Source organism: Mycobacterium gordonae, assembly GCF_002101675.1.
GTDB lineage: Bacteria > Actinomycetota > Actinomycetes > Mycobacteriales > Mycobacteriaceae > Mycobacterium > Mycobacterium gordonae.
In genome coordinates, this window is the sequence record NZ_LQOY01000033.1 from 1 (window position 1) to 57,671 (window position 57,671).

Consider the following 57,671-nt stretch of genomic DNA (forward strand, 5'->3'; position numbering starts at 1 on the left):
GCCCCACCCGCGACACCGGCAGCCCCCGACCCGCCATTACCCCCGCGGCCCCACAACAGCCCGCCCGGACCTCCCGCAGCCCCGGTGCCTGCCGCGCCGTCTGTCCCCGGACCGATCAACGGCCTGCCCAACAGCAGGTTCGTCGGCGCATTGATCGCAGCCAGCACCTGCTCCTCCAGCGATCCCAGGACGTCGACACTGGCCGCCTCCATGGCGGCATAAGAGCCGCCCGCCGCCGCCAGCGCCCGCACAAACTGAGCCTGAAACTCCGCTGCCTGCGCACTGGCTGCCTGGTATTCCTTGCCGACGCTGCCGAACAGGACCGCGATGGCCGCCGACACCTCATCCGCGGCCGCCGGCATGATCGCTGCCGTGGGCGCCGCCGCCGCGGTCGCCTGCCGGACCGCCTCCCCAATGGCCCCGACGTCGGCCGCCGCGGTGGTCAGAGCCTGCGGCGCGGCGATCAGAAAAGTTGACATAACGGAGCTCCAATCGCCCTCGAGGGCACAAAACACGCCGAAGCAGAAGTCGAGAATTCCGGGAATACGCCATCCCCGCGCAGTCCGATATCCCCCAACGCTTCCCGACAAGCACTGGTCATGAATACGGCCATTTCGCGCGACGACGCTGGTTGCCGCCACTTATAGGTAGCTGATTGTCACGCGAAGATGGGCGGTTTCGAGCCGGATCCGACTACTGCAAAATCGCGCCGGATCCTATGGCGACTACTGCAATTCACTCCGGCTTGGTGCTGCGGCCCAGCAGTAGAGCAATGGCCTCGTTGACCGACAGTCCCTTATGGCAGACCCGGTGGACGGCGTCGGTGAGTGGCATTTCGACGTCGTAGCTCGAGGCCAGGGCCAGCACCGACTCGCACGAGGTGACGCCCTCGACCACATGGCCGTCCTTGCCGTGCAAAGCGGTGTGCATGGTGTCGCCGCGGCCCAGTCGCTCGCCCAGCGAGCGGTTGCGTGAATAAGGAGAGGTACAGGTAGCCACCAGATCGCCCACCCCGGCCAGCCCCGCCAGCGTCGCGCCCTTGGCGCCCAGCGCCAGCCCGAGCCGCATGATCTCGGCCAACCCGCGGGTGATGATGGCCGCCGCGGTGTTCTCGCCCAGGCCGACTCCGACCGCCATTCCACATGCCAGCGCGATGACGTTCTTGCACGCGCCGCCGACCTCGGTCCCCACCACATCGGAGTTGGTGTAGGGACGGAAGTATCCACTGTTCAAAAACCGTTGCAACGCGACGGCTCGGCCGGAGTCGCTGCACGCGACGACGGTGGCCGCCGGCTGATTCTGGGCGATCTCGCTGGCCAGGTTCGGGCCGGAGATCACCGCAACCTGCGAACTGTCGACACCGGTGACCGAGACGATCACTTGACTCATCCGCATCAGCGTGCCGAGCTCGATGCCCTTGGCCAGGCTGACCAACGTGGCGCCGTCGGCCCACATGCCGTTCCACTGCTCGAGATTCGCGCGCATCGTCTGCGCCGGCACCCCAAGGAGCACCGTCGTCACACCAGAGAGCGCCTCCTCGGCGTCGGTCGTGGCACGGATGCCCGCCGGCAGCGGCGTGCCGGGAAGGTAATCGGGGTTGTACCGGGTGGCATTGATCTTGTCGGCGACATCCTTGCGCCGCGCCCACAGCGTGACGTCGCCGCCGGCATCGGCGAGCACCTTGGCCAGCACGGTGCCCCATGCGCCCGCGCCCATCACCGCGACAGTTCCCGTGCCGGCCATCCACCACCCCTAATACCTCGCCCGGTGCCGTCTTACGGCGACGGCAGCCGCTAAACACTAATCTGAGCGACCGGGCGCCGTCACCTCCCGCGGCGTTGCGCTGGCAGGATGATGACATGGGCGGCACACACGGGGATGTCGGACTGATCATCGCCGTCAAGCGATTGGCCGCAGCCAAGACCAGACTCGCGCCGGTGTTCTCGGCGCCGACGCGCGAGAGCGTGGTCCTGGCCATGCTGGTCGACACCATGACCGCGGCGGCCCGGGTGAGTTCGTTGCGCTCGATCACCGTCATCACCCCCGATGACGTGGCGGCGGCCGCGGCCACCGAGTTCGGCGCCCAGGTGCTGGCCGACCCGACGCCGCCGGATGACCCGGACCCGCTCAACAGCGCAATCGCCGCCGCCGCGGCTGCGGTCGATATACCCAATATTGTTGTGCTGCAAGGTGATTTGCCTGCACTGCAGACTCCGGAACTCACCGAAGCCATCGCGGCGGCACGCCACCACCAGCGCAGCTTCGTCGCCGACCGGCTCGGCACCGGCACCGCGGTGCTGTGCGCGTTCGGAGCCGCGCTCGACCCCAGGTTCGGGCCGGATTCCGCAGCGCGGCACCGCCGTTCGGGCGCGGTCGAACTCACCGGTGCGTGGCCCGGGCTGCGTTGCGACGTCGACACACCGGCTGATCTGGCTGCCGCCCGCCAACTCGGGGTGGGCCCGGCGACCGCACGTGCCGTCGGGCACCGCTCGCTACGGTGAGCCGGGTCGGGGGGTGAATGGCACCCGAACGGCACATGGATCTCTGCTGACTGCTGGCCGCATCGCCGGGTGATAGGCAATGATCTCAGGGTGACCGAAATCGAAGCCACACCAGAGGCAGAGACACGTCCCGACGAGCACGCTTGGCACCCTGGCGACTCGGCTCCCACGGCACCTCCGGCGGCGACCCCGGCGGCGATCACCGACACGCTGCCCGAGGAGCGCTACCTCAACCGGGAACTGAGCTGGCTGGATTTCAACGCCCGCGTGCTCGCGCTGGCCGACGACAGTTCGATGCCGCTGCTCGAGCGCGCGAAGTTCCTGGCGATCTTCGCTTCCAACCTCGACGAGTTCTATATGGTCCGGGTCGCCGGCCTCAAACGCCGCGACGAGATGGGCCTGTCGGTCCGCTCCGCGGACGGACTGACCCCGCGAGAGCAACTGCGCCGTATCGGCGAGCAGACCCAGCAGATCTCCATCCGGCACTCGCGCGTGTTCCTCGATTCGGTGCTACCCGCACTCGAGGAGGAAGGCATCTCCATCGTCACCTGGGCCGACCTGGACGAGGCTGAACGAGAACACTTGTCGACTTATTTCCACGAACAGGTTTTCCCCGTTCTGACCCCGCTCGCGGTGGACCCCGCCCACCCCTTCCCGTTCGTGAGCGGATTGAGTCTGAACCTGGCCATCACCGTGAAGCAACCCGAGGACGGCACCCAGCATTTCGCGCGGGTGAAGGTACCCGACAACGTGGACCGGTTCGTCGAACTCGAAGCCAAAGACGGCGACGACGATCAGGTGATCGTCCGGTTCCTGCCGATGGAGGAGTTGATCGCAGCCTTCCTTCCGGTGCTCTTTCCGGGCATGGAAATCGTGGAGCACCACGCGTTTCGGATTACCCGCAACGCCGACTTCGAGGTCGAAGAGGACCGCGACGAGGACCTGTTGCAGGCGCTGGAGCGGGAATTGGCGCGGCGCCGGTTCGGTTCCCCGGTGCGGCTGGAAGTGTCCAACGACATGACCGAGAGCATGCTGGAGTTGCTGCTGCGGGAACTCGACGTGCATCCGGGCGATGTGATCGATGTGCCTGGCCTGCTGGATTTGTCGTCGCTGTGGCAGATCTACGGCGTCGACCGGCCGGCTCTCAAGGACCGGGCCTTCGTGCCGGCCACCCACCCGGCTTTCGCCGATCGGGAAACAGCCAAGAGTATCTTCGCCACCCTGCGGGAAGGCGACGTGCTGGTACACCACCCGTATGACTCGTTCTCGACGAGCGTGCAGCGGTTCGTCGAACAGGCCGCGGCCGACCCGAATGTGCTCGCGATCAAGCAGACGTTGTACCGCACCTCCGGGGACTCCCCGATCGTGCGGGCCCTCATCGACGCCGCCGAAGCCGGAAAACAAGTCGTGGCAATGGTTGAGATCAAGGCGCGCTTCGACGAGCAGGCCAATATCCGTTGGGCGCGAACCCTCGAGCAGGCGGGAGTGCACGTCGTGTACGGGTTCGTCGGACTCAAGACGCACTGCAAGACCTGCCTGGTGGTCCGTCGGGAAGGCCCCCACATCCGACGGTACTGCCACGTCGGAACCGGCAACTACAACGGCAAGACGGCACGGCTGTACGAAGACGTGGGGCTGCTGACCGCCGACCCCGACATCGGCGCCGACCTGACCGACTTGTTCAACACGCTGACCGGCTACTCGCGAAAGCTGACCTACCGCAACCTGTTAGTGGCGCCCCACGGCATCCGCACCGGCATCATCGAGCGCGTCGATCGAGAGGTCGAAGCACACCGTCGCGGCAACGACGCGCGGATTCGGCTCAAGATGAACGCGCTGGTGGACGAGCAGGTCATCGACGCGCTGTATCGCGCGTCGCAGGCCGGCGTTCGGGTGGAGGTGGTGGTGCGCGGCATCTGCGCACTGCGCCCGGGTACCGAAGGGATCTCCGAAAACATCACCGTCCGCTCCATTCTCGGCCGGTTCCTGGAACATTCGCGGATCCTGCATTTCAATGCCATCGACGAATTCTGGATCGGCAGCGCCGACATGATGCATCGCAATCTGGACCGGCGCGTCGAAGTGATGGCTCAGGTCAAGGACCCGCGCCTGACCGCACAACTGGGCGAACTTTTCGAGTCCGCGCTGGACCCCGCCACCCGGTGCTGGGAGCTGGGGTCCGACGGCCAGTGGACGGCCTCACCGCGGGAAGGCGAGAGCGTGCGTGACCACCAGGCCTCGCTGATGGAGCGACACCGCAGTCCGTAATCCCGCGGCGTCCCGGAGGGACAGATCCACCAGTGCGAGCGAACTGGCCGAATTGACCTGCAGGAGTGAAGGTGTCGATCCAGAACTCGTCGGACCGTCGACGCCCCGGGGACCGGGTCGTGTACGCGGCCGGCGCGGTGTTGTGGCGGCCGGGTAAGGGCAATCCAACGAAAACGCTCGAAGTCGCGGTGATCCACCGACCGCGGTACGACGACTGGTCGCTGCCAAAAGGAAAGGTCGACCCCGGCGAAACCGCACCGGTCGCCGCCGTTCGCGAGGTACTCGAAGAAACCGGCCGTCGCAGCCATCTCGGCCGGTTCCTCACCACCATCACCTACCCGATCGACCAGGGAGTCAAGCGGGTGCACTACTGGGTGGCACGCGACACTGGCGGCCACTTCGCCCCAGGACATGAGGTCGACGAGATGATGTGGCTGCCGGTGGCCGACGCCATGAAGAAACTCGACTACGCACCCGACCGAAAGGTTCTGCGGCGGTTCGTCAAACAGCCTCCGGACACCAAGACGGTGTTGGTGGTGCGGCACGGCACCGCGGGCAGCAAGTCACGTTATCGCGGCGATGACACCAAACGGCCGCTGGACAAGAAGGGCCGCGCCCAGGCCGAGGCGCTGGTCGGCCAATTGCTGGCGTTCGGCGCCAACCGGGTGTACGCGGCCGATCGGGTGCGATGCCATCAGACGGTCGAACCGCTCGCGGCGGAACTGGGAGTCGACATCCACAACGAGCCCACCCTCACCGAAGAGGCGTACGCCAAGAACGCCAAACGCGGTCGGCAGCGAGTCCTGCAAATCGCCGCGCGGGCGGGGACACCCGTGATCTGCACCCAGGGCAAGGTGATTCCCGATCTGATCGCATGGTGGTGCGAACGCGACGGTGTGCGGCCCGACAAGTCACGCAACCTCAAAGGCAGCACCTGGGTGCTGTCGCTGGCGGCGGGCCGGCTGATCGCCGCCGACCACATCGGCGGCGCGCTGGCCGCGAACGTACGCGCCTGACAAGCGAATACCCTCCGAAGGCATCGCTGCCACCGGAGGGTATTTGCGTGAGTGGACTACTTGCGGCCGCGCCGTGTGCTTGCGGCCTTCTTGGCCGGAGCCTTCTTGGCGGGAGCCTTGGTCGCGGCTTTCTTGGCGGGAGCCTTGGTCACCGCTTTCTTGGCGGGAGCCTTGGTCACCGCTTTCTTGGCGGGAGCCTTGGTCGCGGCCTTCTTGGCGGGAGCCTTGGTCGCGGCCTTCTTGGCCGGAGCCTTGGTCGCGGCCTTCTTGGCCGGAGCCTTGGTCGCGGCCTTCTTGGCCGGAGCCTTGGCGGCGGACTTCTTGGCCGGCGCCTTCTTGGCCGCCGTCTTCTTGGCCGCACTGGCAACCACGCCGCGCTTCACTGCGGGGCCTTCGGCCGGGAGCTTTTGTGCGCCAGCCACAACCGCTTTGAATTGAGCTCCGGGACGGAACGCCGGAACAGACGTCGGCTTGACCTTCACCGTCTCGCCGGTGCGCGGGTTGCGAGCGACGCGAGCCGCACGGCGACGCTGTTCGAAGACACCGAAGCCGGTGATGGTGACGCTGTCGCCCTTGTGGACCGCGCGCACAATCGTGTCGACGACATTCTCGACAGCGGCGGTCGCCTGCCGACGGTCTGAGCCCAATTTCTGTGTGAGCACATCTATGAGCTCTGCTTTATTCATCCAACCCTCCGAGGCCAGTGGTCCTCTTTTGGAACCGACTAGTGCACTACGGTAAACCCTCGACTGGCAAATTGCCAAGAGCCACGCGCAATTTCAGCCCGCAATTGCTGTGGTTAAGCCGCCCTTTCGGCAATCCGATTGCCGCCCTTGGCCGCTGGCGCCGCCGCGAAATACCCCCTGATTAGCCCGCGAATTCGGCGCCGCCGAGTGCTTCAGGAGGTCGGCAAAGTACGCGGTTTCCAAGCCGGGCGGGCCGCCTCGAAGGCTTCGATTTCGTCGAGTTTCTGCAGCGTAAGGGCTATATCGTCGAGTCCGTGCAGCAACCGGAAGGCGGTGTGATCGTCAATCCTGAACGGCAGCACCGCTGTTCCCGCGGTGACATTTCGATCTTGAAGATTGACAGTGATTTCCAGCCCGGGGCTCTGCTCGATGAGCTTCCACAGAAGCTCGACGCCATCTTGGTCGATTTCGGCCGCCAACAGCCCCGCCTTGCCGGCGTTGCCACGAAAGATGTCAGCGAACCGGGACGAGATAACCACCCGGAATCCGTAGTCCATCAGCGCCCAGACCGCGTGCTCGCGCGAGGACCCGGTGCCGAAATCCGGTCCGGCAACCAAGACCGAGCCTCGGTCAAAGGGGCTGAGGTTGAGCACGAATGACGGATCTGACCGCCAGCTCGCGAACAATCCGTCCTCGAAACCGGTTCGGGTGACGCGCTTCAGATAGACCGCGGGAATGATCTGATCGGTATCGACATTGGACCGCCGCAGCGGGACGCCGATACCGGTGTGGGTGTCAAACGCTTCCATGCTCTTCCCTCGCTTTTCAACGTGAATTCAAGTCGGCTAGTTCAAATCCGCCGGCGCGGAAAGCTTGCCGCGCACCGCGGTAGCTGCCGCAACCGCCGGCGAAACCAGGTGCGTGCGACCGCCCTTGCCCTGCCGTCCTTCGAAATTGCGGTTGGACGTCGCGGCGCAACGCTCTCCGGGCGCAAGCTGATCGGGGTTCATGCCCAGACACATCGAGCAGCCCGCCTGCCGCCACTCCGCGCCGGCGGCCGTGAATATCTCACCGAGCCCTTCGGCTTCCGCCTGAGCCCGAACCCGCATCGAGCCCGGAACCACGAGCATCCGCACGCCGTCAGCGACCTTGTGACCACGCAAGATATCGGCTACCACCCGTAAATCCTCGATCCGCCCGTTGGTGCAGGAACCGACGAAGACGGTGTCGACGGCGATATCGCGCATCGCCGTGCCCGGTTGAAGGTCCATGTACGCCAAGGCTTTCTCGGCCGCCTGGCGCTGCGCGTCGTCGGTCATCAGTTCCGGATCCGGCACTGCGGCACTCAGCGGCACCCCCTGGCCCGGATTGGTGCCCCAGGTCACGAACGGGCTCAGCGAGGCGGCGTCGAGGTACACCTCGGTGTCGAAAACCGCTCCGGGATCAGTAGGCAGCTGCTTCCAGTAGGCCAGCGCCGCATCCCAGTCCGCACCGGTGGGTGCATGCGGACGGCCGCGCAAGAATTCAAATGTGGTCTCGTCCGGCGCCACCATGCCGGCCCGCGCGCCGGCTTCAATGCTCATGTTGCAGATCGTCATCCGGCCTTCCATGGACAGCGATTCGATGGCAGTGCCCCGGTATTCGATGACGTGCCCCTGTCCGCCGCCGGTCCCGATTTTGGCGATCAAGGCCAGAATGATGTCCTTCGCGGTGACGCCGGGCGGCAATTGCCCCTCGACGTTGACCGCCATCGTCTTGAACGGGCGCAGTGCCAGCGTCTGGGTGGCGAGCACGTGCTCGACCTCAGAAGTGCCGATACCCATGGCGATTGCGCCGAATGCGCCGTGCGTGGAGGTGTGACTATCACCACATACGATCGTCATCCCGGGCTGGGTGAGGCCCAGTTGCGGCCCTACGACGTGCACGATGCCCTGCTCGATATCGCCCATCGGGTGCAGCCGGACACCGAATTCGGCGCAGTTGTGTCGCAACGTCTCGACCTGTGTGCGCGATACCGGGTCGGCGATCGGCTTGTCGATGTCGATGGTGGGCACGTTGTGGTCCTCGGTGGCGATCGTCAGATCGGTTCGCCGTACCGGACGTCCGGCCAGCCGCAGACCGTCGAATGCCTGTGGACTGGTGACCTCGTGCACCAGATGCAGATCGATGTAGATCAGGTCCGGCGCCTCGGCGCCACCGGACACCACAACGTGGTCGTCCCAGACCTTCTCGGCCAACGTGCGCGGCCGGCCTGCAGCGGGGTTGTGCGTCTGCGATGCCATCTTCAACTCGATTCGTCCGGTGGCGGCTCGCCTGATCCATCCGGGCTGGGATCTCACTATGCGAGACGCTAGTATCTTCTTGTGAGACAGCATAGCGGCATCGGCGTCCTCGACAAAGCCGTCGGCATCCTGCACGCGGTCGCGGAATCTCCCTGTGGGCTGGCCGAACTGTGCGAACGCACGGGCCTGCCCAGGGCCACCGCCTACCGCCTCGCCGCGGCCCTGGAGGTGCACCGACTGGTGGGCCGCGACGAGGAGGGACGGTGGCGCCTCGGGCCCGCGGTCACCGAGCTATCGACGTATGTCAGCGACCCGCTGCTGGCCGCGAGCGCGGCGGTACTGCCCCAATTGCGGGAAACCACCGGCGAAAGCGTGCAGTTGTACCGCCGCGAGGGGACCAGCCGCGTCTGCATCGCCGCCCTGGAACCACCTGCGGGCCTTCGCGATACCGTCCCGGTCGGCGCCCGGCTGCCGATGACCGCGGGCTCCGGTGCCAAGGTGCTGTTGGCCTTTTCCGACGCGGCCACCCAGAAAGCGGTGCTGCCCAAGGCGATGTTCACCGACCGGGTGCTCGCCGAAGTCCGCAGGCGCGGCTGGGCGCAGAGCGTCGCCGAGCGCGAACCGGGCGTGGCAAGCGTTTCGGCACCGGTGCGCGACGGGCGCGGGGCGGTGGTTGCCGCGATCTCCGTCTCGGGTCCGGTCGACCGGATGGGCCGGCGGCCCGGCGCACGCTGGGCCGCTGACCTCCTGGCCGCCGCTGAGACGCTCACGCGGCGGCTGTAGGGACGGCCGGCATAGAGCCTGCGGCCACAAATGTCGCCAGGCCGCTGGTGGCCGCCCTCAGCGCAGGCTGGACGCCACCAGATCAGAGCCCGCGCACCGCTACCTGACAAACTGACGCCATGGGAACGAATCAGCGCGCCAGCATCGTCATGTCCGAGGCCGAGATCACCGACTTCGTCAACAACAGCCGGACCGGAACGCTGGCCACCATCGGACCCGACGGACAGCCGCACCTGACGGCGATGTGGTACGCGGTGGTAGACGGCGAGATCTGGCTGGAGACCAAGGCCAAGTCGCAGAAGGCGGTCAACCTCAAACGCGACCCACGCGTCAGCTTCCTGCTCGAGGACGGCGACACCTACGACACCCTGCGCGGCGTGTCCTTCGAAGGCGTTGCTGAGATCGTCGACGACCCCGACGCGCTGCACCGTGTCGGCGTCAGCGTGTGGGAGCGCTACACGGGCCCCTACAGCGACGACATGAAGCCGTTCGTGGACCAGATGATGAATAAGCGGGTCGGCGTGCGTATCGTCAGCCGGCGCAGCCGGTCCTGGGATCACCGCAAGCTGGGCCTGCCGAGCATGCCGGTGGGTGGTACCACGGCGCCGGCCGCCAAGGGCGGCGCCCAGTGATTTTGTAGCCCCGATGGGATTCGAACCCACGCTACCGCCGTGAGAGGGCGGCGTCCTAGGCCGCTAGACGACGGGGCCGGACACGATCCGAGCAGTCAGCATAGCCCAACCCGGATACCCCACCTAATCGCTGCGACAGGTGAGGCTTTGCTGGGGTACCAGGACTCGAACCTAGAATGGCTGAACCAGAATCAGCTGTGTTGCCAATTACACCATACCCCATTTGCGACTTAAAACTGCTGGTCGGAGCACATTTCCCGGGTTGGATACCCGCGTCCTGGCACCGCTTGATCCAGCTGTCCTATGCCTTTGAAGCCGCAGTGCACACTACCAAAGACTTCCGGCGCGCTACGCACGCCTACTGGGTGCCGACCGTCTCCCGCGCGGAGCGCAACCGGTCCAGGCTGCGGTCGCGGCCCAGCAGTTCCAGCGACTCGAACAACGGCGGGCTGATCGTGGTGCCCGTGGCCGCCACCCGGATCGGCCCGAAGGCCTTCCGTGGTTTGAGTCCCAGCCCCTCGATCAGAGCGCTTTTCAGCGCGCTTTCGATGTGCTCCGTCGTCCAGTCCGGGATCGCGTCGAGCGCCGTGATGGCGGCGTCCAGCACCGGACCGGCGTCCGGGCCCAGTTCCTTGCCCGCGGCCTTGGGGTCGAGGGCGTACTCGTCGTCGTCGAAGAACTTCAGCAGGTCCCAGGCGTCACCGAGCACGACGATGCGGGTCTGCACCAACTCGGCGACCGTCTTGAATGCCGCGTCGTCCAGGGCAAGCCGATGGCCGTGGGCCTCCAGATAGTCGCGCAACCGGGCAGCGAAATCGTCGACCGCCAGCCGCCGGATGTGCTCGGCGTTGATGGCGTCAGCCTTCTTCTGGTCGAAGCGCGCCGGGTTGGAGGTGACGTTGGCGACATCGAAGGCCGCGACCATCTCGTCGAGGCTGAACAGGTCGTGGTCGTCGGCGATGGACCAGCCAAGCAACGCAAGGTAATTCAGCAGCCCTTCGGGGATGAAGCCACGGTCGCGGTGCAGGAAGAGGTTCGACTGGGGATCGCGCTTGGACAGTTTCTTGGTTCCCTCCCCCAAAACCGGTGGGAAGTGCCCGAATTCCGGGGTGCGCTCGGCGACGCCGATCCGGATCAGCGCCTGGTACAGCGCGATCTGGCGCGGCGTCGAGGGCAGCAGGTCCTCGCCGCGCAGCACGTGGGTGATCTTCATCAACGCGTCGTCGCACGGATTGACCAAGGTGTACAACGGGTCTCCGTTGGCGCGCGTCAGGGCGAAATCGGGCACCGAGCCGGCCGCGAACGTCATCGTCCCGCGCACCAGGTCTTCCCAGGCGAGGTCGGCGTCCGGCATCCGCAGCCGCACCACCGGCTGGCGTCCTTCGGCCAGATACGCCGCGCGCTGCGGGTCGGTGAGGTGGCGGTCGAAGTTGTCGTATCCGAGCTTGGGATTGCGCCCGGCGGCCAGGTGCCGCGCCTCGACTTCCTCCGGCGTCGAGAACGCGTAATAGGCCTCGCCCGCCTCGAGGAGCCGGGCTACGACGTCGCGGTAGAGCTCGCGACGCTGCGACTGGCGGTACGGGGCATAGGGCCCGCCCACTTCGGGCCCCTCGTCCCAGTCCAGACCGAGCCAGCGCAGGGCGTCGAGCAGAGCCAGATAGCTTTCCTCGCTGTCCCGTTCGGCGTCGGTGTCCTCGATGCGGAAGACGAAGGTGCCGCCGGTGTGGCGCGCGTATGCCCAGTTGAACAGGGCGGTGCGGATCATCCCGACATGGGGTATGCCGGTGGGAGACGGGCAGAACCGAACCCGGACGTGCTCTGCGTTGGTCACGACTTTCCTTTGCGGACAACGGGATTAGTGAGAGTGCCGATGCCTTCGATGGTGACCGAGACGGTATCGCCGTGCTCGATCGGCCCGACGCCCGCGGGAGTCCCGGTGAGAATGAGATCCCCTGGCAGCAGCGTCATTACCGCCGAGATCCACTCGACGATGGCGCCGACATCGTGAATCATCAGCGAGGTGCGGGCGTCCTGTTTGACTTCGCCGTTGACTTCGGTGCGCAGGGCCAGATCGGCCGGGTCGAGGTCGGTGACGATCCACGGCCCGACCGGGCAGAACGTGTCATGGCCCTTGGCCCGGGTCCACTGCCCGTCAGACTTCTGCTGATCGCGGGCCGAGACGTCGTTTCCGATGGTGTAACCGAGGATGTTGTCGGCGGCCTGGCTTGCGCTGACGTCCTTGCACGCCCGGCCGATCACCACCGCTAGCTCGCCCTCGAAGTGCACGGGTGATGCGTTGGCGGGCAACCGAATCGGCGCATTCGGTCCGATGATCGCGGTGTTGGGCTTGAGGAACATCACCGGGTCGGTCGGGGCTTGGCCGCCCATCTCGGCGATATGGTCGGCGTAATTCTTGCCGATGCAGACGACCTTGCTGGCCAATATCGGGGCCAGCAGCCGGACGTCGGCCAGTGGCCAGGAGCGGCCGGTGAAACTCGGCGTGCCGAACGGGTGCTCGGCGATCTCGCGGACCGTCATGCCGGCGGGGTCGTCCAGGTCTCCTTCGATGGTGACAAAAGCGACACCGTCCGGGCTGGCGATTCGTCCAAGGCGCATTCGGATGAGCCTATCTGGTCCGCCCAGGCGGAAAATTTGCAGGCAAAGTGCGAGGAGCGGCCTGCAAATCTTCAGTTTCGACGATGCGGCGGCGAGCGGAACCACGCCCTTGCTGTGCAAGCATGAACAGATGACTCGCGATCCGGCCAGTGCGGTCGGGCGCTGGTCGATCGTCGCGGTCTCGCTGGTCGCGACGACCAGCTCCTTTCTGTTCATCAACGGCATCGCCTTCTTGATACCCAAGTTGGAAGCGGACCGCGGGACCCCACTTGCCCAGGCCGGTCTGTTGGCGTCGATGCCGAGTTGGGGGATGGTCGTCACCTTGGTCGCCTGGGGCTATGTCCTGGATCGGGTCGGCGAGCGCATCGTGCTGACCGTCGGATCGGCACTTACGGCGGCCGCGGCCTACGCCGCCGCGTCGGTTCATTCGCTGGTGACGATGGGCGTGTTCCTGTTTCTGGGCGGGATGGCTGCCGCCAGCTGCAACAGCGCGGGCGGCCGGTTGGTATCCGGGTGGTTCCCGCCGGAGCAGCGCGGCCTGGCGATGGGTTTCCGGCAGACCGCGCAACCGCTCGGGATCGCGTTGGGCGCGTTGGTGATTCCCGAACTCGCCGAAACCAGCGCGCAGGCCGGCTTGATGTTCCCAGCCGTGATGTGTTCGGTCGCAGCCGTGGTCAGCGTCTTCGGTGTGGTCGACCCACCGCGCAAACCCCGACGGACTGCCACCCACGAGGAGCTCGCCAGTCCCTACCGCGGCTCGTCGGTGTTGTGGCGGATCCACGCGGCGTCGGCGTTGCTGATGATGCCGCAGACGGTCACCGTCACTTTCATGCTCGTCTGGCTGATCAACGAGCACCACTGGTCGGTGGCGGCGGCCGGCGGTCTGGTGACCATTTCGCAGCTGATCGGTGCGGGCGGCCGAATTCTGGTGGGACGCTGGTCAGATCGCGTCGGCTCGCGGATGCGGCCGGTCCGCATCATCGCCCTGGCGGCCGCGTTGATCCTGTTTCTGCTGTCGCTCAGCGACAGAGTCGGTTCCCACCTGGACGTGGTAATGATGATCACCGCGTCGGTGCTGGCGGTGCTCGACAACGGATTGGAGGCCACCGCCATCACCGAATACGCCGGACCCTATTGGAGTGGACGCGCGCTGGGCACGCAGAACACCACGCAGCGACTGATGGCCGCCGCCGGGCCACCGATGTTCGGCGCGCTGATCAGCACGGCCGCCTACCCGCTCGCCTGGGGGTTGTGTGCCCTGTTCCCGCTCGCCGCGGCGCCGCTGGTGCCGACCCGGGTGCTGCCGCCGGGTCTGGAGACTAGAGCCCGGCTGCAATCCGTTCGCCGACAGCGCTGGTGGCAGGCCGTTCGTCCCCGCGAGTCGCCAGGTAGGCCGCCCAGACCGCATCCGCGTCAAGAAGGTAAGGCTGCAACAACACCGCCGAGTTGACGGGAGTCGCTAGGGGGATATTTGCCTTTCGTAAACCATTGCTTAAACAGCCTGCTGTATCCATCAGCCGGTGCCAGAGGAAATTACGGCTGCCAAACGGCGCTGGGCCATGCTCGGCGTCTCACTCACGGCCACGTTGAGTGCCACCGTGTTTGTTAAAGGTATTGCCTTCCTCATCCCCGTTTTGGACCATGAGCACGATATCTCCCTTGCCGGAGCGGCATTGCTGTCAGCCATGCCTGGGGCTGGAATGCTGCTGACCCATATCGGCTGGGGGTATCTACTGGATCGAGTCGGCGAGCGAAGAGTACTTTCGGCGGGTCTGGCTTTAACCGCTTGTTCGGCGTACGGCGCGGCAATCGTGCCGCCCCCGATCCTTGCTCAGGGAATGTGCTTATTCGTCGGCGGAATGTCTGCGGCCAGTGCCTATACAGCGAGCGGTCCGCTGGTGACAGGCTGGTTTCCGCCAAACCAGCGCGGCCTAGCGATGGGGATCCGCCAAACCGCTCCGCCGTTAGGGGTCGCCCTCGCAGCCTTTGTGCTTCCTGAGCTAGGTGAAAGCAGTTTTTCGAGTGCGCTCATCTTCTGCGCCACGCTCTGCGGTTCGGCCGCCCTGATTTGCGCTGTGACGGTGCGTGACTCCTCCCGTCCGGAGCTCGCGGACATAACTCACTACGACGGTGTCAGTCCCTACCGTGGTACGTCGGTGCTCTGGCGCATCCATCTCTCATCAGCACTGCTGATGGTGCCGCAGACCGTGGTGTTCACCTTCATGCTGGTTTGGTTAATCGAGGCTCATGATTGGTCAGTCCCGGCGGCGGGCGCCCTCGTGAGTTTGTCACAACTTCTCGGAGCGATCGGCCGCATCGTCGTGGGTCGGTGGTCTGATCGACTCGGCTCGCGTACCGCGCCGATCCGCCGGATTGCCGCGGCAGCGGCCCTCGTCCTGCTGTCGATGGCGATCATGGATCAGCTGCGATGGCCATTCGCCATTGGGCTCATGGTGGCCGCGTCCGTGATCACGGTTCTCGACAATGGCTTGGCATTCACGGCTATCGCGGAAATCGCCGGTCGCTATTGGAGTGGACGGGCGATGGCGACGCAGAACACCACACAGACGGTTGCCGCGGCAGCCGGAGCACCGCTATTCGGCGAGGTGATCGAACTAGCCGGGTATCCACTGGGGTTCGCGATCTGCGGCGTACTTCCCTTACTCGCACTTCCGATGGTGCCGATGCACACCCCTCTTGACCAGCGGGTCACACCTTCTTCGCCGAGTGACTCGCGAAGCCATCGGCCCGACCTGGACCCCCAGGCAGCCTAGAGCCCGGCTGCAATCCGCTCGCCGACAGCGCTGGTCGCAGGCCGTTCGTCCCCGCGCGTCGCCAGGTAGGCCGCAACCGCACGGTCTACCCGGGCCGCCGCCTCGTCCTCGCCAAGATGGGCCAGCAGCAACGCCACCGACATGATCGCCGCGGTCGGGTCGGCGATGCCCTGTCCGGCGATGTCGGGGGCGCTGCCGTGCACGGGCTCGAACATCGACGGGTTGGTCCGGGTGGCGTCGATATTGCCGCTGGCGGCCAATCCGATACCGCCACAGACCGCGGCAGCCAGGTCGGTGATGATGTCGCCGAACAGGTTGTCGGTGACGATCACGTCGAAGCGTCCGGGATCGGTGGCCAGGAAGATGGTCGCCGCGTCCACGTGCTGGTAGGCGACCTCGACGTCGGGATACTGCTGGCCGATCTCCTGCACGGTCCGCAGCCACAGTCCCCCTGCGAACGTCAGCACGTTGGTCTTGTGCACCAAGGTCAGATGCTTGCGGCGCCTCATCGCGCGTTGGAAAGCGTCTTCGACCACCCGGCGCACCCCGAACGCGGTGTTGACGGAAACCTCGGTGGCGACCTCGTGGGGCGTGCCGACGCGGATCGCGCCGCCGTTTCCGGTGTAGGGCCCCTCGGTTCCCTCCCGCACCACCACGAAGTCGATGTCGGGGTTCCCGGCCAGCGGGCTCGTGACGCCCGGATACAGCCGGGCCGGCCGCAGGTTGACATGGTGGTCGAGCTCGAAGCGCATGCGCAGCAGCAGTCCCCGCTCCAGGACGCCGCTGGGCACCGACGGATCACCGATCGCGCCGAGCAGGATGGCGTCGTGCTGGCGCAGCTCGGGCACCACAGATTCCGGTAGCACCTCGCCGGTGGCGTGAAAGCGTCGGGCGCCCAGGTCGTACTCGGTCTTCTCGACACCGGGCAGGACGATGTCGAGGACTTTGATCGCCTCGGCGATAACCTCCGGACCGATGCCGTCGCCGGCGATGACGGCGAGCTTCGTCACGAGAAATCGACCACTTCGAGCTTGTTCGCGCCCACGGACTCGACGATTGCCGAGCGCACGTCGTCGGGCACGTCCTGGTCGAGTCGCAGCACCACCGTGGCACTGGGGCCCTCGGTGTCCTCCGACAACTGTGCGGCCTGGATGTTCACCCCGGCGGCGCCCAGCAAGGTGCCGATCTTGCCCAGCGCACCGGGCTGGTCAGCGTAGTGAACCACTAGGTTGATGCCCTGGGCACGCAGGTCGTAGCTGCGGCCGTTGATCTGCACGATCTTCTCCACCAGCTGCGGGCCGGTGAGCGTGCCCGCGACATTGACGACCGAACCGTCGGCGCCCACGGCCCGTACGTCCACCACGCTGCGGTGGTTGGGGCTTTCGGTTGCCTTGCTGATCTCGGCCGTCACGCCGCGTTCGGCGGCCAGGGCCGGCGCGTTCACAAAGGTCACAGGTTCGTCGATGATCGCCGAGAACAGGCCGCGCAGCGCTGACAGCTTCAACACCTCAACGTCCTCGGCCGCGAGCTCTCCGCGAACCTGTACCGATAGTGACGCTGGGAACTCGTCGGAGAGCGCTGAGGCCAGGACACCGAGCTTGCGGACCAGGTCCAGCCACGGCGCCACCTCTTCGTTGACCACGCCGCCGCCGACATTGACCGCGTCCGGAACGAACTCGCCCGCCAGGGCCAGCCGCACGCTCTCGGCCACGTCGGTGCCGGCCCGGTCCTGCGCCTCGGCCGTCGAGGCGCCCAAGTGCGGTGTGACGACCACCTGCGGCAGCTCGAACAACGGGCTGTCGGTGCAGGGCTCGGTGGCGAACACGTCGAGGCCTGCGGCACGGACATGGCCGCTGGTGATGGCTTCCGCCAGCGCAGCCTCGTCGATCAGGCCACCGCGGGCGGCGTTGACGATGATGACGCCGGGCTTGGTCTTGGCCAGCGCCTCCTTGCCGATGAGCCCGGCCGTCTCCGGCGTCTTGGGCAGGTGCACCGAGATGAAATCGGCGCGTTCGAGAAGCTCGTCGAGGGGCAGCAGTTCGATGCCGAGCTGGGCGGCGCGGGCGTGCGAGACATACGGGTCATAGGCGACGAGGTGGGCGCCGAAGGCGGCGATCCGCTGGGCGACCAATTGCCCGATGCGGCCCAGGCCCACCACGCCGACGGTCTTGCCGAAAATCTCGGTGCCCGAGAATTTGGAGCGCTTCCAGGTGTGCTCGCGCAACGTGGCGTCTGCGGCCGGGATCTGGCGGGCCGCGGCCAACAGGAGGGCGATCGCGTGCTCGGCGGCGCTGTGGATGTTGGAGGTGGGGGCGTTGACCACCAGCACACCGCGCGCGGTGGCGGCGTCGACGTCGACGTTGTCCAGCCCGACGCCGGCGCGGGCCACGATCTTGAGCTTGGGCGCCGCGGCGAGCACCTCGGCGTCGACGGTGGTGGCCGACCGGACCAGAAGGGCGTCGGCCTCGGGCACCGCGGCGAGCAGCTTCTCCCGGTCGGGCCCGTCTACCCAGCGCACCTCGACCTGGTCTCCCAGGGCAGCGACGGTTGATTGGGCGAGTTTGTCGGCGATCAATACAACAGGCAAGTTCACGCGGACAGCCTAATGGGTTGGCGATGCGGGCCCTGCGGGCCCGTTGAGGAGCGCCGCCATCGGGCCCCGCGGGGATCGCGAGCGCGGCGCAGCCGGGCGAAGCGGGTCCCCGCCATCAAGCCCCGCGGGGATCGCGAGCGCGGCGCAGCCGGGCGAAGCGGGTCCCCGCCATCAAGCCCCGTGGCGATCGCAAGCGCGGCGGTCGGCTGTAGTCACTGCGCGGCGGTCGGATCTAATCAATAGATGGATGTCACCGTCGTCGGCAGCGGGCCCAACGGGCTGAGCGCCGCCGTGATCTGTGCCCGCGCGGGACTGAAAGTGCGGGTTCTCGAGGCACAACCGACCTTCGGTGGCGGTGCGCGCACCGCTGCCGACACCGAATTTCCTGGCGTCTCACACGATGTGTGCTCCGCGGTACACCCCCTCGCGCTCGCATCGCCCTTCTTCGCGGAATTCGATCTGCGTGGGCGCGGGGTCGCGTTGACCGTGCCGGAGATTTCCTATGCCAACCCGTTGCCGGGGCGACCTGCGGCGATCGCCTATCGCGACCTCTCGCGAACTTGCGCCGAGTTGGACGAGGGCGAGTCCTGGCGACGCTTCCTCGGACCGCTGGTGTCGAACGCGGACGCGGTCGTGGCATTCCTACTCGGCGATAAACGGTCAGTGCCCAGATCCTTGCCGACCGTTGTCCGGCTCGGGTTGCGGATGTTGACCCAAGGCACCCCAGCGTGGGGCGCACTGGCCGGCGAGGATGCCCGCGCCTTGTTCACCGGCGTTGCGGCGCATGCGATTACACCTTTGCCGTCGCTCGCCTCATCGGGCGCGGGGCTGATGTTGGCGACACTCGCTCATGCGGTCGGATGGCCCATTCCGGTAGGCGGCACTCAGACGATCTCCGACGCGCTGATCGCCGATCTGCGCGCCCACGGCGGCGAGCTCACTGCCGGCGTCGAGGTCACCGAGGCGCTCGACGGTGTCGCGCTCTTCGATACCGCGCCGACCACACTGTTGGACGTCTACCGTGACTCTATTCCTGATCGGTACGCTAATGCGTTGCGCCGCTATCGCTTTGGTTCCGGGGCGGCCAAGGTGGATTTCGTGTTGAGCGACGACATCCCTTGGTCCGACCCGCGGCTCAACCAGGCGCCGACCCTTCATCTCGGCGGCACCCGTCAGGAAATGGCGCAGGCGGAGGCAGACATCGCAGCCAGGCGTCACGCCGCCGCGCCGATGGTGCTCGGCGCGCTGCCGCACCTCACCGATCCCGGCCGGATCGACAGCCAGGGACGCCGCCCGTTCTGGACCTACGCTCACGTGCCTGCCGGATCCACCGACGACGCAACCGAATCGGTGACGCGCGTAGTGGAACGATTCGCACCAGGCTTCCGCGACGTCGTGGTGGCGGCCCGCAGCGTGCCGGCCGCGCGAATGAGCGAGCACAACGCCAACTATGTCGGCGGCGACATCAGCGTGGGCGGCAACTCGGCGGTGCGTGCCCTCGCCGGCCCCACCCCACGGGTGAACCCTTGGAGCACACCGATTCCCAAGGTATACCTGTGTTCGGCGGCCACGCCACCCGGCGCCGGGGTGCACGGCATGGCCGGTTACTACGCGGCCCGGACGCTACTGCGTCGCGAATTCGGCATTCGGGAAATGCCCGACCTGGCTCCGTGATTCGGTCAGGCGTCCAGAACGCGTGTCACCGAAGCGGACGCTGCCCCGGTCATAATTGGTCGACGTCGTTCTCGCCGCGACGTTGTCCGATGACGAAGAGGGCAGATGTCGACGTCGCGAGGTGCCCATCTTGTGCGCGCGTTCGGAGATCACTTCTCGCCCGTTAGCGCACCTTTCGTCCGCCGATTTCCAACGGATCGAGAGCGAACGTATATGCGGGTCCCATGCCCGGCAGCCACCCCGCACCGGACGGAGAATCGTCAGACGTCAGCGTGGGTTTCGGGTCGGACAACCCCACAAGACCTAGGAATTGCGTGACCGCTGACAGGCGTGATCGAACACAATCTGGCCCATCACACTGAACGGACCCGGGAAACCCGCACAGCATCACATACCGCGGACAAGGCGCGGGCTCTTTGCCCTGAGATGCTGAATGTGTTTGTTCCGCGGCGACGCGAAGGCGCTCATGACCATCATCGAGATGATGTCCTCGGATTGAGTACCGCGACACTGATTTCGTAGTGCCAAAGGCGTTTCAGCCGATCCCACTGGTGAGGTGCGAGCGTCGAAGAGGGCGGCTAAGCTGCCGCCGTGCAGCAGCATCTCCGCGTCGATCCCGGTGCTCTGCAGACTCTGACCACCCGGTGGGGCGCGTTGGTAAACGACCTTAACGCGACGGCGCCGACGGGCCTGGGTTTGTCGTGTCAGGCCAGCGCTGCGGCAGTCAGCGGTGCCTGTGGCGGATGTCACAGCTTTTTCAGCGGCGCTGGCCGCTCGTGTGGGCCTCCGGGCCAGCTACGTCGCCGAGGCTGAGACTGGCTACCTGGCCAACGAGGCCACTTCGGCGAACATGCTGGCCGCCGTGGCGCAGCCGGCGAACTGCGACTAGCAATGTCAGCGGTCGCCGCATTACCCACCCTTGCGCAGCTGTTGGCCTGGCCCACCGAACATCTCACCCAAGCCGCTAACCACTGGGAGGCTGTCGCCGGGCGCTGCTACGGGGTGGCTAACCAGGTCTGGCGAGACGCGCTAACTGTGGATTGGCAAGGCGCGGCAGCCGATGGGCTGCGAACCGAGACGCATTCCGACATGCTCACCACCAGCGCGGCGGCCGATCAGTTGCAAGAGGCGGCGAAGGTGGCCCGCAAGGGAACCTCCGACTTAGATGCGGCGCGCTCACGGGTACGTTACGCGGTCGAGGATGCCCGTACCGCCGGATTCGATGTTGGCGAAAACCTGTCGGTCACCGACCGCTCCAGGAGCGGGACGACCGCGCAGCGCGTGGCCCGTCAAGCCCAAGGGCAAGCCTTTGCCGACGAAATCCGGCAGCGTGCAGCTCAACTGGTCGTACTCGATCAGCACGTGGCCGGTAACGTCACCGCTTCCGTAGCTGGCATCCGCGACACCTTCCCGCCGATGTCTGCCCGCGCTATGCCGCCAAAGCCAACCCAGGTCCAAGCCGTCGACCACCACTGGAAACAAGACCCAGCACCGGCGCCCACGCCCGAGCCAGTATCGCCCAACGGCCCAACTGCCGACGATATCCGCCGAGTGCTGGACAAACTGCCACAAGGTGGGAATCCGCGGGTCAGGGAAGTCCGTTCACCGGCGGATCTTGAAAACCTGTGGAGGTGGGCCCAACAAAACGGAGTGGAAATCCCGAACGGCTACGGCGATCCCAGCAAAGGCATCCGGTACCAGCTGCCAGACGGCACGATAATCGGGCAGCGCTGGTCTGCGGAGTCGACCAGGAAGCCGGTCCTTGATTTCGATATCCCCAGTCCGGGTGGCTATACGAAGGTGCACATCAATCCGCGGGGCGGCGTGCCCGACATTCCAGCACCCCCCAGGCCGGCGCCACCCGCGACGCCTCCTGCTCGCACGCCGGTCGAACCTCCAACCGTCACGCGTCCACCCGCCGCGCCGGCGCCCGGCCGCGCACCGCCAATAATCGGTATCGGCCCGCTACCGCCAGAATCCGTCCCACACCCTGTTCACCCACCGCACAGCCACCACGGACCCCCGGTGCTGGGCAAAGACGAGCTACCCGACTTGGACGAATTTACCCCGGGATGACGTCAACGCCGTTGACTCCCCTGGTCCCGCAACCACGACAGCCCAAACACAGTGCCCAAGCATGGAGAATCATGACTCAACCCGATCAGAACAGGCACGCAGAGCGCCAGCCTGCATCGACCGTACAAGACAGGCTGCGCGCCGAGCTGCTCACCAGTGCGCTCTACGATCTGGTGCCGCTGGCGGAGGTGGAATCGGTGATCATCCACGACAACCTCGCTGCAACCCTTTCGGCCCAACAAGAGTTGGCTTTGCGAACCATCCGATCGCTCTTGGAAGACGAGCTCATGGAACTCGGGTACCTGCCCTACCCGGGCGAAAAGTTCGCAGGATGGGACCTCTCGATCGACGCCGCCATGGACCGCGTCTACGATCTCTTCGTCCGCCACTACGACGAGCGCACATCGTGGGACCTTACGATCTGGCTGGGACTGACTCCCGCTGGAGAACGCCAAGCCCACAGACTCCAGGGTGAAGCAGCTGATTAGCTGTCCGGCGGCATGCACATGAACGGTATGAGCCAGGCAAGTCGACGCTGTTCGTCCCGGTGCAGGAGTTTCGACGGCGCTGGGCGGCCGCCGAGTGGACGAATCCCGTCGCGGGAGAATGGTCTGCCGGGGCTGACGTTCTCGGCAGCGCTTCACGCGGAACAGCGCGGGATACGTTGGGGGGGCGAGGTTGGGTGATATGCCACACGCACTCATTGGCGGGAGCAACTGTCATTGCTCCGGTGCGATTGGCTGAACGGCCGGAGCAGGAACCCGGATGTGGAAACGAACGGGTGGATCGACAAACGGTGACGGCCCACCTGTTCATCGTCCACGGCGACCTGACGACGATTGCTTGCTGAGGTGGCCGAGCGCCTCGCCATATCCGTCGAAGAAAAACTCTTGGTGCTCAAACGGCGAGGCCCGGTTCATTAACTGGCGGAGCATGCGGACGAGGTGAGGTCACCGGTCTGCTTACGCTGACACCATGACGAAACTCGCGATCATCTACTACTCCGCGACGGGCCACGGCACCTCCATGGCGCAGCGCGTTGCCGCGGCGGCCGAAGCCGCCGGCGCCGAAGTCCGCGTCCGCCACGTCGCCGAAACCCGCGACCCGGCATCGTTCGCACACAACCCCGCCTGGACGGCAAATTACGAAGCAATCAAAGATCTTCCGGCCGCCACCGGCGCCGACATCGAGTGGGCCGATGCGGTGATCTTCGGCTCCCCCACCCGTTTCGGCTCGGTTGCCTCGCAACTCAGGGACTTCTTGGACGGCCTCGGCGGACTGTGGGCCGCGGGCAAGCTCGCAGACAAGGTGTATGCGGGCTTCACCTCGTCGAACACTCTGCACGGCGGGCAGGAGACCACGTTGCTGACGCTGTATGTCACGCTCATGCATTTCGGTGGCATCATCGTGCCACCCGGATACACCGACCCGCTGAAATTCGTCGACGGCAATCCCTATGGGGCGAGCCTGGTTTCGACCCACGACAATATCAACGAGTTCGACGAGGCGACGGGCGACGCGTTGGACCACCTGGCGCGCAGGGTGGTGTCGACCGCAGACCGGCTGAGCTCGTAGCCCCGCCGCGGCACTGAACCTACGCACACGACACGCCGCGGTACGTGTGCCAGGTTTCAATCTCGAGGAAGCGCGAGCCCAGCCGAACGCCCGGGCCAGTAGATCGGCCTCGACACTGAACCCACGCCGACGACACGCCGCAGCGGGTGTGCGCGAGTTCAGTTTCGGCGAACCGCCTCACCGCCTGGCCTGAGGCCGCGCGAGCAGACGCAAAAGCCCCTTGGAACGAGCGTTCCAAGGGGCTTTTGCGTCTGCTCGGCCCAGAAACTAAGCCGTCTCGGTGATCGGCCGGTCGACCCAGCTCATCAGGTCGCGCAACTTCTTCCCGGTGACCTCGATGGGATGCTCGGCGTTCTCCTTGCGCAACCGCTCGAGTTCCTTGTTGCCGCCCTCGACGTTGGCGACCAGCTTCTTGACGAAGTCGCCATTTTGGATGTCGCGCAGGATCTCCCGCATCCGCTCCTTGGTGCCGGCGTCGATGACGCGCGGGCCCGACAGGTAGCCACCGAACTCCGCGGTGTCGGACACCGAGTAGTTCATCCGGGCGATACCACCCTCGTACATGAGGTCGACGATCAACTTGAGCTCGTGCAGCACCTCGAAGTACGCCATCTCCGGCGGGTAGCCCGCCTCGACCATCACGTCGAAGCCGGTCTTCACCAATTCCTCTGTCCCACCGCACAATACGGCCTGCTCACCGAACAGGTCGGTTTCGGTTTCGTCCTTGAAGGTGGTCTTGATGACGCCGGCGCGGGTGCCGCCGATGGCCTTGGCGTAGGACAGCGCCAGCGCCTGGCCGTTGCCGGTCGGGTCCTGCTCGACGGCGATCAGCGCCGGGACGCCCTTGCCGTCGACGAACTGACGGCGCACCAGGTGGCCGGGGCCCTTGGGGGCGACCATCGCGACGGTGACGTCGGCGGGAGGCTTGATCAGGCCGAAGTGGATGTTGAGGCCGTGTCCGAAAAACAGTGCGTCGCCGGCCTTCAGGTTGGGTTCGATGTCATTGGTGAAGATTTCGGCCTGCGCGGTGTCCGGCGCCAGCAGCATGATCACGTCGGCCCACTTGGCCACCTCGGCTGGGGTGTCGACCTCGAGGCCCTGCTCCTCGACCTTGGCGCGCGACTTCGAGCCTTCCTTCAGACCCACCTTCACCTCGACGCCGGAGTCACGCAGGCTCAGCGAGTGGGCGTGGCCCTGGCTGCCGTAACCGATCACGCCGACCTTGCGGCCCTGGATGATCGACAGATCTGCGTCGTCGTCGTAGAACATCTCTAATGCCTGCGGCACGGGTATTACTCCTTCTTGTCTAACAGCTGAAACCTATTTGGCGGTGCTGATGCCGCGCGGCCCGCGGGCCATCGACACCACACCCGATTGCACGATCTCGCGGATACCGAACGGCTCCAACACCCGCAGCAGCGCCTCCAGCTTGCCGCGGTTGCCGGTGGCCTCCACGGTCAGCGATTCCGGGGATACGTCAATCACGTTGGCGCGGAACAGATTGACCGCTTCGATCACCTGGCTGCGGGTGCCGGCGTCGGCGCGCACCTTGATCAGCGCCAGCTCCCGGTCCACCGAGTTGTCAACGTCTTGCTCGACGATCTTGATCACGTTGATCAACTTGTTGAGTTGCTTGGTGATCTGCTCGAGCGGTGTCTCCTCGGCGGAGACGACGATGGTCATCCGCGACATGTCCTTCTGCTCGGTGGCACCGACGGCGAGGGACTCGATGTTGAAACCGCGCCGGGAGAACAGCGCCGCCACGCGGGCGAGCACACCGGGTTTGTCTTCGACCAGAACCGAAAGGGTATGCGTCTTAGGCGAAGCCGAACCGTTGGTCATCAGGCGTGCCCTTCGGTGATGTCGTCGAACAGGGGGCGGATGCCCCGTGCGGCCTGGATCTCGTCGTTGCTGGTGCCGGCGGCGACCATCGGCCAGACCTGCGCGTCGGCGCCGACGATGAAGTCGATCACCACCGGGCGGTCGTTGATCTCGCGCGCCCGGTTGATCATCTCTTCGACGTCTTCCTCACGCTCGCAACGCATTCCGACACAACCCAGCGCTTCGGCCAGCTTGACGAAATCCGGGATGCGGTGCGAGTGGGTGGCCAGGTCGGTCTGCGAGTAGCGCTCTTCGTAGAACAGGGTCTGCCATTGGCGCACCATGCCCAGGTTGCCGTTGTTGATCAGCGCCACCTTGATCGGGATGCCTTCGATGGCGCAGGTGGCCAGTTCCTGGTTGGTCATCTGGAAGCAGCCGTCGCCGTCGATCGCCCACACCTCGGTGTCCGGCAGTGCGATCTTGGCACCCATAGCCGCCGGGATGGCGAAGCCCATGGTGCCCAGGCCGCCGGAATTCAGCCACGTGCGCGGCTTTTCGTACTTGATGAACTGCGCCGCCCACATCTGGTGCTGACCGACGCCGGCCACGTAGATGGCGTCCGGGCCGGCGATCTGACCGAGCTTCTCGATCACGAACTCCGGGCCCAGACTGCCGTCGCTCTGCGGGTCGTAGCTCAGCGGATACGTCTTGCGCACACCCTCCAAGTACTCCCACCACTCCGTCATGTCGAGATTGCCTGGTGTGTCGTAGTGGCGCAGCATCTCGATGAGGTCGGTGATGACGTTCTTGACGTCGCCCACGATCGGCACGTCGGCGTGCCGATTCTTGCCGATCTCGGCCGGGTCGATGTCGGCGTGGATGACCTTGGCTTCGGGAGCGAACGATTCGAGCTTGCCCGTGACCCGGTCGTCGAAGCGGGTGCCCAGCGCGATCAGCAGATCGCTGCGCTGCAGCGCGGCCACCGCTCCCACCGTGCCGTGCATGCCGGGCATGCCCATGTTCAGCCGGTGGCTGTCCGGGAAAGCACCCCGCGCCATCAGCGTGGTGACCACCGGGATGCCGGTCAGCTCGGCCAGCTGGTGGAGTTCCTCGGTCGCCTCGCCGCGGATGATGCCGCCGCCGACGTAGAGCACCGGCTTGCGGGCGGCCACGATCAGCTTGGCGGCCTCGCGGATCTGCCGGCTGTGCGGCTTGGTGTTCGGCTTGTAACCGGGCAGTTCCATGCGCGGCGGCCAGCTGAACGTGCACTGGCCCTGCAGGACGTCCTTGGGGATGTCGACCAGGACCGCACCGGGGCGCCCGGATGCGGCGATGTGGAAGGCCTCGGCGATCACGCGCGGGATCTCGTCACCGGTGCGGACCAAGAAGTTGTGCTTGGTGATCGGCATCGTGATGCCCGAGATGTCGGCTTCCTGGAACGCGTCGGTCCCGATCAGCTGCCGCCCGACCTGACCGGTGATGGCGACCACCGGGATGGAGTCCATCTGCGCGTCGGCCAGCGGGGTGACCAGGTTGGTGGCGCCGGGGCCCGAGGTGGCCATGCACACTCCGACTCGACCGGTGGCATGCGCGTAGCCGCTGGCGGCGTGGCCGGCGCCCTGCTCGTGACGCACCAGGACGTGGCGTAGCTGCTGGGAGTCGAACAGCGGGTCATAAACCGGCAGGACCGCGCCGCCGGGGATGCCGAAGATGACGTCGACGCCGAGTGCCTCCAGCGACCGGATGACCGCCTGTGCACCGGTAAGTTGATGCGGCGCAATACGTTTCGGTTGACCGGTGGCCGGCTTGGCCGCCGCTTTCCCGGCGTCCGAGGCGATTTCGGCTGCCTCTTGGGACGCGGGCGTCGCGGCCGGTGCCGCTGGCTTGGTGGGTGCGCTCACTGTTTCCTCTTCGGTATTTTTCGGCTGTGGCGTCTCGGGGCAAGAAAAAACCCCCGCCAGCTGGGCTGCTGTACGAGGGCTGCGTTGGTGCTCGATAGAGCTAGTCAGGCACCAACGCGCCGACTAATTACTACGAGCATTCCAGACTGCATAACGTCCGACGGTAGCCTTCGCACTGCTCAACCGTCAAATCCGGGACCCGGGATCGAGTGTGCGATGTCGGCCTCGCGTGTGCATGGTGGGCTGGAAGCAAGGCGGATAACCGCCACCGTTGCACGCCCGAAGCCATGTCGGCACACTCGAAAGCCGGCCGCGCACCCGGCGCGAAGCGACCCGAAACGCACGCGGTGCAATGATGCGAGGGTGGTTACCGAATCCCCTGTGGTCATCAAGCTGTCGCCGATGGCGCATATCGCCGTCGGGTTTCTGACGCTGTGCCTGCTGGTTCCGGTGACGGCCTTCCCGCTCAGCGCCCCGATTCTGGTGATTCCGGTGCTGTTGTCCGCGTTGATCATCCGGCTGCGCACCGTCGCCGACGAGCGCGGCGTGACGGTGCGCACGCTGCTGGGCAGCCAGTCGGTGGCCTGGGAGGACATCGACGGCTTGCGGTTCCACCGCGGTAACTGGGCGCGCGCGCATCTGAAGAACGGCTCGGAGCTGCGCTTACCCGCGGTCACTTTCGCGACGCTGCCGCAGCTGACCGAAGCCAGCGCGGGCCGGGTGCCCAACCCCTACCGCTGAGCCGCTCAGGCGATCCTGTCGAAGCACTCGTCCATGTTGTTGAGGACCCCGCCGCGGAACGCCAGAACCCGGGTGAAGCCGGCAGGCATGTTCGCACCGTTGACGTCGCTGGCGGCGATGCCGTTGATCAGTAGTCCGATGATCGCCTTGTCCAGGTCACCGGCGGTCAACACCAGCTGTTTGCCGGAGGGGATTTTGACGGGCTGAGCCATGTTGCGCTGCGCTGCCCCGGTGAGGCACGCCGTCCGCACCGCGCTCACGGGAGTGTCCAGCGGCAGCCCCCGTTCGTGCTGAATCGCCAGGACGTATCGCGAGGCGACGATGGACATCGCGGTGTTGTCGCCCTGCAACATTTGTGGGTCCGTCATCCCTTTCCGGCCACCGGGCTTGCCGAGTTGCTGCAGAACGGGCAGATCGGCGGAGACGGTGTTGGTGGCCGGACAGTAGGAAGCACCCTGGGTTGTCTGAGCATCCGAACAAATCGTGGTGCCGAAGGACAATGTGGGCGGCGCTTTCGGCGAAAATACCGCGTTGAGTATGTCGATCAATGTCTCTACGGTGCCGTTGTCGATGGCCACTTCACCCGCGTCGGTTTCGCCTGAGGAGTCCGTTTGCAGTGCCAGCGGCTCATCGCCCCGTCTTTGTTTGATTTCGTTCATGTCGATCTTGGCGCACGTCGCGGATCCGCTGGCGAAGCCCATTTGGAAGGCGCTGACGCGATCGAGCCCGGTCCCGTGCGCCTGATCTTCGGTCTGCTCGAAGTCAGCCTCCGACATGATCGGGTCCGACGTCTTGAGCATCCCGGCGATCAAGTGGCTCAGCGCATCGCCGGTATTCACCGTGAATCGTGACGAATGGCCTTCGGCCACCCACCGGATGTACACACCCGCGAAACAATCCGCCTGCTGCTCTGCTACCAGCGTCGGCGTGGTCCTGATGTCGATCAATCCGCCGTTGAATTGCAGCGCGTGCCCGAACTCGTGGGCAAGAATTCCGACCACCGACATATCGCCGAAGTATTTCTTGGCCGCCGGGAACAATTGTCCGCGATCCCACAGCACGAGGTTGCAATTGAAGGCATACGACGCGTTGATGAGTTTGTAGGTCTTGGAACGGCACACAATGGGGCTGCTCGGATCGGTTGAATCGTAGGAAACCACCGTGCCGACGGCCTTGAAGGGTTTCTTGGCTGCGTCCGGCCAATTGTTCTTCCAGAATTCCTCGATGTCGTTGAGCGCCAGCATGCCCAGGCGGTCGATTTCGCCGTTGTCGGTGTTCTTCACCGTGCCGGTCGGCTGCGGCGCGTCTGCGCGCGGTCCGCTGGGACCCTCACTCACGGGCAACCCCCCGGCGGCGGCCGGGTCGTACAGCGCCGACACGGCACGTCCGTCCGCCATGCTCGTTTTACCGCCGCAGCCGGCCAAGCTCACCACCACGCACCCGATGACGAGCACCGCGAGGAAGGCTTTCACTTGCCACCACTCAGCTCGGGAAGGCCGACTTCATAGGTTCCGTTGTCGTCCTCGAAGGTCACCTTCAATTGACGCTGCTGACCTCGCACAGTGACGTCGCAAGTGAAGCTGCGGCCCTTCTTCACCGTCGGGTCCTGGCCGTCGTTGCATCTGACGTTGGTGATGTCGCCGTCGTTGTATCCGGTGATCCGGTTCAACAGGACTTGTTGAACCTCGGTTTGCACGCCGGCGACGGCCACCTTCTTGGTGTCACCGCCCACGGCCCCGGAGACCATAAGCACGACCGCGACCACGACCACGAGCGCCGCGGCGATCGCCCCGCCGATGAGCCAGGGTTTGCTCTTAGAGGCACTCTTTTTCGGCGTCTGCTGGGCGGGTGGAGGGCTGGGCTGACCCCACTGTCCCGGCGGGGGCTGACCCCACTGGGTTCGGCTCGGCGGTGGATATCCCCGCCACGGATCGGGCCGTTGCGGCCATGGGGGCTGGTTGACGTCGCGGGGTGTGCTCACGGTCTCCCCTAGGGTCGAACAACTCCGAGGACACCGCCCGCGATGTGGTCAACCGGCCGTTTCGGCCTGCAGCGCAGGCAAGTGGTCGGCTCTACGCTAGGCCATTCACTCCCGGCGGGCGCGGCGGTTGGCTAAAACGCCAGCCGTATCAGGCCAGTGGATTCACCCCGTTGAGCAGCACCCATACCGCGATCCCCGCGGCGATGCCGGCCAGCAGCGCCACGAACGACCCGATGAAGGGCCGGGTGGCCCAGCCCCTTCCCGCGTCCAGGCCGTAACGACCGGGACCGGACAGGATCACGGCGACGGCCATGACGATCAGGCTGATCTGGTATTCGTGCCCGTCCGGCAGGAAGTAGGTGAAGGTGTTGGTGCGCGGCCGCGCCGAGGCGGACGCGAGTAGACCGTTGAGCAGGAATGCGAGAGCGCCCGCGGCTGCGATCGGGGTGAACAAGCCCAACACCAGCAGCACTCCCGCGACGATCTCGCCGCCGGCGCTGACGTACGCCAGGACGTCGGAGTGCTGGAAGCCGATGTCGTGCAGCGAGTTGCGGAATCCGTTCAGGCCAGACCCGCCCCACCAGCCGAACAGTTTCTGCAGTCCGTGCGCGATCAGCACTGCGCCCAGGCCGACCCGCAAGACCAGCAGCCCGAAGTTCTGGGTGCCGCGCCGCGCGGCGGCCCGCTGCCGCTCGTCTTCCTCGTCGATGTCGATGGCTGCCGGAGCGGCCGGGATGTGCCGGCTGGTCGGTTGCGCTTGGGGTTGCACGTACGGCAACGGCTCCTGCGCGTCCAACAGGTTGTAGGACGAGCCGCCGGTCTGCGGTTCGTACGGCGGGATGATCGTGGTGGTGCCGGTGTTGGCGAAGTTGCCCGAGTACCCAGCAGGGGTCAGGTCATCTTCGGGGTCGACCAGGCTTGCCGAGGCGGGACGGCTGGAGGTTGGCACCGCGGGACTGTCCGGCCGCTGCCAATGCGAGTCATTCGAACTGGTCACTCGTGTCAGGGTAAGGGCAATTTCGCCCGAAGCTGGGATTTGTGCGGCGCTTTGGCCTGTTAAATCCGCAGTTGGATCACTGAAATGATCCGACCGGCCCCTGAGACGGGCCCGCTGTTGGCGAGACACCGGCATTACGGCCCCACGGTATAGCTGCTGGACCCGCCGGAACCGCCTAGCAAACCGACCCCGATGACGGAGACCCCGCCGCCGCCATGGCCTCGCGGGCCAACCGCGACTTGCCGACTCCCGCCCGGCCCGCCAGCGCCACCCCCGCGCGGCGACGTCGGCGATCGAGCGCAGCACGACGCCCTCGTCACGGCCGGTCCAGCCAATGATCGAGCAGGTAGCAAATCCTAGAGAACCATCGGCCTCCTCTAGCGACAATCGCCGCACCCAGGGCGTTTGCTCGACGAATGCCCTGGACTCGGCGGCAGGTGGCGGCCCTGACCGCCGATTCCGTAGCCTGTCGGTCATGCGGTTAAGGCGGTCGGTTCGGTGCGCGCTGGCTGCGCTGTCTGCGGCGGTGCTGGTGTCGAGTGGCTGCGCACGGTTCAACGACGCCCAGTCGCAGCCCTTCACCACCAATCCCGACCTGAAGCCTCCGCCCAGCTCCACGCCTCCCCCGCCGCCGCCATTACCGCCCACGCCCTTCCCGAAGGCGTGCCCGGCGCCCGGGGTGATGCAGGGGTGCCTGGAAAGCACGAGCGGCCTGATCATGGGTGTCGACAGCAAGACCGCGCTGGTGGCCGAGCGGACCACCGGTGCCGTCAAGGAGATCTCCGTCAGCGCCGAACCCAAGGTCAAGATGGTGATTCCGGTGGACCCGTCCGGTGACGGCGGCCTGATGGACATCGTGTTGTCGCCCACGTTCTCCCAGGACCGGCTGATGTACGCCTACATCAGCACACCCACCGACAACCGCGTGATCCGCATCGCCGAAGGCGACGTCCCCAAAGACATCCTCACTGGAATTCCCAAAGGGGCCACCGGCAATACCGGTGCGCTGATCTTCACCACCCCCACGACGCTGGTGGTGATGACCGGAGACGCCGGCAACCCGGCGATGGCCGCGGACCCGCGCTCGCTGGCCGGCAAGGTGCTGCGCATCGAGCAGCCCACCACGCTTGGCCAGGCACCCCCGACGACGGCGCTGTCGGGAATCGGCGCTGGCGGGGGCATGTGCATCGATCCCGTCGACGGGTCGCTGTACGTCGCCGACCGCACGCCCGGCGCCGACCGCTTACAGCGCATCACGAAGAAGTCCGAGGTCTCCACCGTGTGGTCCTGGCCGGACAAGCCCGGCGTGGCCGGTTGTGCGGCAATGGACGGCACCGTGCTGGTGAACCTGATCAACACCAAGCTGACGGTGGCGGTGCGGCTCGCGCCGAAAACCGGTGCGGTCACCGGGGAACCCGACGTGGTCCGCAAGGACACCCATGCGCATGCGTGGGCGCTGCGGATGTCGCCGGACGGCAACGTCTGGGGCGCGACGGTGAACAAGACCGCAGGTGACGCCGAGAAGCTCGACGACGTGGTGTTCCCGCTGTTCCCGCAAGGTGGGGGCTTCCCGCGCAACAACGACGACAAGACATAACGGCTCTCCTCGCGACCAGACGCAAAAGCCCCTTGGAACATGTGCTCCAAGGGGCTTTTGCGTCTCTTCGCGGGCACCCGCCTCAGAACGGTGCGTTCAGGGTGAACCGCATCCCGTACTTGGACTGCTCCGTGGTCCGTTCGCCGGTGTACAGCCGCTGCTGCGCTTCCTGGCCCGGCTCGTACTCGTCATCCAGATCGGACAGATACAGCAGCTCGTCGGCATTTTCGGGAGCCCAGGTGGCGACCGGCTCCAGCAGGTAAGCCACATGGTCGGCGACGGGGCTGCGGCTCACGGTCCGGCCGACGAACCAGGCGGCAGCGTCGTCGAGGATCGGCATTCCCAGGGGCCCGGCGCGCCAGGAGCAGCGCGCGAACGGATCGTCGGGACGGTTGCCGAACAGTTCGGCCAGCACGTGCTGACCACGCGGCAGCACGTGCACCGCCAGGTACTCCGACCGGCTGCCCACGTCATGGGCGTCGCTGTCGCAAGGCAGACCGACCATGAAGCTCGGGGGCTGCACGCTGGTCTGGGTCCCGAAGGCAACCAGGCAACCCGACGGAAGCCCGTCGGCCGCGGTGGTCACCACGAACACCGGAGAGTCCAGCATCGACATCATGTCGTCGAACGGTTCACCCATCACCCCACCATGATGGGTCCGCCGGAGCCGCCGCGGGCTCTTTCCGACCCTTTTCCTACCGAAGTCCTACCCGCTGGTCTTACCCGCTCACGCATCGTGGCCCGGATCCATGGCCCTGACGTCGGCAAACCGGATCGGTTCGTCGTCCCCCTCGGCGAACCACGCGTCGACGGGCCGCAGCACGTAGCCGACGTGATCGCCCAGATCGAATCGATCCAGCGTTTCACCCACCATCCAGGCCAGCGCATCGTCGAGTATCGGCATGCCGGCCGGCCCGCTGTGCCACGCGCAGCGCGCGAACTTGTCGATCTCGTCTTCGGTTTCGCCGCCGAACAACTCGGCCAGGCTAGAGGCGCGGCGCGACAGCACGTGCACGGCAAGGTGATCCGACCGGCCTGCGACCCCGAACGTGTGATTGGTGCGGGAAAGCGCGACCAGGAGCCTGGGAGGGTTGATGCTCACCTGGGTCGAAAAGCCGACCAGACACCCCGCCTGATGACCCTGCGCCGCGGTGGTCACCACGAGCATCGCCGAGTTCGTCGTCTCGGTCAGTCGAGACAGCCAGTCGCCGCTCACGCCCCCATGATGGACCACTTAAGGGGCATACTCGAACCAGGTGCACAGTATGCGGGGCAACGAGTCAGGACACGGCGGTCCATCAGCGTTATGGGTGATGGCCGGGGCGACGACGGCCACCGGCAACAATCTGATTGCCACTCCACTTCCCGTAGTGATCACCGCGGCCGGCCTGGTGTCTGGCATCCGGCCCGGCCCGGAGGCGACGCGAGGTGCGCCACCGCAGGTCGCGCAGTGGAACGCCATCCGCAGCACCTACCGCGATGTCGCCGACTGGATCGACAACGATGCCGCCGGCGCAGAACTCGCGGCCCCCGACGTCGGTCCTGCCGGGCGGATGAGTGCCGCCGGAGTCGTCGACTACCTCGGGCTTGTGGACGACAGCGCCGACGCCGACCGGTGGCTGTCCACCAAGCCCGAGTACTGGGTCACCGCCGGAGCATCCGTTGACGCCGCCTCGATGGCGGTCGCGACCTTCCGGCGTGATTACCGGGTTGCGGCGGTGATCGGACCGATCACCGTCTATCGCCGCCGTGCAGCAGGAAGTCAGGCCTGACCGCAGGCCGCCAGCACCAGCTCGCGCACCCGCGCCGCGTCCGCCTGCCCACGCGTTGCCTTCATCACCGCCCCCACGATCGCGCCGGCCGCAGCCACCTTGCCACCCCGAATCTTTTCTGCCACATCGGGATTGGCAGCCAGCGCCTCGTCGACCGCGGCCTGGGTGAGCGAATCGTCGCGCACCAGCGCCAGGCCGCGCGCCGTCATCACCGCCTCGGGCTCACCCTCTCCGGCCAGCACACCTTCGACGACCTCGCGCGCCAGCTTGTTGGACAGCTTGCCCTGATCCACCAGGGCGATCACCTGCGCGACCTGCCCCGGGGTGATGGCCAGTTCGTCCAGACTGATACCGGCCTCATTGGCCTTCTGCAGCAGGAAGTTACCCCACCAGGAGCGGGCGTCCTTGCTGGCCGCTCCGCACTTGACGGTCTCGGCGATCAATTCGACCGCGCCGGCGTTGACGAGGTCTCGCATCACCTCGTCGGAGAAACCCCATTCGTCCTGAATCCTCTTGCGGCTCAACCACGGAAGCTCAGGGATAGTCTGACGTAGCCGCTCCACGAGCTCGCGGCTGGGTGCGACGGGTTCCAGGTCGGGCTCCGGGAAATAGCGGTAGTCCTGAGCGGTTTCCTTGGCGCGGCCCGGGCTGGTGTAGCCGGCCTCGTGGAAATGCCTTGTCTCCTGGACAATCTCGCCGCCGGACAACAAAACTGCTGCCTGACGCTGCATCTCGTAACGCACCGCAACCTCGACGCTCTTGAGCGAGTTGACGTTCTTGGTCTCGGTCCGGGTGCCGAATTCGGTGGTGCCGGCGGGCATCAGCGAAACGTTCGCGTCACAGCGCATCGATCCCTGGTCCATACGCACGTCGGATACGTCGAGCCCGCGCAACAGGTCTCGCAATGCGGTCACGTAGGCGCGGGCAATCTGCGGCGCCCGCGCACCGGCGCCCACGATGGGCTTGGTCACGATCTCGATGAGTGGCACGCCGGCCCGGTTGTAGTCGATGAGCGACGTGGTCGCGCCGTGGATTCGGCCGGTTTCGCTGCCGATATGGGTGAGCTTGCCGGTGTCCTCTTCCATGTGGGCGCGCTCGATCTCCACCCGCCAGGTGGTGCCGTCCTCCAGCGGCGCTTCCAGGTAGCCGTTGATGGCGATCGGCTCGTCGTACTGGGAGATCTGGTAGTTCTTCGGCATGTCCGGGTAGAAGTAGTTCTTCCGGGCGAACCGGCACCAATCGACGATCTCGCAGTTCAGCGCCAGGCCGATCCGGATCGCCGACTCGACCGCCACTCTGTTGAGCACCGGAAGTGAGCCCGGCAGGCCCAGACAGACTGGGCACACCTGGGTGTTGGGCTCGCCGCCGAAGGTGGTCGAGCAGCCGCAAAACATCTTGGTGGCGGTGGAGAGCTCAACATGGACTTCCAACCCGAGCACCGGATCGAACCGTTCAATGACCTCGTCGTATTCGAGCAGGTCAGCCCCAGCAACCGTCATAGGTACCGATCCTAATGGTGCCGGCGCACCCGCTTTCAGTACGTCGGCTGCCGGGTGGGGAACGTGCGCGCCACCGCGGCCGCCAGTTCCAGGTAGGAACGCCGGCTTTCTCTGCTCAGCCGCTCGAGCCCGATCTCGTTGCCTTGATGCACATGCCGGTCGAACGGCAGCGTCACGGTGGCCGGCACCAGGCGTGAGAGGTCCTCGAGCTGTTTGGCCGCCAGCGTGCTGACCTTGGTCCGCTCAACGTGGTTGACGGCGAGCACCGTCGACTCGAGCATTCGGCGATAACCGTTCTGCCGCAACCACTCCAGAGTGGTGTGCGTCTTCTGGATCGCGTCAATCGAGGTGCTGGTGACGACCACCAGAGCGCGGGTCTCGGGCAGCACCGCTTGCATCACCCCGGACTTGAGGGTCTTGGGGCAGTCGACCAGCACCAGTGAGTAGTGGTTGCGCAGGATTGAAAACGCTTTGACGAAATCCTCGCGGGTGGGAATCCAGTGACTGCTGGCGTAGTCCGGCGGACCCAGCGCCTCCAGCCCCGAACTGTTCATATATGTGTGAGCCCGGACATCGTCATACCGGGCGACATGACTGTCCACCAGCAGGTCGGCCAGACTCAGACTGTTTCGGCGACCGTGCCGGCCGGCCAGGTCGCCGGCGTCGATGTCGACGGCGATGACGCGATCGTTGCGCAGGCTGGCGAACGTCGAGCCCAGGGCTTCCACCACCGCGGTCTTGCCGACGCCGCCCTTGAGATTCACCACGGCGATCGAGTGCACCCCACCCAGCGGGGCGCGGATCTTCTCTCGCAGCGAGTTTTCATATGCCGCTTCTTTGCCCGGCCCCAGATCGAGCCCCAGGTACTGATGAACCAGTTCCCGCCAGCTGCGCCGTGCCGGCGCCTCGGGTTCGATGGCGTCCAGTGCCGTCCCGCCCGGGACGCGCTCGCGGCGCGCCAGAGGCGCGGCTAGTGCCACGCGGGCCGCAGGCGCGGGCGCGTCGAAACGAGCCGCGATGCCCTTTCGCTGCGGCGCAGCGTTGTCTGGGCGGCAGTGCTGGGGAATTGTCGCGTCTCCGTCGTCGGCGCTCACTCGCCAGCTCGGCTGAACCGGACTGTACTTCGTCCGAGCCGGTGAAACGGGCCGCTCAAGGACTCCGCGATACGGACCGCGGTTATTCATATTTCACGTATAGCCGGTTCTTAAACTCGAAAAACCTGCGAATCGGTGAATGCCTGGCAAACGTCAGCCGAAGAACGCGGCGGCGTCGTCGTAGCGGCTTTCCGGCACCAATTTGAGCTGCCGGACGGCATCGGCCAGCGGCACCCGCCCGATGTCCTGGCCCCGCAGCGACACCATCTGCCCATACTCACCAGCGTGCGCGGCATCGGCCGCGTTCACCCCGAACCGGGTCGCCAGCACCCGGTCATAGGCCGTCGGGGACCCGCCCCGCTGCACGTGGCCCAGCACCGTCACCCGGACGTCCTTGTTGATGCGCTTTTCCACCTCGGCCCCGAGCTGGGCGGCTACCCCGGTGAACTTCTCATGGCCGAATTCATCCAGGCCGCCTTCGCGCAGGGCGATTGAGCCCGCTACGGGCTTGGCGCCTTCGGCGACCACGCAGATGAAGTGGGAGTCTCCGCGCTGGAAGCGCCGCTTGACAAGCCGGCACACTTCCTCGACGTCGAAGGGCTGCTCGGGGATCAGGGTCATGTGCGCGCCCGACGCCAGGCCCGCGTTGAGCGCGATCCAACCGGCGTGGCGGCCCATCACCTCGACCAGCATGACGCGCTGGTGGGACTCGGCGGTGCTGTGTAAGCGGTCGATGGCGTCAGTGGCCACCGTCAACGCGGTGTCATGGCCGAAAGTCACGTCCGTGCAATCGATGTCGTTGTCGATGGTTTTCGGCACCCCGACCACCGGCACGTTCTCCTCCGAAAGCCAGTGCGCCGCCGTGAGCGTGCCCTCGCCGCCGATCGGGATCAGGACGTCGATGCCGTTGTCGTCGAGGGTCTGCTTGATTTGATCCAGCCCGGCCTTGAGCTTGTCGGGATGCACGCGCGCGGTGCCGAGCATGGTTCCGCCCTTGCCCAGCAACCGGTCGTTGCGATCGTCGTTGCGCAGTTGCATGCGCCGGTTCTCCAGCAGCCCGCGCCAACCGTCCTGAAAGCCGACCACCGACGAGCCGTACCGGGCGTCGCAGGTGCGCACTACCGCCCGGATGACGGCGTTGAGGCCGGGACAGTCACCACCGCCTGTGAGAACTCCGATCCGCATATCCTCATCTTGCCCTGTGGCCCGCGACCTGGCGCGAGCAGACGCAAAATCCCCCGAAACCGCACGTTTTCGGGGGATTTTGCGTCTGCTCGCCGGGGGTTGGTGACCCCCTAGATCGCGGTCGGCAAGGCGCCGCGCGCGGCCTCGTAGGCCGCGCCCACCCGGTACAACCGGTCGTCGGCCAGCGCCGGCGCCATGATCTGCAGGCCCACCGGCAACCCGTCGTCCGGGGACAGCCCCGCCGGCACCGACATGCCGCAATGGCCAGCCAGGTTCAGCGGCAGCGTGCACAGGTCGAACAGATACATGGCCAGCGGATCGTCGACCTTCTCCCCCAGCCGGAACGCCGTGGTCGGCGTCGCCGGCGACACCAGCACGTCGACGGACTTGTACGCCTCGTCGAGGTCCCGGGCGATCAGGGTCCGCACCTTCTGCGCCTGGTTGTAGTAGGCGTCGTAGTACCCGGCGGACAGGGCGTAGGTGCCGATCATGATGCGGCGTTTGACCTCGGGACCGAAGCCGGCCGCCCGGGTCATCGCCATCACCTCTTCGGCGCTGTGGGTGCCGTCGTCCCCGACCCGCAGGCCGTACCGCATGGCATCGAACCGGGCCAGGTTGCTCGACACCTCCGACGGCAGGATCAGGTAATACGCCGGCAGCGAGTAGTCGAAGTGCGGACAGTCGACTTCGCTGACCTGCGCGCCCAAGGACTTGAGCTGCTCGACGGCCGCTTCGAAGGAAGCCAGCACCCCCGGCTGATAGCCCTCGCCGGTGTGCAACTGGCGGACCACCCCTACGCGCACGCCGGTCAGGTCGCCGGCCGCACCGGCCCGAGCGGCGCCGACGACGTCGGGTACCGCAGCGTCGATCGACGTGGAGTCGTGGGGATCGTGGCCGGCGATCACCTGGTGCAGCAGGGCGGTGTCCAGAACGGTGCGCGCGCACGGGCCGCCCTGGTCCAGCGACGACGCGCAGGCGATCAGCCCGTAGCGCGACACCGTGCCGTAGGTGGGTTTGACCCCGACGGTGGCGGTCAGCGCCGCCGGCTGGCGGATCGACCCGCCGGTGTCGGACCCGATGGCCAGCGGCGCCTGGAACGCGGCCAGCGCGGCAGCGCTGCCGCCGCCGGAGCCACCCGGAACCCGCTCGACGTCCCACGGGTTGCGGGTCGGCCCGAACGCGGAGTTCTCCGTCGACGAGCCCATGGCGAACTCGTCCATGTTCGTCTTGCCCAGAATCGGGATGCCCGCCGCCCGCAGCCGCAACGTCAGCGTGGCGTCATACGGCGACTGCCAGCCTTCCAGGATTTTGGAGCCGCAGGTCGTCGGCATGTCGGCGGTGGTGAACACGTCCTTGAGCGCCAGCGGCACCCCGGCCAGCGCCGACGGAAGCTGCTCGCCGGCCGCCACCGCCTCGTCGACCACCGCCGCGGCCGCCAGCGCCTGGTCGGCGGCCACGTGCAGAAACGCGCCGTAGCGGTCGTCGGTCGCCTCGATCTGATCCAGGCAGGCCTGGGTGAGCTCGACCGACGAGAGCTCCTTGGCGGCTATCTTGGCGGCCAGGGTGGCAGCATCGAGCCGGATGATGTCCGTCACTGGCTCTCCCCCAGGATCTGCGGGACGGCGAAGCGGCCGTCGACGGCCTCCGGCGCCGCGGCGAGCGCCTGCTGCTGGGTCAGGCAGGGCTGCGGCTCGTCCGGACGGGTCACGTTCACGTCCTTGAGCGGATTATCGGTGGCCTCGACGCCGGTCACGTCAACGGCCTGAATCTGGCTGACGTGGCTCAATATGGCGTCAAGCTGGCCGGCGAAACTGTCCAGCTCGGTCTCGGTCAAGGCCAGCCTGGCCAGCCGGGCCAGGTGGGCCACCTCGTCGCGGGAGATCTGGGACACGAGCGAAAAGCCTAACGTGCCACGAGCGTGAGCCTGGCTTCACGTTCGCCCCGAGCGTGCGGCCGGTCACGCTCGGCCCGGCGGGTCCCCGTCCACACCGGCCGACATGCCGCCCGCGCGTCGCTGTGCAACAGTGTTGGCCGTGCCGTCGTATCTGTTGCGCATCGAGTTGGTCGACCGACCAGGCAGTCTGGGGTCGCTCGCCGTCGCGCTCGGTTCGGTGGGCGCCGACATCCTGTCGCTGGATGTCGTCGAGCGCAGCTCCGGATATGCGATCGACGACCTGGTGATCGAACTGCCCCCGGGAGCGATGCCGGACACGCTGATCACCGCGGCCGAATCGCTGCCCGGGGTTCGGGTGGACAGCGTGCGCCCGCACACCGGACGGCTCGAGGCACACCGCGAGCTCGAACTGCTCGACCGCGTCTCGGCGGCCGGCGACAACGCGTCCCGACTGCAGGTTCTGGTGGACCAAGCGCCCAGGATCCTGCGGGTCAGCTGGTGCACGGTGCTGCGCGATGCACAGGGCCGGGTGCAGCGGCTCGCCGGCAGTGCCGGTGCACCGGAGACGCGGGCCGATTCCGCGCCCTGGCTGCCGATCGAGCACGCCCTGACGCTGGATGGCAGCGCGGAGTGGGTCCCGCAGGCCTGGCGGGATATGGACACCACGATGGTCGCGGCACCGCTGGGCGATTCGCACACCGCGGTGGTGCTGGGCCGGCCGGGCCCGGAATTCCGGCCGTCGGAAGTGGCCCGCCTCGGCTACCTGGCAGGCATCGTCGCCACCATGCTGCGCTGATTCGCAATAAGCCCACGCAGCGAACTCCGCGCGATATATTGAGAACGCCACGGGCCAGTGTGAACGCGTTGGAGGGGTACGCACCGGGCCGCTTTCAGCAAACCAGCTCGACACCCACCACATGCAAAGCCACACTCCCGCAAGCAGTTTGCCGGCCATCATCACGACGGTGGCCACCAAGCTGCTGGGCGCCACCAGCAGCACCGCCGTGGCGAGCAGCACGGAGGTCCTGGCCGAGCTCGTGAATTACCTCGACGTCGACGTCAGCTTCCTGCGGCACAACGACCCCGGCATCCGCGCCACCGTTTTGGTCGCCGAATGGCCGCCGCGGCCGGACGTACCGGACCCGGATCCGTTGCGCACCATCTACTTCGCCGACGCCGACCCGGTGTTCGCGCTCGCCGAGCACGCCAAGGACCCGGTCTTCCTGCGTCCCGGTCATCAGAACGAGCCATACCAGCAGACCATCTTCGCTGCCCGCGGCATCCCGGCCGTCTCGCTGGCCTCGATCCCGTTGCTGTCCGGCGAGGTCACCACGGGAACGCTCGGCTTCGTGAAGTATGGCGATCACAGCTGGAACGAAGACGAGATCAACGCGCTGACCGTGGTGGCGACGATGCTGGCTCAGGTGCAGGCCAGGATCAACATCGAGGATCAGTTGAACTACCAGGCCAGCCACGACGACCTGACCGCCCTGCCGAATCGGCGCGCCCTGGTGAATCACCTCGACGAGCGCCTGACCACCGGTCAGACAGGGCCGGTGTCGGTGTTGGTGTTCAACCTCGACCGACTCAAGGCGATCAACGACTATCTCGGGCATGAGGCGGGCGATGCGTTCATCCGCGACTTCGCAACCGAGACCAGCGCGGCGATGGAAGGTCAGGGCCTGATCGCCCGCACCGGCGGCGCCGAGTTCGTCGTCGTGCCTTCCGGACACATGGACCTCGCGACCGCCAGTCGGTTGGCCGAATATCTCAGTTCACGGCTCACCGACCACGTTGCCATCGGCGGTGAAGTCCTCAACCGCACGGTGAGCATCGGCGTGGCGACCGGCACGCCCGGCAAGGATTCCAGTGGGGACCTGCTCAGGCACGCCGACGACGCGCTGCAGTGCACCAAAGGGACTGGCGCACAGCGCATCGGCGTGATCTCCACCGATTTGATCAATCGGCGCAAGGTTCGCGCTGACATCGAGCTGCATCTGCCGGGCGCCATTGAGACCGATGCGCTGACCGTCGTGTACCTACCCGAGATCGACATGCTGACCGGCAAGATCCTGGCGGTCGAGGCGCTGGTGCGCTGGCAGCATCCCAGCCGGGGACTCCTGCTGCCCGATGTGTTCATCCCGGTTGCCGAATCGTTGAATCTGGCCGGAGAACTGGGCAAATGGGTGCTCAACGCGGCCTGTGCGGACCTGTCGCGGTGGCGCTCGCTGGGCGTCGGTCTGGATATTATGTTGCGCGTCAACGTCTCTCCGGCCCAGCTGGTGGCTCAGGACCTGGTGAGCACCGTCAGCAAGATAGTCGGCAAGTTCGGCCTCACCGGCCGGGCGATCGGGCTGGAAATCACCGAAAGCATGCTCATCAGGGACGTGGCGAGCACCCGGGCCACCTTGAGCGCGCTGACCGACCTGGGCATCGACATCGCCATCGACGACTTCGGCACCGGCTTCAGCGGGATGGGTCTGCTCCGAAGCTTGCCGGTGAGCACCCTGAAGATCGACCGCGGGTTCGTCCGCGATCTCGACGTCAGCGGCGACGACCTGGCGATCGTCCGGGCGGTCATGGGACTGGCCGAGGCGCTGGACCTGAATGTGGTCGCCGAGGGCGTGGAGAGCGAAGGTGCGGCCCGGACCCTGCTGAAAGAGGGATGCGTGCGGGCCCAGGGCTTCTTGTTCTGCCGGCCGCTCTCCGCCGCGGCAGCCCGAGAGCTGCTCGCCGCAGGCGCCATCGACACCGGACTGCGTTAGCGCACTTGTGGTTTGACCACCGGATCGTCGTCTTCCCACAACAGCAGTTGCCGGACGGCCGGCCGCGGGCCGTAGGGCCGCAGCATCTGACTGGCCGGCCGCGGACGCACGCGTTGCGGCCACCAGAACCAGCGACCCAGCAGCGCGGCGATCGACGGCGTCATGAACGACCGCACGATCAGGGTGTCGAACAACAGGCCCAGGCCGATGGTCGTCCCGATCTGGCCGAGCACCTGGAAGCCGCTGAACAGGAACGCGCACATGGTGACGGCGAAGACCAGGCCCGCCGAAGTGACCACCGAACCTGATCCGGCCATCGCCCGGATGATCCCGGTGTTGAGCCCGGCGCCGATCTCTTCCCGGAATCGGGAAATCAACAGCAGGTTGTAGTCCGAACCGACGGCCAGCAACAGGATCACCGCCAGCGCGAGCACCACCCAGTAGAGCTTGATCCCGAACATGTACTGCCACACCAGGACTGACAACCCGAACGACGCGCCGAGTGACAGCGCCACGGTGCCGACGATCACCAGCGCGGCGACCAGGCTGCGAGTCAGCGCCATCATGATCAGCAGAATCAGGCTCAGGGCCGCGATTCCGGCGATCATCAGGTCGTACTTGGCGCCGTCCTGGATGTCGGAGTAGGTGGCCGCGGTGCCGCCGAGATAGAACTTCGCCTCGGCCATGGGCGTGCCCTTCACGGCTTCGTGCGCGGCTTTGCGGATCGGCTCGATGTGGGAGATGCCTTCCGGGGTGGCCGGGTCGCCTTCGTGCGTGATGATCATCCGGGCGGCTTTGCCGTCGGGCGAGAGGAACAGCTTGAGCCCCCGTTTGAAGTCAGGATTGTTGAACACCTCCGGGGGCAGGTAGAAGGTGTCGTCGTTCTTGGCGGTGTCGAAGGCGCGGCCCAGCGCTGTGGAGTTCTCGATGGCTGCGGCGGTCTGCGCGTAAATACCGGACAGGGTGGCGTAATTGGCCATCGTCAGGTCGTGATTGGTCTCCTGACTGGCGATCTGCTGGGGTATCAGGGCCACCAGTTTGGGCTGCAGCGCATCGAGTTGCTCGAGGGTGGCCGTGAGGTCTTGGAACCGGGACGTGAGTTGATCGATCCCGTCCAGGGCGTCGAGCACCGAGCGAATCGCGAAGCAGGCCGGGATGTCGAAACAGTGCTTCTCCCAGTAGAAGTAGCTGCGGATGGGCCGGAAGAATTCGTCGAAATTGGCGATCTTGTCGCGCAGGTCGTTCATGATGGCGACGGTGTCGCGGAAACTCTGGGCCTCGCTGTGAGTGGTGGCCGCGAGCTCCTGCTGCAGGACGTACTGCTGGCGCAGGATGTCGATGCCCTTCGACAACTCACCGGCCTGCCGCAGCAGGTCGTCCGCGCGGTCCCGTTGATACCGGAGGTTCTCGGTCTGGTTGGCGCTTTGCGCGCTGATCTGGAACGCCAGTGAGGTGTGGTTGAGCGGGGTGCCCAGCGGCCTGGTGATGGACTGCACCTGCGCGATGCCGGGCAGGTGAAACACCGCCTTGGCCACCCGGTCCAGAATGAGCATGTCGGCCGGGTTGCGCATGTCGTGGTCGGATTCCAGCATCAGCAATTCGGGCTCCAGGCGGGCCCGGGAGAAATGCCGCTCGGCGGCGGCGTATCCGACATTGGCGGGCGCACTTTCCGGCATGTAGGGGCGGGTGTCATAACTCGTCTTGTAGCCGGGCAGGGTGAGCAGCCCGATGAAAGCCAGGGCGCACGCCACCGTCAGTACCGGCCCCGGCCAGCGCACGATGGCGGTGCCGATCCGCCGCCAGCCGCGGGTCCGCATAGCGCGCTTGGGTTCGAAGATTCCCACCAGCGCACCCAGGGTGAGCACGGCCGGCGCCAGGGTGAGCGCGGCGACCAGGGCGACGAGGATGCCCATTGCGGCGGGGATGCCCAGACTCTGAAAGTACGGCAGCCGGGTGAAACTGAGGCAGGCGACCGCTCCCGCGACGGTCAGGCCGGACCCCAGAACGATGTGGGCCGTACCGCGAAACATGGTGTAGTACGCCGTTTCCCGGTCCTCACCGGCGCTGCGGGCTTCCTGGTAGCGGCCGACGACGAAGATCGCGTAGTCGGTTCCGGCGGCGATCACCAACAGAGTCAGCAGATTCGTCGCATAGGTCGACAACCCGATGATGCCGGCGTTGCCCAGGAAGGCGACGATCCCGCGGGCGGCGGCCATCTCGACCAGGACGGTCACCAGCACCAGCAGCATGGTTAGGAAGGAGCGGTAGACGAACAGCAGCATCAACGCGATCACCCCGACGGTGATGCCGGTGACCTTCGCGGTCCCCTTGCTGCCGACGTCGAACTGATCCGAGATCAGCGGAGCCGCGCCGGTCACGTAAGCTTTGACACCCGCCGGAGGTGGGACGTGTTCGATGATTTCCCTTACCGCGCCGACGGATTCGTTGGTCAGGGCCGAGCCCTGATTACCGGCGAGGTTCAGCTGGACATAGGCGGCTTTGCCGTCGGTGCTCTGCGATCCGGCGGCGGTCAACGTGTCACCCCAGAAGTCCTGGACGTGCTCGACGTGCTTGCGGTCGGCTTCGAGCCGGTGGATCAATGTGTCGTAATACCGGTGGGCGTCGGCACCTAACGGCTGATCGCCCTCCAGGACGACCATGGCCGTGCTGTCGGTGTCGAACTCGTGGAACTTCTGACCGATGCGCTTGGTCGCCTGCAGCGAGGGCGCGTCGGCCATGATCAGCGCCACGTTATGGGTCTTGCCGACCTCTTCCAGCTGCGGCACCAGGGCATTGGAGACCCCGGCCAGCACCACCCAGAACAGCAGGATCGGCACGGAAAGGCGGCGGATGGTGTGCGGAATTCGCGGCAGCTGCTCGTTGCTCATCCAGATTTGTCCAAACAGAAGGTGTAGGCGTGGGGCGTGTTGACGGTGCGTTCGTCCTTGATGTCGCCGTTGACGGTGATCCGGCAACCGAGGGTGTCACCGTTGCCCTGTGCCACAACGTTTCCCAGCACGGCCGGCTCGGTGGTCGTGATGGTGAACGACCACGGCAGAGCGGCGTTGACGACCTGCTGCGGCTGGGCGTTGACGTCGAGATAGTTGATCGTGGCCGTCGCACCCGGGGCGCCGAAGACTTCCAGGACCACGTGCTTGGGATTGAACGGAACGATCTGGTCGGAAAGGCCGTGACCCGTCGACGCGCCCTTGCCGGCGTCGAACATGCCGTGCAGGCGGTAGATGGCGAATCCCGCTGCGGTCACGACAACCACCGCGACCAGCGCCATCCATCCCCTCTTGACCAGGGGCGTCATCGAAATCCCTTTCAAGCGTGAACTTTTCGATGATCGGGCGACGAGACCGGGCCGGCAGCACGGTCCTTGCGTATGACAGTACGGGACCCGCCGGTACTACACAATAGACGTTAACGTACACTTTTCAGTCTTGGCCGGCCCGGCCGGATGCTGCCCGTGGGCGCTCGGAACGCGACGCGGGCGGCCTCGGTTGCGGACGAGCGGGCGCGCCCTGAGGCTGGAGCCTGAGGACACCCAGAGCGGCCCCGCAGACAAGGCCGCAGCAGCGAGAGCGGCGCCGCCGGTGCGGCTAGACGCGAGGCCGCGCGTGCGGTGCCACTACCGGATCGTCGTCCTCCCACAGCAGCAGCTGCCGAACCGCAGGGCGTGGTCCGTAGGGGCGCAGCATTGCGCTGGCCGGACGCGGGCGCACTCGCTGAGGCCACCAGAACCACCGCCCGAGCAGCGTCGCGATCGACGGCGTCATGAACGACCGCACGATCAGAGTGTCGAACAACAGGCCCAGGCCGATGGTGGTGCCGATCTGGCCGAGCACCTGGAAACCGCTGAAAACGAACGCGCACATGGTGACCGCAAAGACCAGGCCCGCGGAAGTGACCACAGATCCGGTGCCGGCCATGGCGCGAATGATGCCGGTCTTGAGCCCGGCGCCGATTTCCTCGCGGAACCGGGAGATCAGCAGCAGGTTGTAGTCCGAACCCACCGCCAACAGCAGTATTACGGCCAGTGCAAGCACCACCCAGTACAGCTGGATACCGAACAGGTATTGCCAGACCAGCACCGACAAGCCGAAGGAGGCACCCAACGAGATGGCAACCGTACCGACGATCACCAGCGCGGCAACCAGGCTTCGCGTCAAGAACATCATGATCAGCAGGATCAGACTCAGAGCGGCGACGGCGGCGATCATGAGGTCGTACTTGGCGCCGTCTCGAATGTCCTTGTAGGTGGCCGAGGTGCCGCCGAGATAAAACTTGGCGGCACTCAGCGGAGTGCCCTTGACGGCTTCCTGGGCGGCCTTCTTGATCGGGTCGATATGCGAGATGCCCTCGGGGGTGGCGGGATCGGTGTCGTGGGTGATGATCAGGCGAGCGGCGTGGCCATCCGGCGACATGAACTTCTTCATCCCGCGCTGGAAGTCGGCGCTGTCGAAGACCTCCGGAGGCAGGTAGAACGTGTCGTCATTCTTCGCGGCATCAAAGGCATGGCCCAGCGCCGTCGCGTTCGCGATAGCGGCCGCTGTCTGAGCGTAGATTCCGGACATGGTGGCGTAGTTGGCCATCACCAGATCGTGGTTCCTCTGCTGACTGGCGATTTGGTCCGGAATCAACTCGACCAGCTTCGGTTGCAGCGCATCCATTCTGTCTACGATCGCGGTGAGGTCGGCGAACGTCGATGCCAACTGATCGATGCTGTCCAGCGCGTCGAAGACGGATCTCAGCGCGTAGCAGGTAGGCATGTCCGCGCAGTGTTTTTCCCAGTAGAAGTAGCTGCGAAGCGGCCTGAAGTAGTCGTCGAAATTCGCGATCTTGTCGCGCAGGTTGTTGAGGGTGGCGACCGTGTTGTGAAAGGCCTCAGCCTCGCTGTGTGTGGTGGCGGCCAGCTCCTGCTGCAGGGCGTACTGCTGCTTCAGAATGTCGACCGATCTCGCCACCTCGCCGGCCTGTTTGAGTAGGTCATTCGCCCGGTCGCGCTGGTAGGGCAGGTTTTGGATCTGGTTGGCGCTTTGCGCACTGATCTGAAACGCGAGCGAACTGTGGTCGAGCGGCGCACCCAGCGGGCGGGTCACGGCCTGCACCTGGGCGATGCCGGGTACGTGAAACACCGCCTTGACCAGCCTGTCCAGCACGAGCATGTCGGCTGGGTTACGCAGGTCGTGGTCCGCCTCGATCATCAGCAGTTCGGGCTCCAACCGGGCGCGGGAAAAATGCCGGTCGGCAGCCGCATAGCCGACATTGGAGGCAACGGAGGCGGGCATGTAGGGGCTCGAGTCGTAGCTGGTCCGGTATCCGGGGAGGGCGAGTAGTCCGATCATCGCCACCGCACACGCCACCACCAGAACCGGACCCGGCCAGCGGACGATGCTCGTGCCGATCCGCCGCCATCCCCGCGCTCTCGAAACCCGCTTCGGTTCAAAGACTCCCACTCGTGCGCCCAGCGCCAGCACGGCGGGAGCCAAGGTCAGCGCCGCGGCCAGAGCAACCAGGACGCCTATCGCGGCGGGGATGCCCAGACTCTGAAAGTAGGGAAGGCGCGTGAAGATCAGGCAACATACCGCACCCGCGACGGTCAGGCCCGACCCCAGGACGATATGGGCGGTCCCGTGAAACATGGTGTAATAGGCCGCTTCTCGGTCCTCACCGGCAATGCGGGCCTCCTGATAACGGCCGACCACGAATATCGCGTAGTCGGTTCCGGCAGCGATCACCAGCAGGGTGAGCAGATTTGTCGCGTACGTCGACAACCCGAACATCCCGACGTTACCGAGGAAGGCGACGATTCCCCGGGCGGAGGCCATCTCGATGACGACGGTCAGGAGCATCGCGAACATCGTGGCGAACGAGCGGTAGACGACAAGCAGCATCAATGCGATGACCCCGATGGTCACCAGGGTGACCCGCACAGTTCCCTTGCTCCCCACCGCGAACTGATCCGCCATCAACGGCGCCGCGCCGGTGACGTAGGCCCTGACGCCATGGGGCGGTGGCGATTGCTCGACGATCTGGCGGACGGCCCGGACCGACTCGTTGGCCGACCCCGAACCCTGGTTGCCGGTCAGGTTCACCTGCACGTAGGCAGCTTTGCCGTCCGCGCTCTGCGCCCCCGCCGCGGTCAGGGTGTCGCCCCAGAAGTCCTGAACATGCTCGACGTGCCGCCGGTCCTGCTCGAGCTTGCGGACCAAAGCGTCGTAATACTGGTGAGCGTCCGCGCCCAGCGGGTCATCGCCCTCCAGGACCACCATCGCGGTGCTGTCGGTGTCGAATTCTTTGAACACCTGCCCGATGCGCTTGGTCGCCTGCAGCGCGGGCGCATCGGGTGAACTCAGCGCGACGTTGTAGCGTTCGGCGACCTTCTCCAGGCGTGGCACGGCGATGTTCGTGATGGCCGCCAACGCCACCCAGAACAACAGAATCGGCACCGAGAGTCGCCGGATAGCACGCGGTACCCGGGGTCGCGAGGATTCGGAATCGCTCATCCGGACTTCTCCAGGCAGTAGGTGTAAGCCTGCGAGGTGTTGACGGTGCGCTGGTCTTTGACTTCGCCGTTGACGGTGATGCGGCACCCGAGGGTGTCGCCATCACCCTGTGCCACCAGGCTGCCCAGCACCGCCGGTTCCGTCGTGGTGATGGTGAACGACCAAGGCAGGTGGGCACCGATCACCTGTTGTGGCTGAGCGTTGACATCCAGGTAATCGATGGTTGCCACGGCACCCGCGACACCGAAAACCTCGAGCACCACTTGCTTGGGGTTGAACGGGACGATCTCACCGGAGATTCCGTCGACGGAAGTGGCGCCACCGCGCGAGCCGAACAGTCCGTGCAGGCGGTAAATCGTTGACCCCGCGGCCGCGACAACGGCCGCCGCGACTAGCACCGTCCATCCCTTCTTCACAACGGACGAGAATGAAATCGCCTTCACCCATTGACCTTTCGATGCGCGGACGCTCTGGCGAACTTGCGCGTGACCGACGGTCGGGCCCGGCTCATCGCTCAGTACGGTACCGTACCGTACACCAAGATCGGACCTACGTACACCGTTGGAGAGAATTAGCGGGAATTGCGGCGGACGCTGCGACTAGCCGGAGAGCCGTTCCCCGGTCGACCGGGTAAGCCCCGGAAGGATGAAGTTGTCGACGAGGGCCTGCACCGTCTGAGAGGTGATCGGTCGGGCGGGGACGATCGACCGGAAGATGAGATACCCCGGCAACAGGTCCCACAGATCGTCGGTGACGGCGGCCTCGTCGACCTCGCCCCGGTCAATGGCCTGCCGAAGTATCTGCTGGATAACGGCTTTACGCTGCCCGATGAATTGATGTTGTATGGCGTCGCTGAGTGCGGCGTTGTGGGACGCCTCGGCGATCACGGCGCGCATGGCGCCCGCGTGCTGCTGCGTCTGGTGGCGGATGATCTCCCCGAGCCATAGCAGATCGCCCCGCAGTGTCCCGGTATTCGGCGCGACCGCCACTTGACGGACTCCCTCGATGAAGGCGGCGAGCACCAACTCGGCTTTGGAAGGCCAGCGCCGGTACACGGTGGCCTTGCTGGCGCGGGCGGTGGTGGCCACGGCGTCCACAGTCAACCGGTCGTAGCCGCACTCGTGAAGGAGGCCCAACGTCACCGCGAGCAACTCGGCCTCGCGGGGCGACCACGGTGATGCCGCCTCGTCCAACGGCGAAGGCTCGTCCATGACGTCCACGATAAGCGGCGCACCAGGTCCCTACGGATACGTGGAGTTGTTTCTCGACTTCACGGCCGGTCTTGGCAGAGCCGGCTGAATCCGTCCGTGTCGCTCCCGGTGACGCGTAGTCAGACGGTCGTCACTGCGGGAGGTCCTCGCTCGCCGGCGGCCCTTCGGCCAGCAGCTTGCGGAACCCATCCTCGTCGAGAATCGGGACGCCGAGTTCGACGGCCTTGTCGTATTTCGAGCCGGGTGCGTCCCCGACCACGACGAAGGATGTCTTCTTCGACACCGAAGCGGCCGCTTTGCCGCCACGGCTGACGATCGCCTCCTTGGCGTCGTCGCGGGAAAAGCCGGAAAGGGAGCCCGTCACCACGATGCTCAGCCCGGCCAGGGTGCGGGGCACGCTGTCATCGATCTCCTCGGCCATCCGGACACCGGCGGCGCGCCACTTCTCGACGATGTCGCGGTGCCAGTCGACGGTGAACCAGTCGGTGACTGCCGCCGCGATCGTCGTTCCCACCCCTTCGACTGCGGCCAGCTGTTCGGTGGTCGCCTCCGCGATCGCATCGAGGCTGCCGAAGGCAGCCGCCAGCGCACGCGCCGCCGTCGGGCCCACATGCCGGATCGACAACGCCACGAGCACCCGCCACAGTGGCGCGGCTTTGGCTTTGTCCAGATTGGCCAGCAACCGTCTGCCGTTGGCCGACAGGTCGCCCGCCTTGGTCCGGAACAGGTCCGTGCGCAGCAGTTCCTCGTCGGTGAGGCCGAACAGATCGCCCTCGTCGGCGATCGCGCCGGACTGCAACAGCGCGGCCCCGGCTTCGTAGCCGAGTACCTCGATGTCCAGGGCGTTTCGGCTGGCCACATGAAATACCCGTTCGCGCAACTGCGCCGGGCAGCCCCGCGAGTTGGGGCACCGGATGTCGGCGTCACCCTCCTTCTCCGGCGCGAGGGGGGTGCCGCACTCGGGACATGTTGTGGGCATGACGAATTCGCGTTCGGTGCCGTCCCGCAGATCGACCACCGGGCCCAGCACCTCGGGGATCACGTCGCCGGCCTTGCGGATCACCACGGTGTCGCCGATCAGCACGCCTTTGCGCTTGACCTCCGAGGCGTTGTGCAGCGTGGCCTGCCCCACCGTCGAGCCGGCCACCTTGACCGGCGTCATGAAGGCGAACGGAGTCACCCGCCCGGTGCGGCCGACGTTGACCCGGATGTCGAGTAGCTTCGTCTGGGCTTCTTCCGGCGGGTACTTGTAGGCGATCGCCCAGCGCGGGGCCCGCGAGGTGGAACCCAGCCGCCGCTGCAACGCCGTCTCGTCGACCTTGACGACCACGCCGTCGATCTCGTGGTCCACCTCGTGACGGTGCTCGCCCCAGTACTCGATGCGTTCCTGCACCGAAGACAGCCCCTGCACCAGGGTGGTGTGCCGGGAGACCGGCAGTCCCCACTCCTGCAGCGCCAGGTACGCCGCGTGCTGGCTGACCGGCCGGAAACCCTCGGTGTGCCCCAACCCGTGGCAGATCATCCGCAGCTTGCGCCGCGCGGTGACCGCCGGGTCCTTCTGCCGCAGCGAGCCGGCGGCACTGTTGCGCGGGTTGGCGAACGGCGCCTTGCCCTCCTCGACCAGACTCGCGTTGAGGGCCGCGAAATCATCGAGCCGGAAGAAGACCTCGCCGCGCACCTCGAGAACGTCGGGCACGGGATAGTCGTCACTGGCTGACAAGCGCAGCGGCACGTCGTCGATGGTGCGCGCGTTGAGCGTGACGTCCTCGCCGGTGCGGCCGTCTCCCCTGGTCGCCGCGCGCGCCAGCCGCCCGTCGCGGTACACCAGCGACAACGCGACACCGTCAATCTTGAGTTCGCACAGGTAATGCGCCTCATCGCCGACCTCCGCCGCTACCCGCGCAGCCCACGCGCCAAGTTCCTCGGCGCTGAACGCGTTGTCGAGGCTGAGCATCCGCTCGAGGTGCTCGGCCGCCTCGAACTCCGTCGCGAACCCGGCGCCGCCCACCAGCTGGGTCGGTGAGTCGGGGGTGCGCAGCTCGGGGTACTGCGCCTCTAGCGCCTCGAGCCTGCGCAGCAGCTGGTCGAATTCCGCATCGGTGATGATCGGCGCATCCCGCACGTAGTAGCGGAACTGGTGCTCGCGTACCTCCTCGGCCAGCTCTTGCCACTGGCGGAGCACCTCTGGAGACGTCACCTTGGCAGGCTATCGAAGGGCCACGACACGCCCTCGCCGAGATTGCCGCCATGGTCGCGCCCAGGGCGAAGTCGGCCCAAGACTCACTCCTCGACGAACGCGCGCAGCCGGTCCACCGCCGCGTCCCACCGCCGCGACAACTGGGCGAGGTAGTCGCTGGCCTGGGCCAGCGGCTCGGTCCGCACCGACCAGAGGCGTTCCCGGCCGTGCCGGCTGCTGCTCACCACACCCGCCGACTCCAGCAGCCGCAGATGCTTGCTGGCCGCCTGCCGCGTGACCGGAACGACTTGTGTCACTTGGGTTGTCGAGCTCGGCCCCACCTCGCACAGCCGCACCACGATGCGCAGGCGGTTGGCGTCGCCGAGGGCGTCGAAGAGTGGCGCGCCGACGGCAGTCACGCGAGTTCCAGGTAGCGGCGCACCAGGTCAGTCTGGATCGCCCAGCCCTCGGCATTGGCCTCGAACGAAGCGCGACGGCGCGCCTCCGGTATCGCGTCGAAGCCCGATTCGGTGATGGTGAGCAGTACCCCGTCGGAAACCTCGGCAAGGGTGAACTCCACCAGCGTGGTGGCGGCGTCATCGTCCGGGTCGATGGGCCAGCGGTAGGCGAAGCGGCGGGGTGGCTCCAGCGCGACGATCTGCCAGCGGCTCGTGACGCCGGCATGGGGCTCCTGGCGCCTGGCGACGTCGGCGTCGACCTCGGTGGGGGTGATCGTCGCGGTGACGGCCCGGCCGGCGACGAACGGCCCGTCGAAGCGGACGCCGAACCAGCCCCCGAACTGCTCGGCGTCGCTGATCGCCGCCCATACCCGCGGCAGCGAAGCCCGCAGCACCACCTGCTTCTCGATCCGATCGGTGTTCATGCGCAACCTCCTGGTTGCCCTTTAGCCCATCACGACCAGCGCCAAAATGCAACCAAAAGGTTGCGCATGCGTGCCTAGATCGCGTCGGGGTCTTGGGTGAAGGCCTCCGCAGCGTCGCGGGCGAGTCCCACCGCGATTCGTGCCCACTGCTCAGTCGCACCCGCCAACCCACATGCCGGGGTGACCCCGACCCGCCCCCGCAGTGGAGATCGCCCGAAACCCAGACGATCGGTTACCCCGACCACCCTGGCGGCCACCTCTTCGACCGACGGCCGGCGCTCGGGAGCACTGCTGTCGACCACACCCAGCACCACCGTGCGCCCGGACTCCACGAAAGCTGCGACACCGTCGAGCTCCGCGGCCCGCAACCTGCTGACGTCGATCGAGACGGCGTCAATGTCGGTGCGCCCCAACATTTCCCACGGGACATCCGGAGCGCAGCTGTGCAGGGCGACGTCCCCGCCCACCACCTCGACGCAGGTCTTGAGCAACGCCTCGGCGACCGCCTCGTCCAGCGAGGGCACCGGGTTCATGGCGGTGACACCGGTGAGTCGCCCGCCCAGCGCGGCCGCCAGCGTCGGTTCGTCGAACTGCACCACCACCGGTGTGTCGAGCCGTCGCGACAGGGCGGCGCGGTGGGCGGCGACCCCTTCGGCCAGCGAAGCGGCCAGGTCACGCACCGCGCCCGGGTCGGTGATCGCGCGGTGCCCGTTGCCCAGCTCCACCCCCGCCGCCAGGGTCACCGGTCCCGGTGCCTGCACCTTGACCACCCGGTCGCCGCCCCGCAGGCCAGCGGTCTCCCACGCCTCCTCCAGCGCGTCCATGTCCTCGTCGAGCATGCTGAGCGCCCGTCGCGTCACCGCGCCCGGGCGCGAGACGATCCGGTAACCGCGCGGCACCGTGTCCAGCGCTACGTCGATCAGCAGCGCGGCGGCGCGCCCGAGCATGTCGGCGCCCACTCCCCTGGCCGGCAGCTCGACCAGATGAGCCAGCGCACCGGCCAGTTCACCGACGACGACTTCGGCGGCCCGGCGCGACGAGGTGCCGGGCCAGGACCCGATACCGCTGCCCTGTGCGAAGACACTCACCGGCCAACCGTATTCGACGTCACAAAATGCCTGCCCGACCAGGGGTGTTTAGCGCTGTTGGACGCGGGTAGATTCCGACCCGGAAGGGCGGCCCATGGCGAGAATGACACGGTTGCTCCTGTCGTGTTGCGCGTTGTTGCTGGCGACGTCGTGCACTCGCGTGGTGAGCGGGGAGGCGTTGCCGGCCTTCGGCGCCGTTCCACTGGACGTGCTCGACGCGGGCACCGTGCTCTTGGATCAGTCGCGCATGCGGTCGATCACCGGAGCGGGCGAACATCTGACGATCATCCCGTCGATGGACGGCAGATACCCGGTCGACATCGAAGACCTCGCCGCCACCGCTCCGGTGGAATGCCGGTTCGTGTTCGCCGAGACGGCGACTTTCGGCCCCGACATCAAGGCATTCCACAAGACGACCTTCCAAGACCCGCCCGGCGGCCGGCTGATCTCCGAAGGCGCCGCCAGCTACCACGATGCCGCCACCGCCCGCCGAGCTTTCGACGGGCTGGTGTCGACGGTCAGAGGCTGCGCGGACAGTTCGATGGGCTGGTTGTTCGTCAACTCATGGGACGCCGGCACCGACTCGCTACGGATGCGGCCGGGTTCGTGCGGTCGCGATTACCGGGTGCTCTCGGTGGCCCTGTTGGAAGTCACCTTCTGCGGATTCCCGGAATCGGTTTCGGACATCGTCATGACGAATATGGCGGCCAACGTGCCGGGAAGTTAGCCCCCGGTCCGCACCCACTTACTGGTACCGCCCAAACGGAGTGCCCTCCGTCGAGCCCTCCCTCGTCCCGCAGGTGGTGGCCAACTCATATCGAGGGGGCAGCCGGGTGACACTGCCGAAGAATTTAACGAGTGCGCAAATCCAGGCAGTGCATCAATTACACGGAGCCAGCGGCCCGCGGCGACGTCCCGGCGATGGTGGCGCTGGCGATCACCTCGTCGCCCTCGGAGTCGGGCCGGTACAACACCAGCGTCTGACCGCGCGCCACCCCGCGCAGCGGCGCCCGCAACTGCACGACAAGCTCGCCGTCAGCCAATTCGGCTACGGCATCGGCGATTTCGCCGTGTGCACGCACCTGCACCACGCATTCGATCGGACCCGTCGGCGCCGCTCCGGCGGTGAACACCGGGTGACGGCCGATCAGCGCGTGCACATCGAGGTCGGTCGCGCTGCCGACATGCACGGTGGCAGTGTCGGCATCGATCGCCGTCACGTACCGTGGCCGGCCGTCCGGACCCGGCCCCGCGATGCCCAGGCCCTTGCGCTGGCCGATCGTGAAGCCGTGCACGCCGTCATGTTCGGCCAGCACCGCCCCGTCCTTGTCGACCACTGCCCCGCGGCGGACGCCGATGCGCGCACCAAGGAAGGCCTGGGTGTTGCCCGACGGGATGAAGCAGATGTCGTGACTGTCCGGCTTTTCCGCGACCGCCAGACCCCGCCGGGCCGCCTCGGCGCGGATCTGTGGCTTGGGGGTGTCACCGATCGGGAAAGCCGCGTGCTGCAACTGCTCGGCGGTCAGCACGGCCAGCACGTAGGACTGATCCTTGTCCCGGTCGACGGCGCGGCGCAGTCGCCCGCCGGACAGCCGCGCATAATGGCCGGTGACCACCTGGTCGAACCCCAGCGCCAGCGCGCGCGCCGACAGCGCCGAGAACTTGATCTGCTGATTGCACCGAACGCAGGGGTTCGGCGTCTCGCCGCGCGCATAGGACGACACGAAATCGTCGATCACGTCCGCCTGGAATTTCTCCGCGAAATCCCATACGTAGAAAGGGATTCCGAGGACGTCGGCAACACGCCGGGCATCGGCGGCGTCTTCCTTGGAGCAGCAGCCGCGCGACCCGCTGCGCAGAGTGCCCGGCGCTCTGGACAGCGCCAGGTGCACGCCCACCACGTCGTGCCCGGCGTCCACCATGCGCGCGGCGGCCACCGACGAGTCCACACCGCCGCTCATCGCGGCGAGAACTCTCACTGGGCCGAACCCGCGGCCGCCAGGGCCGCCCGTCGCGCGCGCGCCACGGCACCGGGAAGCACCTCCAGCGCCGCATCGACATCGGAGTCAACGCTGTTGTGGCCGAACGAAAGTCGTAGCGATCCGCGGGCGCTGGCCGGGTCGGCGCCCATCGCGATCAACACATGCGACGGCTGCGCCACGCCGGCGGTACAGGCCGATCCGGTGGAACACTCGATTCCGTTGGCGTCCAACAGCATCAGCAGCGCGTCGCCTTCGCAGCCGCGAAAGGTGAAGTGCGCGTTGCCGGGAAGCCGCAGCGGATCGCGGGCGCCGTTGACGCGGACGTCGTCGATCCGCGCCAGCACCCCCTGCACCAGGCGGTCCCGTAGTTCCCGCAGCCGTGCGCTGTTGGCCTCCAAGCCGTCCACCGCGATCCGGGCCGCCGCGGCCATGCCCACCGCGCTGGCGACGTCCGGAGTGCCCGAACGGATGTCGCGCTCCTGTCCGCCACCGTGCAGCAGCGGCACGCATGCGACTGTGCGGCGCAACAACAACGCACCCACCCCGGGCGGACCACCGAACTTGTGTCCCGCCACGCTCATCGCCGAAAGCCCGCTGGCCCCGAAGTCGACCGGCAGCTGCCCGACCGCCTGGACGGCGTCGCTGTGCATCGGGACGCCGAACTCGGCCGCGGTGGCCGCCAACTCGGCGGTCGGCATGATGGTGCCGACCTCGTTGTTGGCCCACATCACCGACACCAGCGCCACGTCGTCACCGCCGGCGAGCGCCTCGCGCAGGGCAGCAGCTGACACCGAGCCGTCGGACTCGGTGGGCAGCCAGGTGACCTCGGCGCCTTCATGCTCGACGAGCCAGTTGACGCTGTCCAGCACCGCGTGATGCTCCACTTCGCTGGTGACGATGCGCCGGCGGTTGGGATTCTCGTCTCGGCGTGCCCAGTACAGGCCCTTGACGGCCAGATTGTCACTCTCGGTCCCGCCCGCGGTAAAGATCACCTCGGAGGGACGCGCGCCGAGCTTGTCGGCGATCAGCTCTCGGGATTCCTCGATCCGACGGCGCGCCGCGCGACCGGTGGTGTGCAGCGACGACGCGTTGCCCA

At 66.5% G+C, this 57,671-nt stretch carries 51 protein-coding genes and 2 tRNA genes (1 of these 53 running past the window's edge); 18 read left to right on the forward strand and 35 right to left on the reverse strand.

Going from position 1 to position 57,671, the window contains the following annotated elements; all coding sequences use genetic code 11:
- Together AWC08_RS06120 and AWC08_RS06125 are read right to left on the reverse strand one after the other, a co-directional pair.
- The coding region (locus tag AWC08_RS06120) for a PE family protein (RefSeq protein WP_142283432.1) at window positions 1–479 on the reverse strand (479 nt) is incomplete at its 3' end.
- 256 nt (window positions 480–735) lie between these two features.
- Window positions 736–1,743 (reverse strand): NAD(P)H-dependent glycerol-3-phosphate dehydrogenase, encoded by a 1,008-nt coding sequence (locus AWC08_RS06125; RefSeq protein WP_065131685.1) that lies wholly within the window; start codon window positions 1,741–1,743, stop codon window positions 736–738.
- A gap of 116 nt (window positions 1,744–1,859) precedes the next feature.
- Between AWC08_RS06125 and cofC the strand changes: the two genes are divergently transcribed.
- The 3 genes from cofC (at window position 1,860) to mutT1 (ending at window position 5,785) form a co-directional block, all read left to right on the forward strand.
- Entirely contained in the window at window positions 1,860–2,501 is a 642-nt protein-coding gene (cofC, locus tag AWC08_RS06130) for a 2-phospho-L-lactate guanylyltransferase (protein ID WP_069434857.1), read from the forward strand.
- Window positions 2,502–2,570: 69 nt separating this feature from the next.
- The gene (locus AWC08_RS06135) at window positions 2,571–4,769 is read left to right on the forward strand and encodes an RNA degradosome polyphosphate kinase (protein WP_069434858.1); all 2,199 of its coding nucleotides are present in this window, start codon (window positions 2,571–2,573) and stop codon (window positions 4,767–4,769) included.
- A 71-nt stretch (window positions 4,770–4,840) separates the two neighbouring features.
- Window positions 4,841–5,785 carry an 8-oxo-(d)GTP phosphatase MutT1 gene (mutT1, locus tag AWC08_RS06140; RefSeq protein ID WP_065134473.1) on the forward strand — a complete coding sequence of 315 codons (945 nt, stop codon included), beginning with the start codon at window positions 4,841–4,843 and terminating at the stop codon, window positions 5,783–5,785.
- Between the two features lie 56 nt (window positions 5,786–5,841).
- Here mutT1 and AWC08_RS06145 read toward each other — a convergent pair whose 3' ends face one another.
- The 3 genes from AWC08_RS06145 to leuC form a co-directional block, all read right to left on the reverse strand.
- The gene (locus AWC08_RS06145) at window positions 5,842–6,471 is read right to left on the reverse strand and encodes an HU family DNA-binding protein (protein WP_085087514.1); all 630 of its coding nucleotides are present in this window, start codon (window positions 6,469–6,471) and stop codon (window positions 5,842–5,844) included.
- A 212-nt stretch (window positions 6,472–6,683) separates the two neighbouring features.
- A complete protein-coding gene (leuD, locus tag AWC08_RS06150) occupies window positions 6,684–7,280 on the reverse strand; it encodes a 3-isopropylmalate dehydratase small subunit (RefSeq protein WP_065134466.1) in 597 nt (198 codons plus the stop codon).
- A gap of 36 nt (window positions 7,281–7,316) precedes the next feature.
- The gene (gene leuC / locus AWC08_RS06155) at window positions 7,317–8,753 is read right to left on the reverse strand and encodes a 3-isopropylmalate dehydratase large subunit (RefSeq protein ID WP_069434860.1); all 1,437 of its coding nucleotides are present in this window, start codon (window positions 8,751–8,753) and stop codon (window positions 7,317–7,319) included.
- Window positions 8,754–8,834: 81 nt separating this feature from the next.
- On the opposite strand from leuC, the gene AWC08_RS06160 reads away from it, so the two are divergent.
- Both AWC08_RS06160 and AWC08_RS06165 read left to right on the forward strand, forming a co-directional pair.
- A complete protein-coding gene (locus tag AWC08_RS06160) occupies window positions 8,835–9,536 on the forward strand; it encodes an IclR family transcriptional regulator (protein WP_065134464.1) in 702 nt (233 codons plus the stop codon).
- Between the two features lie 119 nt (window positions 9,537–9,655).
- Window positions 9,656–10,168: a PPOX class F420-dependent oxidoreductase gene (locus AWC08_RS06165; protein WP_065134463.1), complete on the forward strand. Its 513-nt coding sequence runs from the start codon at window positions 9,656–9,658 to the stop codon at window positions 10,166–10,168.
- Between the two features lie 5 nt (window positions 10,169–10,173).
- Here AWC08_RS06165 and AWC08_RS06170 read toward each other — a convergent pair.
- The 4 genes from AWC08_RS06170 to AWC08_RS06185 form a co-directional block, all read right to left on the reverse strand.
- Window positions 10,174–10,246, reverse strand: a tRNA-Glu gene (locus tag AWC08_RS06170).
- A 72-nt stretch (window positions 10,247–10,318) separates the two neighbouring features.
- A tRNA-Gln gene (locus AWC08_RS06175) sits at window positions 10,319–10,390 on the reverse strand.
- A gap of 136 nt (window positions 10,391–10,526) precedes the next feature.
- Window positions 10,527–11,999, reverse strand: a complete 1,473-nt coding sequence (gene gltX, locus AWC08_RS06180) for a glutamate--tRNA ligase (protein ID WP_083271330.1) — start codon at window positions 11,997–11,999, stop codon at window positions 10,527–10,529.
- Complete coding sequence (locus tag AWC08_RS06185) at window positions 11,996–12,784, reverse strand: fumarylacetoacetate hydrolase family protein (protein ID WP_069434862.1); 789 nt, start codon at window positions 12,782–12,784, stop codon at window positions 11,996–11,998. Before AWC08_RS06185 ends, gltX begins: the two co-directional genes overlap by 4 nt.
- Before the next feature lie 130 nt (window positions 12,785–12,914).
- Between AWC08_RS06185 and AWC08_RS06190 the strand changes: the two genes are divergently transcribed.
- Window positions 12,915–14,234 carry an MFS transporter gene (locus AWC08_RS06190; protein WP_069434863.1) on the forward strand — a complete coding sequence of 440 codons (1,320 nt, stop codon included), beginning with the start codon at window positions 12,915–12,917 and terminating at the stop codon, window positions 14,232–14,234.
- A gap of 70 nt (window positions 14,235–14,304) precedes the next feature.
- A complete protein-coding gene (locus AWC08_RS06195) occupies window positions 14,305–15,558 on the forward strand; it encodes an MFS transporter (protein ID WP_308207272.1) in 1,254 nt (417 codons plus the stop codon).
- Here the strand turns inward: AWC08_RS06195 and AWC08_RS06200 are convergent.
- Entirely contained in the window at window positions 15,555–16,568 is a 1,014-nt protein-coding gene (locus AWC08_RS06200) for a 3-isopropylmalate dehydrogenase (RefSeq protein ID WP_065134459.1), read from the reverse strand. The genes AWC08_RS06195 and AWC08_RS06200 overlap by 4 nt on opposite strands.
- The gene (gene serA, locus AWC08_RS06205) at window positions 16,565–18,151 is read right to left on the reverse strand and encodes a phosphoglycerate dehydrogenase (RefSeq protein ID WP_065134458.1); all 1,587 of its coding nucleotides are present in this window, start codon (window positions 18,149–18,151) and stop codon (window positions 16,565–16,567) included. Before serA ends, AWC08_RS06200 begins: the two co-directional genes overlap by 4 nt.
- Before the next feature lie 243 nt (window positions 18,152–18,394).
- Between serA and AWC08_RS06215 the strand changes: the two genes are divergently transcribed.
- From AWC08_RS06215 to wrbA, 5 genes are all read left to right on the forward strand, one after another.
- Window positions 18,395–19,825 carry a phytoene desaturase family protein gene (locus AWC08_RS06215; RefSeq protein ID WP_069432613.1) on the forward strand — a complete coding sequence of 477 codons (1,431 nt, stop codon included), beginning with the start codon at window positions 18,395–18,397 and terminating at the stop codon, window positions 19,823–19,825.
- A gap of 730 nt (window positions 19,826–20,555) precedes the next feature.
- Window positions 20,556–20,714 (forward strand): hypothetical protein, encoded by a 159-nt coding sequence (locus AWC08_RS34990; RefSeq protein WP_244906478.1) that lies wholly within the window; start codon window positions 20,556–20,558, stop codon window positions 20,712–20,714.
- Between the two features lie 2 nt (window positions 20,715–20,716).
- Complete coding sequence (locus tag AWC08_RS34995) at window positions 20,717–21,901, forward strand: hypothetical protein (RefSeq protein WP_142283433.1); 1,185 nt, start codon at window positions 20,717–20,719, stop codon at window positions 21,899–21,901.
- A gap of 71 nt (window positions 21,902–21,972) precedes the next feature.
- Window positions 21,973–22,389 carry a hypothetical protein gene (locus tag AWC08_RS06230; RefSeq protein ID WP_065134454.1) on the forward strand — a complete coding sequence of 139 codons (417 nt, stop codon included), beginning with the start codon at window positions 21,973–21,975 and terminating at the stop codon, window positions 22,387–22,389.
- Between the two features lie 487 nt (window positions 22,390–22,876).
- Entirely contained in the window at window positions 22,877–23,476 is a 600-nt protein-coding gene (gene wrbA / locus AWC08_RS06235; RefSeq protein WP_069432614.1) for an NAD(P)H:quinone oxidoreductase, read from the forward strand.
- Between the two features lie 267 nt (window positions 23,477–23,743).
- Here the strand turns inward: wrbA and ilvC are convergent, their stop codons facing one another.
- Genes ilvC through AWC08_RS06250 form a run of 3 tightly spaced genes read right to left on the reverse strand, consistent with a single transcriptional unit; the run spans window position 23,744 to window position 27,135 of the window.
- On the reverse strand, window positions 23,744–24,745 hold the full coding sequence (gene ilvC / locus AWC08_RS06240) for a ketol-acid reductoisomerase (protein WP_065134452.1): 1,002 nt from the start codon (window positions 24,743–24,745) through the stop codon (window positions 23,744–23,746).
- A gap of 51 nt (window positions 24,746–24,796) precedes the next feature.
- A complete protein-coding gene (ilvN, locus tag AWC08_RS06245; RefSeq protein WP_069432615.1) occupies window positions 24,797–25,318 on the reverse strand; it encodes an acetolactate synthase small subunit in 522 nt (173 codons plus the stop codon).
- Window positions 25,318–27,135, reverse strand: a complete 1,818-nt coding sequence (locus tag AWC08_RS06250; RefSeq protein WP_232007728.1) for an acetolactate synthase large subunit — start codon at window positions 27,133–27,135, stop codon at window positions 25,318–25,320. Before AWC08_RS06250 ends, ilvN begins: the two co-directional genes overlap by 1 nt.
- Window positions 27,136–27,600: 465 nt before the next feature.
- Here AWC08_RS06250 and AWC08_RS06255 point away from each other — a divergent pair, with 465 nt between their 5' ends.
- Window positions 27,601–27,939 (forward strand): PH domain-containing protein, encoded by a 339-nt coding sequence (locus AWC08_RS06255; RefSeq protein ID WP_065134471.1) that lies wholly within the window; start codon window positions 27,601–27,603, stop codon window positions 27,937–27,939.
- Window positions 27,940–27,944: 5 nt separating this feature from the next.
- On the opposite strand, the gene AWC08_RS06260 is transcribed toward AWC08_RS06255, so the two are convergent.
- From AWC08_RS06260 to AWC08_RS06270, 3 genes are all read right to left on the reverse strand, one after another.
- A complete protein-coding gene (locus tag AWC08_RS06260; protein ID WP_069432617.1) occupies window positions 27,945–29,411 on the reverse strand; it encodes a neutral zinc metallopeptidase in 1,467 nt (488 codons plus the stop codon).
- Window positions 29,408–29,920, reverse strand: coding sequence for a DUF4333 domain-containing protein (locus tag AWC08_RS35000; RefSeq protein WP_142283434.1), 513 nt, complete (start codon window positions 29,918–29,920; stop codon window positions 29,408–29,410). The genes AWC08_RS06260 and AWC08_RS35000 overlap by 4 nt, the downstream gene beginning before the upstream one ends.
- A gap of 148 nt (window positions 29,921–30,068) precedes the next feature.
- A complete protein-coding gene (locus AWC08_RS06270; RefSeq protein ID WP_069432619.1) occupies window positions 30,069–30,917 on the reverse strand; it encodes a DoxX family protein in 849 nt (282 codons plus the stop codon).
- 475 nt (window positions 30,918–31,392) lie between these two features.
- On the opposite strand from AWC08_RS06270, the gene AWC08_RS06275 reads away from it, so the two are divergent.
- Window positions 31,393–32,514, forward strand: coding sequence for a PQQ-dependent sugar dehydrogenase (locus tag AWC08_RS06275; RefSeq protein WP_065134446.1), 1,122 nt, complete (start codon window positions 31,393–31,395; stop codon window positions 32,512–32,514).
- An 82-nt stretch (window positions 32,515–32,596) separates the two neighbouring features.
- On the opposite strand, the gene AWC08_RS06280 is transcribed toward AWC08_RS06275, so the two are convergent.
- On the reverse strand, window positions 32,597–33,154 hold the full coding sequence (locus AWC08_RS06280) for a flavin reductase family protein (RefSeq protein ID WP_178132173.1): 558 nt from the start codon (window positions 33,152–33,154) through the stop codon (window positions 32,597–32,599).
- 87 nt (window positions 33,155–33,241) lie between these two features.
- A complete protein-coding gene (locus AWC08_RS06285) occupies window positions 33,242–33,682 on the reverse strand; it encodes a flavin reductase family protein (RefSeq protein ID WP_065134469.1) in 441 nt (146 codons plus the stop codon).
- A gap of 97 nt (window positions 33,683–33,779) precedes the next feature.
- On the opposite strand from AWC08_RS06285, the gene AWC08_RS06290 reads away from it, so the two are divergent.
- Window positions 33,780–34,286 carry an MgtC/SapB family protein gene (locus tag AWC08_RS06290; protein ID WP_232007721.1) on the forward strand — a complete coding sequence of 169 codons (507 nt, stop codon included), beginning with the start codon at window positions 33,780–33,782 and terminating at the stop codon, window positions 34,284–34,286.
- Here AWC08_RS06290 and gatB read toward each other — a convergent pair.
- The 5 genes from gatB to gatC form a co-directional block, all read right to left on the reverse strand.
- Window positions 34,277–35,785: an Asp-tRNA(Asn)/Glu-tRNA(Gln) amidotransferase subunit GatB gene (gene gatB, locus AWC08_RS06295; RefSeq protein ID WP_065134444.1), complete on the reverse strand. Its 1,509-nt coding sequence runs from the start codon at window positions 35,783–35,785 to the stop codon at window positions 34,277–34,279. The genes AWC08_RS06290 and gatB overlap by 10 nt on opposite strands.
- 35 nt (window positions 35,786–35,820) lie before the next feature.
- Window positions 35,821–36,879 (reverse strand): MinD/ParA family ATP-binding protein, encoded by a 1,059-nt coding sequence (locus tag AWC08_RS06300; protein WP_232007722.1) that lies wholly within the window; start codon window positions 36,877–36,879, stop codon window positions 35,821–35,823.
- Between the two features lie 153 nt (window positions 36,880–37,032).
- The gene (locus AWC08_RS06305; RefSeq protein ID WP_065134443.1) at window positions 37,033–38,064 is read right to left on the reverse strand and encodes an ATP-dependent 6-phosphofructokinase; all 1,032 of its coding nucleotides are present in this window, start codon (window positions 38,062–38,064) and stop codon (window positions 37,033–37,035) included.
- Between the two features lie 110 nt (window positions 38,065–38,174).
- Window positions 38,175–39,659: an Asp-tRNA(Asn)/Glu-tRNA(Gln) amidotransferase subunit GatA gene (gene gatA / locus AWC08_RS06310; RefSeq protein WP_065134442.1), complete on the reverse strand. Its 1,485-nt coding sequence runs from the start codon at window positions 39,657–39,659 to the stop codon at window positions 38,175–38,177.
- Window positions 39,656–39,955 (reverse strand): Asp-tRNA(Asn)/Glu-tRNA(Gln) amidotransferase subunit GatC, encoded by a 300-nt coding sequence (gatC, locus tag AWC08_RS06315; protein WP_065134441.1) that lies wholly within the window; start codon window positions 39,953–39,955, stop codon window positions 39,656–39,658. Before gatC ends, gatA begins: the two co-directional genes overlap by 4 nt.
- Before the next feature lie 142 nt (window positions 39,956–40,097).
- Here gatC and AWC08_RS06320 point away from each other — a divergent pair, with 142 nt between their 5' ends.
- Both AWC08_RS06320 and AWC08_RS06325 read left to right on the forward strand, forming a co-directional pair.
- Window positions 40,098–40,754, forward strand: coding sequence for an ACT domain-containing protein (locus AWC08_RS06320; RefSeq protein WP_142283435.1), 657 nt, complete (start codon window positions 40,098–40,100; stop codon window positions 40,752–40,754).
- Window positions 40,755–40,875: 121 nt separating this feature from the next.
- Window positions 40,876–42,723, forward strand: a complete 1,848-nt coding sequence (locus AWC08_RS06325; protein WP_069432621.1) for a putative bifunctional diguanylate cyclase/phosphodiesterase — start codon at window positions 40,876–40,878, stop codon at window positions 42,721–42,723.
- On the opposite strand, the gene AWC08_RS06330 is transcribed toward AWC08_RS06325, so the two are convergent.
- The 9 genes from AWC08_RS06330 to AWC08_RS06370 all read right to left on the reverse strand — a co-directional run bounded on the left by AWC08_RS06330 (window position 42,720) and on the right by AWC08_RS06370 (window position 54,593).
- Window positions 42,720–45,611 carry an MMPL/RND family transporter gene (locus AWC08_RS06330; RefSeq protein WP_069432622.1) on the reverse strand — a complete coding sequence of 964 codons (2,892 nt, stop codon included), beginning with the start codon at window positions 45,609–45,611 and terminating at the stop codon, window positions 42,720–42,722. The genes AWC08_RS06325 and AWC08_RS06330 overlap by 4 nt on opposite strands.
- Window positions 45,608–46,039 carry an MmpS family transport accessory protein gene (locus AWC08_RS06335; protein ID WP_197521975.1) on the reverse strand — a complete coding sequence of 144 codons (432 nt, stop codon included), beginning with the start codon at window positions 46,037–46,039 and terminating at the stop codon, window positions 45,608–45,610. Before AWC08_RS06335 ends, AWC08_RS06330 begins: the two co-directional genes overlap by 4 nt.
- A 289-nt stretch (window positions 46,040–46,328) precedes the next feature.
- Window positions 46,329–49,235: an MMPL/RND family transporter gene (locus AWC08_RS06340; RefSeq protein ID WP_069432624.1), complete on the reverse strand. Its 2,907-nt coding sequence runs from the start codon at window positions 49,233–49,235 to the stop codon at window positions 46,329–46,331.
- Window positions 49,232–49,678 (reverse strand): MmpS family transport accessory protein, encoded by a 447-nt coding sequence (locus AWC08_RS06345; RefSeq protein ID WP_065134436.1) that lies wholly within the window; start codon window positions 49,676–49,678, stop codon window positions 49,232–49,234. The genes AWC08_RS06340 and AWC08_RS06345 overlap by 4 nt, the downstream gene beginning before the upstream one ends.
- Before the next feature lie 156 nt (window positions 49,679–49,834).
- Window positions 49,835–50,446: a TetR/AcrR family transcriptional regulator gene (locus AWC08_RS06350; RefSeq protein WP_069432625.1), complete on the reverse strand. Its 612-nt coding sequence runs from the start codon at window positions 50,444–50,446 to the stop codon at window positions 49,835–49,837.
- Between the two features lie 130 nt (window positions 50,447–50,576).
- Window positions 50,577–52,643 carry an NAD-dependent DNA ligase LigA gene (gene ligA, locus AWC08_RS06355; RefSeq protein ID WP_065134434.1) on the reverse strand — a complete coding sequence of 689 codons (2,067 nt, stop codon included), beginning with the start codon at window positions 52,641–52,643 and terminating at the stop codon, window positions 50,577–50,579.
- An 83-nt stretch (window positions 52,644–52,726) separates the two neighbouring features.
- The gene (locus AWC08_RS06360; RefSeq protein WP_065134433.1) at window positions 52,727–53,041 is read right to left on the reverse strand and encodes an ArsR/SmtB family transcription factor; all 315 of its coding nucleotides are present in this window, start codon (window positions 53,039–53,041) and stop codon (window positions 52,727–52,729) included.
- Complete coding sequence (locus AWC08_RS06365; protein WP_069432626.1) at window positions 53,038–53,505, reverse strand: SRPBCC family protein; 468 nt, start codon at window positions 53,503–53,505, stop codon at window positions 53,038–53,040. The genes AWC08_RS06360 and AWC08_RS06365 overlap by 4 nt, the downstream gene beginning before the upstream one ends.
- A 74-nt stretch (window positions 53,506–53,579) precedes the next feature.
- A complete protein-coding gene (locus tag AWC08_RS06370) occupies window positions 53,580–54,593 on the reverse strand; it encodes a uroporphyrinogen decarboxylase/cobalamine-independent methonine synthase family protein (protein ID WP_069432627.1) in 1,014 nt (337 codons plus the stop codon).
- Between the two features lie 94 nt (window positions 54,594–54,687).
- Here AWC08_RS06370 and AWC08_RS06375 point away from each other — a divergent pair, with 94 nt between their 5' ends.
- Window positions 54,688–55,320 (forward strand): sensor domain-containing protein, encoded by a 633-nt coding sequence (locus tag AWC08_RS06375; protein ID WP_065134430.1) that lies wholly within the window; start codon window positions 54,688–54,690, stop codon window positions 55,318–55,320.
- A 157-nt stretch (window positions 55,321–55,477) separates the two neighbouring features.
- On the opposite strand, the gene mnmA is transcribed toward AWC08_RS06375, so the two are convergent.
- A complete protein-coding gene (gene mnmA / locus AWC08_RS06380) occupies window positions 55,478–56,572 on the reverse strand; it encodes a tRNA 2-thiouridine(34) synthase MnmA (protein ID WP_069432628.1) in 1,095 nt (364 codons plus the stop codon).
- Window positions 56,569–57,671: the 3' portion of a cysteine desulfurase family protein gene (locus AWC08_RS06385; protein ID WP_069432708.1), read on the reverse strand. It continues 79 nt past the right edge of the window; only the last 1,103 of its 1,182 coding nucleotides appear in the window; its start codon lies off the right edge, out of view — the gene reads right to left on this strand; it ends in the stop codon at window positions 56,569–56,571. Before AWC08_RS06385 ends, mnmA begins: the two co-directional genes overlap by 4 nt.

What these genes read in the sequence shown, in the direction of transcription:
- AWC08_RS06230 (WP_065134454.1), top strand. Translation starts at nt 21,973, where the DNA reads ATGACTCAACCCGATCAGAACAGGCACGCAGAGCGCCAGCCTGCATCG.
- AWC08_RS06350 (WP_069432625.1), bottom strand. Translation starts at nt 50,446, where the DNA reads ATGGACGAGCCTTCGCCGTTGGACGAGGCGGCATCACCGTGGTCGCCC.
- AWC08_RS06335 (WP_197521975.1), bottom strand. Translation starts at nt 46,039, where the DNA reads ATGACGCCCCTGGTCAAGAGGGGATGGATGGCGCTGGTCGCGGTGGTT.
- AWC08_RS06365 (WP_069432626.1), bottom strand. Translation starts at nt 53,505, where the DNA reads ATGAACACCGATCGGATCGAGAAGCAGGTGGTGCTGCGGGCTTCGCTG.
- AWC08_RS34995 (WP_142283433.1), top strand. Translation starts at nt 20,717, where the DNA reads ATGTCAGCGGTCGCCGCATTACCCACCCTTGCGCAGCTGTTGGCCTGG.
- AWC08_RS06280 (WP_178132173.1), bottom strand. Translation starts at nt 33,154, where the DNA reads ATGGGTGAACCGTTCGACGACATGATGTCGATGCTGGACTCTCCGGTG.
- AWC08_RS06255 (WP_065134471.1), top strand. Translation starts at nt 27,601, where the DNA reads ATGGCGCATATCGCCGTCGGGTTTCTGACGCTGTGCCTGCTGGTTCCG.
- AWC08_RS06285 (WP_065134469.1), bottom strand. Translation starts at nt 33,682, where the DNA reads ATGCTCGTGGTGACCACCGCGGCGCAGGGTCATCAGGCGGGGTGTCTG.
- AWC08_RS06305 (WP_065134443.1), bottom strand. Translation starts at nt 38,064, where the DNA reads ATGCGGATCGGAGTTCTCACAGGCGGTGGTGACTGTCCCGGCCTCAAC.
- leuD (WP_065134466.1), bottom strand. Translation starts at nt 7,280, where the DNA reads ATGGAAGCGTTTGACACCCACACCGGTATCGGCGTCCCGCTGCGGCGG.
- AWC08_RS06190 (WP_069434863.1), top strand. Translation starts at nt 12,915, where the DNA reads ATGACTCGCGATCCGGCCAGTGCGGTCGGGCGCTGGTCGATCGTCGCG.
- gatB (WP_065134444.1), bottom strand. Translation starts at nt 35,785, where the DNA reads ATGACGGTTGCTGGGGCTGACCTGCTCGAATACGACGAGGTCATTGAA.
- AWC08_RS06330 (WP_069432622.1), bottom strand. Translation starts at nt 45,611, where the DNA reads ATGAGCAACGAGCAGCTGCCGCGAATTCCGCACACCATCCGCCGCCTT.
- leuC (WP_069434860.1), bottom strand. Translation starts at nt 8,753, where the DNA reads ATGGCATCGCAGACGCACAACCCCGCTGCAGGCCGGCCGCGCACGTTG.
- AWC08_RS06325 (WP_069432621.1), top strand. Translation starts at nt 40,876, where the DNA reads ATGCAAAGCCACACTCCCGCAAGCAGTTTGCCGGCCATCATCACGACG.
- ilvC (WP_065134452.1), bottom strand. Translation starts at nt 24,745, where the DNA reads ATGTTCTACGACGACGACGCAGATCTGTCGATCATCCAGGGCCGCAAG.
- ilvN (WP_069432615.1), bottom strand. Translation starts at nt 25,318, where the DNA reads ATGACCAACGGTTCGGCTTCGCCTAAGACGCATACCCTTTCGGTTCTG.
- AWC08_RS06125 (WP_065131685.1), bottom strand. Translation starts at nt 1,743, where the DNA reads ATGGCCGGCACGGGAACTGTCGCGGTGATGGGCGCGGGCGCATGGGGC.
- wrbA (WP_069432614.1), top strand. Translation starts at nt 22,877, where the DNA reads ATGACGAAACTCGCGATCATCTACTACTCCGCGACGGGCCACGGCACC.
- AWC08_RS06375 (WP_065134430.1), top strand. Translation starts at nt 54,688, where the DNA reads ATGGCGAGAATGACACGGTTGCTCCTGTCGTGTTGCGCGTTGTTGCTG.
- AWC08_RS06215 (WP_069432613.1), top strand. Translation starts at nt 18,395, where the DNA reads ATGGATGTCACCGTCGTCGGCAGCGGGCCCAACGGGCTGAGCGCCGCC.
- AWC08_RS06165 (WP_065134463.1), top strand. Translation starts at nt 9,656, where the DNA reads ATGGGAACGAATCAGCGCGCCAGCATCGTCATGTCCGAGGCCGAGATC.
- AWC08_RS06185 (WP_069434862.1), bottom strand. Translation starts at nt 12,784, where the DNA reads ATGCGCCTTGGACGAATCGCCAGCCCGGACGGTGTCGCTTTTGTCACC.
- AWC08_RS06145 (WP_085087514.1), bottom strand. Translation starts at nt 6,471, where the DNA reads ATGAATAAAGCAGAGCTCATAGATGTGCTCACACAGAAATTGGGCTCA.
- AWC08_RS06340 (WP_069432624.1), bottom strand. Translation starts at nt 49,235, where the DNA reads ATGAGCGATTCCGAATCCTCGCGACCCCGGGTACCGCGTGCTATCCGG.
- AWC08_RS06275 (WP_065134446.1), top strand. Translation starts at nt 31,393, where the DNA reads ATGCGGTTAAGGCGGTCGGTTCGGTGCGCGCTGGCTGCGCTGTCTGCG.
- cofC (WP_069434857.1), top strand. Translation starts at nt 1,860, where the DNA reads ATGGGCGGCACACACGGGGATGTCGGACTGATCATCGCCGTCAAGCGA.
- AWC08_RS06290 (WP_232007721.1), top strand. Translation starts at nt 33,780, where the DNA reads ATGCGGGGCAACGAGTCAGGACACGGCGGTCCATCAGCGTTATGGGTG.